The sequence below is a fragment of the Planktosalinus lacus genome (assembly GCF_014640155.1).
GTDB lineage: Bacteria > Bacteroidota > Bacteroidia > Flavobacteriales > Flavobacteriaceae > Planktosalinus > Planktosalinus lacus.
Window position 1 is genome coordinate 288,358 of the sequence record NZ_BMGK01000001.1, and the last position, 57,671, is coordinate 346,028.

At 37.3% G+C, this 57,671-nt stretch carries 48 protein-coding genes, 1 tRNA gene and 1 pseudogene (2 of these 50 only partly in view); 24 read left to right on the plus strand and 26 right to left on the minus strand.

The window, feature by feature from the left end; translation table 11 throughout:
* Positions 1–15: the start of a succinate dehydrogenase cytochrome b subunit gene (locus IEV69_RS01380; protein WP_188438709.1), read on the minus strand. The gene continues 657 nt to the left of window position 1, outside the view; 15 of the gene's 672 nt are visible here — the first part of the coding sequence; its start codon is at positions 13–15; the stop codon falls past the left edge of the window.
* A 459-nt stretch (positions 16–474) separates the two neighbouring features.
* On the opposite strand from IEV69_RS01380, the gene IEV69_RS01385 reads away from it, so the two are divergent.
* Positions 475–2,700, plus strand: coding sequence for a T9SS type A sorting domain-containing protein (locus tag IEV69_RS01385; RefSeq protein ID WP_188438711.1), 2,226 nt, complete (start codon positions 475–477; stop codon positions 2,698–2,700).
* A gap of 154 nt (positions 2,701–2,854) precedes the next feature.
* Positions 2,855–5,776 carry a proprotein convertase P-domain-containing protein gene (locus tag IEV69_RS01390; protein ID WP_188438712.1) on the plus strand — a complete coding sequence of 974 codons (2,922 nt, stop codon included), beginning with the start codon at positions 2,855–2,857 and terminating at the stop codon, positions 5,774–5,776.
* 51 nt (positions 5,777–5,827) lie between these two features.
* Here IEV69_RS01390 and IEV69_RS01395 read toward each other — a convergent pair whose 3' ends face one another.
* Complete coding sequence (locus IEV69_RS01395) at positions 5,828–6,088, minus strand: hypothetical protein (RefSeq protein ID WP_188438714.1); 261 nt, start codon at positions 6,086–6,088, stop codon at positions 5,828–5,830.
* 179 nt (positions 6,089–6,267) lie between these two features.
* On the opposite strand from IEV69_RS01395, the gene IEV69_RS01400 reads away from it, so the two are divergent.
* Positions 6,268–8,532, plus strand: a complete 2,265-nt coding sequence (locus IEV69_RS01400) for a T9SS type A sorting domain-containing protein (protein ID WP_188438715.1) — start codon at positions 6,268–6,270, stop codon at positions 8,530–8,532.
* A gap of 59 nt (positions 8,533–8,591) precedes the next feature.
* Here IEV69_RS01400 and IEV69_RS01405 read toward each other — a convergent pair whose 3' ends face one another.
* On the minus strand, positions 8,592–12,005 hold the full coding sequence (locus IEV69_RS01405; protein WP_188438717.1) for a DUF8818 domain-containing protein: 3,414 nt from the start codon (positions 12,003–12,005) through the stop codon (positions 8,592–8,594).
* 160 nt (positions 12,006–12,165) lie between these two features.
* On the opposite strand from IEV69_RS01405, the gene IEV69_RS01410 reads away from it, so the two are divergent.
* The 5 genes from IEV69_RS01410 (at position 12,166) to IEV69_RS01430 (ending at position 16,805) form a co-directional block, all read left to right on the plus strand.
* Complete coding sequence (locus tag IEV69_RS01410) at positions 12,166–12,930, plus strand: exodeoxyribonuclease III (protein WP_188438719.1); 765 nt, start codon at positions 12,166–12,168, stop codon at positions 12,928–12,930.
* Positions 12,931–12,932: 2 nt separating this feature from the next.
* The gene (locus tag IEV69_RS01415; protein WP_188438721.1) at positions 12,933–13,583 is read left to right on the plus strand and encodes a SanA/YdcF family protein; all 651 of its coding nucleotides are present in this window, start codon (positions 12,933–12,935) and stop codon (positions 13,581–13,583) included.
* 3 nt (positions 13,584–13,586) lie between these two features.
* On the plus strand, positions 13,587–14,540 hold the full coding sequence (locus IEV69_RS01420; RefSeq protein ID WP_188438724.1) for an OmpA/MotB family protein: 954 nt from the start codon (positions 13,587–13,589) through the stop codon (positions 14,538–14,540).
* Positions 14,541–14,704: 164 nt separating this feature from the next.
* Positions 14,705–15,739 carry an aldo/keto reductase gene (locus IEV69_RS01425; protein ID WP_188438725.1) on the plus strand — a complete coding sequence of 345 codons (1,035 nt, stop codon included), beginning with the start codon at positions 14,705–14,707 and terminating at the stop codon, positions 15,737–15,739.
* Positions 15,740–15,800: 61 nt separating this feature from the next.
* A complete protein-coding gene (locus IEV69_RS01430; protein ID WP_188438727.1) occupies positions 15,801–16,805 on the plus strand; it encodes a metal-dependent hydrolase in 1,005 nt (334 codons plus the stop codon).
* On the opposite strand, the gene mfd is transcribed toward IEV69_RS01430, so the two are convergent.
* Positions 16,802–20,134 carry a transcription-repair coupling factor gene (gene mfd, locus IEV69_RS01435; protein ID WP_188438729.1) on the minus strand — a complete coding sequence of 1,111 codons (3,333 nt, stop codon included), beginning with the start codon at positions 20,132–20,134 and terminating at the stop codon, positions 16,802–16,804. The genes IEV69_RS01430 and mfd overlap by 4 nt on opposite strands.
* 69 nt (positions 20,135–20,203) lie before the next feature.
* A complete protein-coding gene (locus IEV69_RS01440) occupies positions 20,204–20,992 on the minus strand; it encodes a TspO-related membrane protein (RefSeq protein ID WP_188438731.1) in 789 nt (262 codons plus the stop codon).
* 104 nt (positions 20,993–21,096) lie between these two features.
* On the opposite strand from IEV69_RS01440, the gene IEV69_RS01445 reads away from it, so the two are divergent.
* Positions 21,097–21,522, plus strand: coding sequence for a tellurite resistance TerB family protein (locus IEV69_RS01445; protein WP_188438733.1), 426 nt, complete (start codon positions 21,097–21,099; stop codon positions 21,520–21,522).
* 41 nt (positions 21,523–21,563) lie between these two features.
* Here IEV69_RS01445 and fbp read toward each other — a convergent pair whose 3' ends face one another.
* A complete protein-coding gene (gene fbp / locus IEV69_RS01450) occupies positions 21,564–22,571 on the minus strand; it encodes a class 1 fructose-bisphosphatase (protein ID WP_188438734.1) in 1,008 nt (335 codons plus the stop codon).
* Between the two features lie 157 nt (positions 22,572–22,728).
* Between fbp and IEV69_RS01455 the strand changes: the two genes are divergently transcribed.
* The 3 genes from IEV69_RS01455 (at position 22,729) to IEV69_RS01465 (ending at position 26,338) form a co-directional block, all read left to right on the plus strand.
* Positions 22,729–23,208: a GNAT family N-acetyltransferase gene (locus tag IEV69_RS01455; protein WP_188438736.1), complete on the plus strand. Its 480-nt coding sequence runs from the start codon at positions 22,729–22,731 to the stop codon at positions 23,206–23,208.
* Complete coding sequence (locus IEV69_RS01460; protein ID WP_188438738.1) at positions 23,208–24,458, plus strand: aspartate kinase; 1,251 nt, start codon at positions 23,208–23,210, stop codon at positions 24,456–24,458. Before IEV69_RS01455 ends, IEV69_RS01460 begins: the two co-directional genes overlap by 1 nt.
* Before the next feature lie 62 nt (positions 24,459–24,520).
* Entirely contained in the window at positions 24,521–26,338 is a 1,818-nt protein-coding gene (locus IEV69_RS01465) for a GNAT family N-acyltransferase (RefSeq protein ID WP_188438740.1), read from the plus strand.
* A gap of 112 nt (positions 26,339–26,450) precedes the next feature.
* On the opposite strand, the gene IEV69_RS01470 is transcribed toward IEV69_RS01465, so the two are convergent.
* From IEV69_RS01470 to IEV69_RS01485, 5 genes and pseudogenes are all read right to left on the minus strand, one after another.
* Entirely contained in the window at positions 26,451–26,939 is a 489-nt protein-coding gene (locus IEV69_RS01470; RefSeq protein WP_188438742.1) for a DUF6428 family protein, read from the minus strand.
* 88 nt (positions 26,940–27,027) lie between these two features.
* Positions 27,028–27,354, minus strand: coding sequence for a TM2 domain-containing protein (locus IEV69_RS01475; protein ID WP_188438744.1), 327 nt, complete (start codon positions 27,352–27,354; stop codon positions 27,028–27,030).
* A gap of 54 nt (positions 27,355–27,408) precedes the next feature.
* Positions 27,409–27,861, minus strand: coding sequence for a VOC family protein (locus IEV69_RS13990; protein ID WP_373283641.1), 453 nt, complete (start codon positions 27,859–27,861; stop codon positions 27,409–27,411).
* Positions 27,835–28,764, minus strand: a pseudogene (locus IEV69_RS01480) (2-hydroxyacid dehydrogenase); the annotation flags it as partial. The gene IEV69_RS13990 and the pseudogene IEV69_RS01480, both read right to left, overlap by 27 nt.
* Before the next feature lie 8 nt (positions 28,765–28,772).
* Positions 28,773–29,378, minus strand: a complete 606-nt coding sequence (locus IEV69_RS01485) for an acetolactate decarboxylase (protein WP_229741256.1) — start codon at positions 29,376–29,378, stop codon at positions 28,773–28,775.
* 259 nt (positions 29,379–29,637) lie between these two features.
* Here IEV69_RS01485 and IEV69_RS01490 point away from each other — a divergent pair, with 259 nt between their 5' ends.
* Positions 29,638–30,975, plus strand: a complete 1,338-nt coding sequence (locus tag IEV69_RS01490) for an MBL fold metallo-hydrolase (protein WP_188438748.1) — start codon at positions 29,638–29,640, stop codon at positions 30,973–30,975.
* Here IEV69_RS01490 and IEV69_RS01495 read toward each other — a convergent pair.
* Genes IEV69_RS01495 through IEV69_RS01515 form a run of 5 tightly spaced genes read right to left on the minus strand, consistent with a single transcriptional unit; the run spans position 30,972 to position 35,752 of the window.
* Complete coding sequence (locus tag IEV69_RS01495; protein ID WP_188438750.1) at positions 30,972–31,361, minus strand: acyl-CoA thioesterase; 390 nt, start codon at positions 31,359–31,361, stop codon at positions 30,972–30,974. The genes IEV69_RS01490 and IEV69_RS01495 overlap by 4 nt on opposite strands.
* Before the next feature lie 27 nt (positions 31,362–31,388).
* On the minus strand, positions 31,389–32,738 hold the full coding sequence (gene mgtE / locus IEV69_RS01500) for a magnesium transporter (RefSeq protein ID WP_188438752.1): 1,350 nt from the start codon (positions 32,736–32,738) through the stop codon (positions 31,389–31,391).
* On the minus strand, positions 32,722–33,597 hold the full coding sequence (gene rsmA, locus IEV69_RS01505; protein ID WP_188438754.1) for a 16S rRNA (adenine(1518)-N(6)/adenine(1519)-N(6))-dimethyltransferase RsmA: 876 nt from the start codon (positions 33,595–33,597) through the stop codon (positions 32,722–32,724). Before rsmA ends, mgtE begins: the two co-directional genes overlap by 17 nt.
* Positions 33,594–33,911 carry a DUF4286 family protein gene (locus IEV69_RS01510; protein WP_188438756.1) on the minus strand — a complete coding sequence of 106 codons (318 nt, stop codon included), beginning with the start codon at positions 33,909–33,911 and terminating at the stop codon, positions 33,594–33,596. Before IEV69_RS01510 ends, rsmA begins: the two co-directional genes overlap by 4 nt.
* Positions 33,912–33,970: 59 nt before the next feature.
* A complete protein-coding gene (locus IEV69_RS01515) occupies positions 33,971–35,752 on the minus strand; it encodes a tetratricopeptide repeat protein (protein ID WP_188438758.1) in 1,782 nt (593 codons plus the stop codon).
* Positions 35,753–36,116: 364 nt separating this feature from the next.
* On the opposite strand from IEV69_RS01515, the gene IEV69_RS01520 reads away from it, so the two are divergent.
* Together IEV69_RS01520 and IEV69_RS01525 are read left to right on the plus strand one after the other, a co-directional pair.
* Positions 36,117–38,975, plus strand: coding sequence for a S8 family serine peptidase (locus tag IEV69_RS01520; protein ID WP_188438760.1), 2,859 nt, complete (start codon positions 36,117–36,119; stop codon positions 38,973–38,975).
* A gap of 11 nt (positions 38,976–38,986) precedes the next feature.
* The gene (locus IEV69_RS01525) at positions 38,987–39,787 is read left to right on the plus strand and encodes a T9SS type A sorting domain-containing protein (RefSeq protein ID WP_188438762.1); all 801 of its coding nucleotides are present in this window, start codon (positions 38,987–38,989) and stop codon (positions 39,785–39,787) included.
* 49 nt (positions 39,788–39,836) lie between these two features.
* Here IEV69_RS01525 and serS read toward each other — a convergent pair whose 3' ends face one another.
* From serS to IEV69_RS01555, 6 genes are all read right to left on the minus strand, one after another.
* Positions 39,837–41,108, minus strand: a complete 1,272-nt coding sequence (gene serS, locus IEV69_RS01530) for a serine--tRNA ligase (protein ID WP_188438764.1) — start codon at positions 41,106–41,108, stop codon at positions 39,837–39,839.
* Between the two features lie 75 nt (positions 41,109–41,183).
* A complete protein-coding gene (locus IEV69_RS01535; protein ID WP_188439013.1) occupies positions 41,184–42,503 on the minus strand; it encodes an HTTM domain-containing protein in 1,320 nt (439 codons plus the stop codon).
* Positions 42,493–43,428, minus strand: coding sequence for a bifunctional riboflavin kinase/FAD synthetase (locus tag IEV69_RS01540; RefSeq protein ID WP_188438767.1), 936 nt, complete (start codon positions 43,426–43,428; stop codon positions 42,493–42,495). The genes IEV69_RS01535 and IEV69_RS01540 overlap by 11 nt, the downstream gene beginning before the upstream one ends.
* A gap of 6 nt (positions 43,429–43,434) precedes the next feature.
* The gene (pth, locus tag IEV69_RS01545; protein ID WP_188438769.1) at positions 43,435–44,067 is read right to left on the minus strand and encodes an aminoacyl-tRNA hydrolase; all 633 of its coding nucleotides are present in this window, start codon (positions 44,065–44,067) and stop codon (positions 43,435–43,437) included.
* Positions 44,068–44,151: 84 nt separating this feature from the next.
* The gene (locus tag IEV69_RS01550) at positions 44,152–44,805 is read right to left on the minus strand and encodes a 50S ribosomal protein L25/general stress protein Ctc (protein ID WP_188438771.1); all 654 of its coding nucleotides are present in this window, start codon (positions 44,803–44,805) and stop codon (positions 44,152–44,154) included.
* An 82-nt stretch (positions 44,806–44,887) separates the two neighbouring features.
* Entirely contained in the window at positions 44,888–45,829 is a 942-nt protein-coding gene (locus IEV69_RS01555) for a ribose-phosphate pyrophosphokinase (RefSeq protein ID WP_188438773.1), read from the minus strand.
* A 145-nt stretch (positions 45,830–45,974) separates the two neighbouring features.
* On the opposite strand from IEV69_RS01555, the gene IEV69_RS01560 reads away from it, so the two are divergent.
* From IEV69_RS01560 to IEV69_RS01575, 4 genes are all read left to right on the plus strand, one after another.
* Positions 45,975–46,056 (plus strand) — tRNA-Leu (locus IEV69_RS01560).
* A 125-nt stretch (positions 46,057–46,181) separates the two neighbouring features.
* Positions 46,182–46,763 (plus strand): HupE/UreJ family protein, encoded by a 582-nt coding sequence (locus tag IEV69_RS01565; RefSeq protein ID WP_188438775.1) that lies wholly within the window; start codon positions 46,182–46,184, stop codon positions 46,761–46,763.
* Between the two features lie 85 nt (positions 46,764–46,848).
* Positions 46,849–47,289 (plus strand): deoxycytidylate deaminase, encoded by a 441-nt coding sequence (locus tag IEV69_RS01570; protein WP_188438777.1) that lies wholly within the window; start codon positions 46,849–46,851, stop codon positions 47,287–47,289.
* Positions 47,290–47,298: 9 nt separating this feature from the next.
* Entirely contained in the window at positions 47,299–48,888 is a 1,590-nt protein-coding gene (locus IEV69_RS01575) for a S41 family peptidase (protein WP_188438779.1), read from the plus strand.
* Between the two features lie 6 nt (positions 48,889–48,894).
* Here IEV69_RS01575 and IEV69_RS01580 read toward each other — a convergent pair whose 3' ends face one another.
* On the minus strand, positions 48,895–49,098 hold the full coding sequence (locus IEV69_RS01580; RefSeq protein WP_188438780.1) for a hypothetical protein: 204 nt from the start codon (positions 49,096–49,098) through the stop codon (positions 48,895–48,897).
* 12 nt (positions 49,099–49,110) lie between these two features.
* Entirely contained in the window at positions 49,111–49,689 is a 579-nt protein-coding gene (locus IEV69_RS01585) for a MarC family protein (protein ID WP_188438782.1), read from the minus strand.
* Between the two features lie 157 nt (positions 49,690–49,846).
* On the opposite strand from IEV69_RS01585, the gene IEV69_RS01590 reads away from it, so the two are divergent.
* Positions 49,847–50,422, plus strand: a complete 576-nt coding sequence (locus IEV69_RS01590) for a DUF3109 family protein (protein WP_188438784.1) — start codon at positions 49,847–49,849, stop codon at positions 50,420–50,422.
* On the opposite strand, the gene IEV69_RS01595 is transcribed toward IEV69_RS01590, so the two are convergent.
* Together IEV69_RS01595 and IEV69_RS01600 are read right to left on the minus strand one after the other, a co-directional pair.
* Positions 50,419–51,897, minus strand: a complete 1,479-nt coding sequence (locus IEV69_RS01595) for a sensor histidine kinase (RefSeq protein ID WP_188438786.1) — start codon at positions 51,895–51,897, stop codon at positions 50,419–50,421. The two genes, IEV69_RS01590 and IEV69_RS01595, sit on opposite strands and share 4 nt — an antisense overlap.
* Positions 51,898–52,632, minus strand: coding sequence for a LytR/AlgR family response regulator transcription factor (locus IEV69_RS01600; protein ID WP_188438787.1), 735 nt, complete (start codon positions 52,630–52,632; stop codon positions 51,898–51,900). It abuts the gene before it with no gap.
* A gap of 262 nt (positions 52,633–52,894) precedes the next feature.
* Here IEV69_RS01600 and IEV69_RS01605 point away from each other — a divergent pair, with 262 nt between their 5' ends.
* The 4 genes from IEV69_RS01605 to IEV69_RS01620 all read left to right on the plus strand — a co-directional run.
* Positions 52,895–53,728 carry a DUF4412 domain-containing protein gene (locus IEV69_RS01605; RefSeq protein ID WP_188438789.1) on the plus strand — a complete coding sequence of 278 codons (834 nt, stop codon included), beginning with the start codon at positions 52,895–52,897 and terminating at the stop codon, positions 53,726–53,728.
* 142 nt (positions 53,729–53,870) lie between these two features.
* Positions 53,871–54,470 carry a hypothetical protein gene (locus tag IEV69_RS01610; protein WP_188438791.1) on the plus strand — a complete coding sequence of 200 codons (600 nt, stop codon included), beginning with the start codon at positions 53,871–53,873 and terminating at the stop codon, positions 54,468–54,470.
* Positions 54,471–54,824: 354 nt separating this feature from the next.
* Positions 54,825–55,802 (plus strand): ribonucleotide-diphosphate reductase subunit beta, encoded by a 978-nt coding sequence (locus IEV69_RS01615; RefSeq protein WP_188438793.1) that lies wholly within the window; start codon positions 54,825–54,827, stop codon positions 55,800–55,802.
* A 115-nt stretch (positions 55,803–55,917) separates the two neighbouring features.
* Positions 55,918–57,671, plus strand: partial view of a ribonucleoside-diphosphate reductase subunit alpha gene (locus IEV69_RS01620; protein WP_188438795.1) — the 5' portion only. 664 nt of this gene lie beyond the right edge of the window; the window shows 1,754 of its 2,418 coding nt (coding positions 1–1,754); the start codon lies at positions 55,918–55,920; its stop codon lies beyond the right edge, outside the window.

The window sequence follows — 57,671 nt, forward strand, 5'->3', positions numbered from 1 at the left end:
TAAAAATCCGCTCATTTGAATTTATTTAACTATAAGGTTTACAAAAATACGATGATGGAAACTTATCTACAAGCTAACTAAGGGTTAAAGTTGGCTATTTAGAATGGTTTTAAAGAGTTGTATGGTTTAATCGTATTTGTGTATTAAAACTTTAATATTAAAGTGTCTATATAAAAATAAAGTAGGCATTAATTCTTAGTTGAGGTAGTAGAAAAATAAAATATAATTTCAATTATTTTAAAGCGGTGATTTTAGGGTTTAGCCTGTTTAAAAAAATAATTATGTTTTTGCTTTATTAGTGTCGAGAGTATCAATAAATACGATGCTAAATTTCAATGAAATTACAAAAAACACAATCAATAAGCATAAAATTAGCAATTTAACATAAAATGGTTTTATAAATCTTTGAATATTACATATTTTTAGGCCCTAAATATTAAAATTCAACTAATCCCTTAACTTAAACAAACATTTATGAAATTTAAAAATTACCTAAGTTTAGTTCTTTTGGTTTGCATTGTAAGCTTTACCAATGCGCAAGAAGAACCCAGACATAAAGCCACAGACTTTGGTTTTTATGCTTCCCCTACCTATGTGCCCAGTATTGCAGAACAAATGCGAAATGGCACTTTTATAGAGGGTTTAAGCGGTCGTGAAGGCAGAGAGCAAATAGATGGACCAGAAGTAAACCCAAAGCACAAACACGTAAACAATGTTATTCCCGGAAAAGGATTGCCAGCTGAAGGGCAAGGTGACCCATTAGTAAGAGCGATTGAAAATGCATTAAAGTACCCTGGTCGTGAGCCCATAAATGTAAATCCTAATGCTAACAACGGACCATCATTTACACCTACAGATCCTACTATTACTGTTGGTCCGAACCATGTAATTGCCGGTTGGAATGTTGGGTTTAGGATTTTTAATAAGGATTTAACCCCAATCACCAATTCAGCTTCGCTTAATACAATATTTAGTGGAACAGTAATAGGAGATCCAATTTTTCTTTATGATCACGAAGCAGATAGATTTGTTATTACTGAATTCAGTGGTTTAGGAGCAGGGCCGAATGGCTTTAAAGTAGCTATATCAGAAGGACCAGACCCAATAAATGATGGTTGGTTTGTATATCAAGGTCAGTTTAATACAGGACAGTTTCCTGACTATACTAAATTTTCAATTTGGCATGATGGGTACTATGTGACTGCAAATATTGGTAGTTCAAACAGATTATTTGTAGTTGAAAGAGAAAAAATGTTATTGGGAGAACCCGCACAATTCCAATCATTTCCGCTGCCTGGTATTGTAACATCAGGATTTTATAGTCCTCAAGTTCTTAGTGCAATGGGAGATGATCTTCCAGAAACTGAAGCTACTGTCGTTTACCAGCAAGATGATGCCTGGGCAGGAGTTGCCTCAGACCATTTGAAGCTATGGACTGTTGATGTAGATTGGGAAGTCCCTGCAAACTCAAGTATATCTTCTGCAGTTCAAGTGCCTGTAGCTCCATTTAATGGAGTTTTCAACGGAGGAAGTTTCTCAAATTTACCACAGCCAGGAGGTGGCCCGGCAATTGACGCCATGCAGGCTACAATTATGAATCAAGCTCAATTGCGAAAGTTTCCAACTTATAATTCTGCTGTTTTAAATTTTGTTGTCAGAGTTAATGCTAGCGGAACCAATCAGGCAGGAATTCGTTGGTATGAAATTCGTCAAGATGTTGGAGGAGGAGCTTGGACGATTCACCAAGAAGGCACATACACATCTCCTGGAGAAAAAAGTGCATTTAATGGAAGTATGGCCATTGATGTTGATGGAAACATAGGTATGGCTTACTCTACTGTTGGAACAAGAGACGTTCAGGAAAAAATTGCGATTAAATATACCGGGAGACTTGCAAATGATCCGCTTGGAGACATGACAATTTCAGAAACAGAAATAGGGTTAAGTACTGCCAATAACACAAATACTCGCTATGCGGATTATTCACATACGGTAATAGACCCATTAGATGGATTAACTTTCTATAACAATAATGAGTTTTTCAATAACAATAGAAGAAACATTATCAGTTCTTTTAAAATTGCTCCAAATTTTGATAATGACTTAGGAGTTGTTCAGATTGTAACCCCGTTTAGTGGTCCTTTAACTGATGAAGAGGAGGTAACTGTAACCATCAGAAACTTCGGAACCCAGGTACAATCAAATTTTGATGTTTATTTCAATATTGATGGGGGTGCTAATGTTGTAGAAACTTTTACGGGAACTTTAGACCCACTGGAAAATGTAGAGTTTACTTTTACCGAAACAGCAGACCTAAGCACTGCCGGAGAAACATATTCTATCACAGCAGGTACTGACCTATCAGGGGATGAAGATCCAAATAATGATGAAACTACCAAAGAAGTAGAAAATGAAACACTCAACATCAATGATATTCCACTTGAAAATGCTGATTTGATTGTTGTGAACCAAGGTAATAATCAATTTGAAGCAATTTTAACAACAAACCAAAACATTGAAAGCAAGGTTTTTATAGAAGTATACAATGTTAGCGGCCAGGTGATTGCGTATAATTTATTGGAAAATAACAATGGAACTTACAGTTATAATCTTAATATGTCCTATGCAGCATCCGGTGTATACCTTGTGAGAATAGGGACTGATACAAAGGGTTTAGTTAAGAGAATTATTGTAAAATAGGCTACTCAATAGAACTCAAAACTTTAAAAGGCCGTTAATTTTTAACGGCTTTTTTTTATACCTATTTGGCAATAAATTATTTAATTCGACAATAGATGTTTAAAACCTAAAAAATAGTTAAATTTACTGGCAAGTAAAATTAAAACTAAAACTTATGAAATCACATTATTTATTTGCTTCTCTGCTTTTGATTTTTTCAATGGCAATAGAAGCTCAGGAAAATGAACCAACAGGTCCTTCCCACATTGGAACAATGACGATGCAATATGTTCCCTCAATTGCATCTCAGGGAGAACTTTTACCTTCAAGAGAAAAGGTTGGAGGGCAAATTGAAGACGGAAGAGCTTTTCCACACAAAGTACTTGTAGGAAAAGATCCTCAAATAGAGGATGATTATTTTGTTAGAAATGCTCATCAATTAACCCAATCTATTCCGGGCAGAGAACCTGATTTGGTTTTTGATGCTTATTCTTCTGCTTCACAACCAACAGATCCTGATCTCGCAGTAGGTCCAAATCACGTAGTAGTTACTTTTAACACTGGGTTTAGAATTTTTGACAAAGAGGGTAATCCTTTGACTGGACAAATAGCACCAAACCCAACAATATTTCCAAACGGAGGTTGCTGTGATTTAACTGTTTCTTATGATAGTGCTGCAGATAGATGGGTAATCAGCTTTTTAGGAGGTGGAGCTCAAATTGCAGTTTCAGATGGTCCTGACCCAGTCAATGATGGATGGTTTAATTATAACATTCCTCAAATTAATGATTATCAAAAGCTGTCAGTTTGGAGTGATGGTTATTATATGACAGACAATACAGGGTCTAATAATAAAGTATGGGCACTTGAAAGGGACGCCATGTTAAATGGAGACGCTAATGCTCAAATCATTGGGTTTAACTTACCGGGAATTGTTACGAGTGGTTTTTATAGCCCTCAAGCGTTAAATGTTACTAATGATGATATGCCTTCAGCCGGTAATGCTACTTTTGTTTATTTACAAGATGATGCTTGGGCTGGTGTTTCAGAAGATCATTTGAAACTTTGGAGTTTGACAGTAGATTGGGTTACCCCAGGAAATTCTGTAATGAGTGCACCAGTTGAATTAACTACCACACCATTCATATCAGTTTTTGACGGAGGAAGTTTTTCAAATTTAACTCAACCTAATAATGGAGTGCCAATCGATGCTCTTCAAGCAACGATTATGAACCAAGCTCAGTTTAGAAAATTTGGTTCTCATAATTCGGCTGTTTTTAACTTTGTTGTTGACACTGATGCTACAGCTGGAGAACTCGCTGGAGTAAGATGGTTTGAATTAAGACAAGACGCAGATGGTGACCCCTGGATAATTCATCAAGAAGGTACTCATATTTCAACAGATGGAAAACACGCGTGGCATGCCAGTTTAATGATGGATGCCTCAGGAAACATAGGAATGGGATATTCAGGAATGGCTGGCCCAACCACACCAAACCCAACTGACTTTAGAGTTAGTTCTTATTACACAGGTAGGTTTGCAAATGACCCTCTTGGAACCATGACTATTTCAGAAGAGTTAATTGCCGCGGGTAATGCAAATATTCCCGGTTTAAGATATGGAGATTATAACAAAATTGACATTGATCCTGATGACGATAAAACGTTTTGGTTTATCAATGAATATGTGAATAGTGGTAGGAAAGGTGTTGTTGGAAGATTTAAAATAGCACCAGATTTTAATGATGATATGGGTGTTGTAGTTATAAACACACCAAATGATGGCGCACTTACCAATAATGAAGAGGTCGAAATTTCTGTGTTTAACTTTGGGTTAGATACTCAAACAAATATTCCGGTTAGTTTGACTTTAGATGGAAACTTAATTGCAAATGAGGTTATCCCAGGACCCATTGAATCGTCAAACTCTGTAAATTATACATTTACAGCAACACTTGATTTGTCTAATGAAGGTCAAACCTATGAAATTGTTGCTTCTACTAACTTATCAGGGGACGAAGATTCTTCAAATGATAGCACTACAAAAAATGTAACACATATTTTTGCTAATGATATAGGTGTTTCTGATATTACAAGCCCCGAAAATGGTGAAGGATTAGGAAATGAATCAGTAACTATTGTTATAGAAAACTTTGGAACAGCGAATGCTTCAAATTTTGACGTTTCTTACTCAATAAATGGAGGCACACCAGTAGTTGAAACTGTTAATTCTACTGTAAATGCAGGAAGCACTATAAACTATACTTTCAATGAGTTAGCTGACATTTCAACTCCTGGTACTTATGAATTTGAATCAGCTACATTATTAGGAAGTGATTCAGATAATAGCAATGATAGCACGACTAAAACGGTCGTAAATCTTTCTTGTAGTTCAGAAACAGTTTCACCTAATACACCCATTGGTCCGGGAGCCGGAGCAGTAAATACATCAGTAATCACCTTTACAGATGACTTTATTGTAAATGATGTGAATGTTACAATCAATGCTACGCATAGTTGGGTTGGAGATTTGGACATTAAACTTGTAGGTCCAGATAACACTGAAGTTGTTTTGTTTGACAGACATGGGGGCAGTGGTGATAATTTAACAAATACAACATTTGATGATGAAGCAGCTACACCCATAGCGAGTGGTACTCCTCCATATTCAGGCACGTTTAGACCTGATGGCTCTTTGGCTGACTTCAGCGGGATTAACTCGGCCGGTGACTGGTCACTAGTTATTACCGATAACGCAGGTGGAGATGGGGGTACACTATTGGACTGGACACTTCAGTTATGTGGAGATCCAAATTTAAGTATAGGTGATAATAATATAGACGACACAGAATTATTGATTATTAATAAAGGCGATAAACTTTTTGATGTATTATTGCCAACTTCTATAGATTATGACAGATTAAACATTACTGTTCACAATATGTTAGGTCAGAAGCTATTTAGCAATGTGCTTAAAAATGAAGACGGAACAGGGTACAAATATGAATTGGACATGTCTTATGCAGCTACAGGTGTTTATCTGGTAAGAATAGGTAATAAAGAAATAGGAAGCGTTAAAAGAATAATTGTAAAATAAACCTTCTTATTCTATAGCTTTAAAAGGCTGTCAAATTTTGACAGCCTTTTTTTATTTTCTTTTTTCAATTTCAATAATTTCTACAGGGGTTGCCTTGTTACATCTGTTGGCCATTCTTAATGATCTGTAACTTACCCAAATTTTTTCTTGATTCACTTTAAAATTCTTATCTAAATTAACTGGGTCTAAAAGATAATCGACCCCTTCAACAGAGAGTGTATAGGGGCAAGCATTTTCATTTTCAGAAAAAATGACAACTGCTTTTTGAAAACCTTTTTCTATCATTTCAGATTCATTTTTTGAAATTTCCATTTCAGAAGATTTTTTAGAACTGTTACAAGAAAATAAAACAACAAAAAAGAAAAGGGTTAAATATTTTATGTTTAAAGTCATAATTCATATTTTTATAATGTTGAAAGCTAAGTATTTAAAATTGAAAATACTTAAAATTAGCACTAAAATTAACAATAATTTAATTAATTAAACAAAAAATGAAAAAAACACTATTGTATTTCTTTTTGTGTTGCACATTCATCGTTTCGGCACAGGTAACCAATGAAGGGACTCCTGAAAGTTGGAAGTTAAGCAATCTCAAAAACTTAGAAAGTATTAAAATGCCAAAATTTGATCTTCAGGCGATGCAAGCTGAAGATGCTATTTATGACGGGCAAGGCGACAGACCCTGGCGATTTGGAAAAGAATTTATCGTAAACCATACACTTGAAAATTCAGGAGAGTGGACAACACTTGATAATGGAGCTCGTATATGGCGAATTAGATATCAGTCAGAAGGCGCTATTACTATGAATTTTCTATTTGAAGATTTTTATATGCCAAGAGGAGGAAAAATTTTCTTGTACAATAATGACAAATCAGATTTATTAGGAGCCTATGATCACAGCCAAAATAACAGTGAAAGAACTCTCGGAACTTGGTTGGTAGACGGTGAAGATGTCTGGATTGAGTATTATGAACCTGCAAAAGTACAAGGCCAAGGAATTCTTCAAATTGGCAAGGTAGTTCATGGATATAGGTCACAAAGCAATTTTGCTGTTGAGAAAGGATTGAACGACTCCGGAGATTGTAATCATGATGTTGACTGTCCTATTGGTGAATTTGAAGACCTTAAAAATCACAACAAAAAAGGGGTAGTAATGTTGTTGTCAGGTTCAAGTGGGTTTTGTTCAGCTTCATTAATCAATAACACATCAAATGATGGAACACCTTATGTCTTAACAGCAAATCATTGCTATAGTAACCCTGCTACTTGGGCATTCAGGTTTAACTGGATAAGCCCTGATCCCGTTTGTGCATCTACTCAAAACAGCACAAACGGTCCAACAACTCAAACAATGAGTGGTGCGACTTTAAGATCTAGAATTGGGCCATCAGATTTCTGTTTAGTTGAAATTAATAACCCAATTCCAGGAGCCTGGGACGTTGTTTGGAACGGTTGGGATAGGAGTGACGATATTCCTGATAAGACCTGGGGAATACACCATCCATCTGGAGACATTATGAAAGTATGTGTTGATGACAATGCTCCCGGTCAACTTACTCAAAATGGGAATGAACCTGTTTGGCGTGTTTTCGATTGGGATTTAGGTGTAACTGAAGGAGGTTCTTCGGGGTCACCATTATTTGATCCTCAAGGAAAAATTGTTGGACAACTTTGGCGCGGGGCTGCAGCCTGTGCAGGAACAAATGATAATAACCAATGGGATGAATATGGCCGATTTGGAAGATCCTGGGCTGATGGAGCAACGCCTGCTACTCGACTTGAAGACTGGCTCGACCCAGATGCAACAGGACTGGTAACAATTGATGCAAACCCACCTTTTGAAGTGTTGGCATACAATGCCGGAATTTCTATCAATAATGTAGAAACTTTATTATGTGATAATGTGATTGAGCCTGTTTTAGTTGTTAGAAACTTGGGTTCAGAAACACTGGTTTCAGCAGATATTGAATATGGATTGGAAGGCACAAGTTTAACTCAAATTGAATGGACAGGAAGTCTTGAAAATGGAGAGCAAGAAGAAATTATACTTGATGCCGTTGCAATTAACCAAAATGGAACTTTTACAGCCACACTGGAAAACCCAAATGGACAACCTGATGAATTTCCCGGTAACAATGAAGCAAATGTTAGCTTTGAAGCTCCGGAAGAATTCATTACTCCCGAAGTAAACTTGACAATTGTTCTTGATGATTACCCGGAAGAAACAACCTGGGAATTCTTAAACTCTGCAGGAGCAACTTTATATTCAGGTGGACCTTACCCTGGTCAAGACGGACAAACCATAGAAGAGACCTTTACACTATCATCAGACGATTGTTACACATTTACAATTATTGATGACTTTGGAGATGGAATTTGTTGTGGTTTTGGAAATGGAAGTTACTCTCTTGAAACAGAAGACGGGACTATCATTATTGAAGGAGGTGAATTTGAATCTTCAGAATCTGTTACTTTCAGCAATTTTAATGTATTGAGTACTGGTGAAAATCAACTTTCAACTCAGGTCTCCTTATATCCAAATCCTTCAACCGGCATGGTTACGATATCAAATACTACAGGAAACAATTTAAACTATGAAGTTTTTAATGTTGTTGGGCAAGTTATCACAAAAGGAGATAATGAAAACAACTTATTTAGTCTTGATTTATCAAATAACGCTGTAGGATTGTATTTTGTAAAACTAACAGATGTTGAAACTAACAGTACAACAACTAAAAAATTAATTTTAAAATAATTCTTTAAGCACTATTAGTTTTAAAAGACCTCATTTACCGTGAGGTCTTTTTTTTATGATTAAAAGTAAGCCTTTAACTGAATAGTGCCGGTGTGAATTGTGTTAGAGCTTTCACTTTTTCTTCCAAGGTAAGAAAGATTGGCATCCAGGTATTTTGTAATACTTTTTTGAAAAAGTAAGTTCCAGGTAAAGTTTTTATCAGGCTGCAATCCCTCCAGCATTTGAAATGCCACAGGAGAAAATGCATTTCCATTAAAATCATTTGAAATAAAATTGAACCCTCCGTTGATTGAATAGTTTTCAGATTGATTGTATGTGAATTCTAATCCCATTTTTTGTTGCTTCAAGTTTTCTCTTTCACCCAATAAATTTTCTTTGTTTGTAAACTGATATAGTACAGAAAACTCAGCATTTTCAGAAAACAAATAAGAAATTTTTGGTGCCAAGTCATAACTTTCAATTGTAAAGTTTCGCTGGTCAAAATTTTCTGAAGATGTTTTGTTTTCACTAAAATGAGATTTAAAGTTAACCAACCAGCTTTGCTTAATTTTGTGACTAAAATTTAATTGATGACTTTGTAAAGTATTTTTTTGTAATCCCACCGAAAGTAAATTGTTGGCTTTTGAGTTTGTGAAAGTATAGCTGGTTGTGTAATGTTGTTTACCCCGGTTAAAAAACAGAATATTCCTAAAGTTTAAGGCCAAGCCCAGTTGGTTTTCCTCTTCTTCGCTAAACGGATTAATGTCCAATGAATTTCCCTGACGAAGAGTTTTTCTGTCGATTAGATAAGACGTTTGATTATAAAATTTAGAGAGAATATTTTTTGCGGATTGGTTATTAGTGAAATTCCCCGGATTTACAGTAAGAACCTGTCCAAACTTGTTCTGATAAATTTTCACAAAAACCTGATTGGGAAGTAAAACCCTCACAAAAATGGCTTCATCCGGAAATTGTGCAATTTCAAACTCCTCCAGGTCCTGAACACCATTTTCATTATAATCATTCCAAACGTGAGTACCCTGACCTGGCTCTACTTCCACGAAAGTGAATTCTTGCTGTGGGAGCACACCACTGTTGGTTTCAAACGTGGAGTTCCATTGCACGGCACCATTGAATAAGCGTTGATTAAATAAAATCCGGCTGGTGATGGATTGTTCGTTTTCATTGTCTCCATATTCGTCCTTCAATTGTCTGTAATTAGCAAAAATTGAAAGTTGGGTGTTTTCAGATTGAAGAAGTTGTGATTTTAAATAATATGTATTGGATTGACTTACCCGTTGTAATTCATTGACTTTGACGCTGTCATTTACTCTTTTTCGATACCCCATTTCAACATAAACCGAAGTGCTGTCGCCCAGTCCAACAAATCCTTCATAGGCAAAAAACCTTTGACTTATAGGTGTGATACTGTCTGTTGCCAAAATGCGTTGCTCATTGTCTTCTTTGGCAATTTTTGCACCCACCCATATCTTATTAAAGTCATAAACAGTATTTGCATTGAACCGTAAAAAAGAAGATTTTTGAGTGGGACCTGAATTCTCTAAAATACTTCCATAAACCTGAGAATTTAGGTTCCCTATTTTTCCAGATGCATTCAAGACGTGCCGACTTCCGTCAAAATTTTCAGAAAAATCAAGTTTTTGAAACTCATATGTTGCATTTCCAAGGTTGGTATCTGCAATTTGTAGCCCCGCAACTACCAAGCTTTGGTTGCCTTCCGGGTTTTCAAGATTCCAGTCTCGATTAAATTCTACAGCATATAAACGTTCTATGGTATTGAAGTCTTGGTCTATATAATCAGCGTTTAAATAGCCGTCAATCTGAAGACCCTCTTCCTGACTATATAAATTATGTTTTGTCTGAATTTTGAATGCAAACCCGTTGTTGTCATCATTATCCAGATTAGAAAATAAATTTAAATCTTTTTTGCTGGCGGCAAGTTCAAAGCCAACAGTTGATTTTTCTCCAGGGCGATAACTTCCTTGTACCCCACCCACCTGAAGTTGAGTGGGAGCAAAAAGCTGAATAACCGGCGCATAGTTCCCTTGTGGAACTCCACTAACAGGGGGAACAAATTCAAAAATCCTGCTTATGGCTGAATTATCTGAAATGACGTAGTCGCCCTGATTTTCTCCAACCAACGTAAATCTTACTTGAAAAAGTTCGTCTTCAGGGTTGTTTGAAAAAACAAAGATTTCCTGTCCTTCAAACAATTCTTTTTTATACAAAATTTTATTATCAGAATAAGAATCTGGAACTGCAGATGGAGCGACCATTTGCTCTGTATCGTCTCCGGCATTTTGAAGAATTTGTACTTGTTCTTCCGAAAGGTTTTGTTGCAAGGGCTGATTTTTTAAATCACTTTCGATATATCCATAAGCCCCAATATCCAGTTTTTCGGAAGTATAGTTTCCTCCGCCATAACCAATAAAACGCGTGTAATTACGATCGGAATATTGATACTCAATCACTATACGCATATCGGCCGTAATCGGAAATGTATTGTTAAACCTTACTTCACCGGCGTTGTAATCTATCACATAGTCGGCATTTTCACCTCGCTTAAGTAAAAGCCCGTTTATATAAACACGCTCACTTCCTGAGATGATTAATATATACAGTTCACCATTGGGACCAATTAACTTATAGGGACCCTGGTTTCCTTCCTGACCCACAAACTGGCTTCTGGCAAAAACCCCACGGACAACCCCTCCGGAAAGATGCATCGAGGTTTGAGAATCCTCCCCGCTGAGTGTTCCTTTTACTGACAAGCCCTGAATTTTTTTTTGAAATCTCGCAAAATAACTCGATTGGTTTTCCAAATCAATATCACCAGCTCTAATGGTCCAATTGTCGCTAAAAAGTTCAATGAAAATTTGGTCAAATTCGTTTAAATTTTGAGAATAACCACCTTCCTGAACCGGTATGTTAGCGTCCTGGATAGAAGCTCTAATGCCCACCCGATCACTTAGTTTACCAGTGATTTGAAGGTCCAGTTCAGAGTTCACAACAGCATTTTGATTGTTGCCTATTGTGATTCCTCTGGAAATGCTTCCGCTGGAATTCAACCCTTCAAAAGGAACGAAGGTATTTGTGCGCGTTGATTGTTGTAATGAATACAAACGGTCCATCGCTCCTGTGCTTTCAGAAATAATGGAAGCGTCAAGTAAAGAGTATTTTTTGGTTAAAAACCCCGGGTAGTTTAAGTAGCTTATTGTTACAGAATCTAGTGAATTTTGAATATCTTCATACAAAAAAACCACAGCTGTTTCAAAATTTACACGATATTTTGAGGTGTCAATTGCTTTATCGTCTTTATCCTTCAAAACAAAACGAGCCGGATTGATACTCACCGAATCAAGCACAATAGAATCTTGAACCACAACTTTCACGGTTCGGTAATTGGTTGAACCTTCCTGCGAAAAGCAAAAAAACCCTATCAAAAAAAATACAGCTAAAAATTGGTATTTCATCAATTACTTAAACTGAAAGCGTGGCTATTTATTTTATTGATAAATGTATTGAAATCTTTGTTTATATCTTCTAAGGAAAGTCTGGGAGTTTATTTATTTTAGCATTGAAAAAAAATAGGAATATTAAAAATAAGATTCCTCCTTCGCGGGAATAAATGAAATGAAAATAGTATCATACAACGTTAACGGAATCAGAGCTGCTATTAACAAAGGTTTTTTTGAGTGGCTGAAACAGGCAAATCCAGATGTGGTTTGTCTTCAGGAAACCAAGGCACATAAAAGCCAATTGGAACTTGCCATGTTTGAGGATGCAGGCTATGAATACAACTATTGGTTTTCAGCTGAAAAAAAGGGCTATAGTGGGGTTGCAATTCTTTCAAAAATTAAACCAAATCACATAGAATATGGCACTGGAATAGACTACATGGACTTTGAAGGAAGAAACATCAGAGCAGATTTTGATGACATTTCTGTGATGAGCATGTACCTTCCCAGCGGGACGAATGATGCACGCCTGGGATTCAAGTTCAATTATATGGACGACTTTTTGGAATATTCTAAGGACCTGAGAAGAGACATCCCCAACTTAATTGTTTCAGGTGATTACAACATTTGTCATAAACCTATAGACATTCACGATCCCATAAGAAATGCAAAAGTTTCAGGGTTTCTGCCCGAGGAGCGTGACTGGTTAAGTAAATTTGTAGAAAGTGGTTTTGTTGATTCCTTTCGTGAATTCAATCAGGAACCCCACAATTATACCTGGTGGAGTTATCGTGCTAATGCTAGAAACAACAATAAAGGATGGCGTATTGATTATCACATGGTCACCCAAGCTTTACAAGAAAAACTCAAACGCTCCGTTATATTACCTGAAGCCAAGCACAGCGATCACTGTCCGCTGTTGGTTGAAATTGACAGGTAAATATGAAACTAAAACCTATTTTTAGAAAAATTGGTTACACCATCGCACTGGTTTTTATAGTCTTAGTAGCGGTTTTAATTTTATCTGATGTTTTGATATCAGGCTACGCCAAAGAAAAAACCTTCAATGATGTGGCTAGCATACCAAAGAATAAAGTGGGGGTGGTTTTGGGAACATCCAAATATCTCAAAGGCGGAACCATAAATTTGTATTACCAATACCGCATTGATGCTGTTGCAAAATTATTCAATTCAGGAAAAATTGATTTTGTACTCATTAGTGGTGATAACAGATATCGCAGTTACAATGAACCACAAACCTTCAAAAACGATCTAGTAAAAAAAGGTGTGCCTGAAAATAAAATTTTCTTGGATTATGCAGGTTTTAGAACACTTGATTCGATGGTAAGAGCCAAGGAAATTTTTGGTCAGGAAAGTATCACAGTAATTTCACAACAATTTCACAACGAAAGAGCCGTTTATATTGCAGAAAAAAGAGGGTTGAGAGCCATTGGCTTTAATGCAAAAGATGTTAAGTTGCGCAGTGGGATTAAAGTGAAAGTAAGAGAATATTTTGCGCGGGTTAAAGTGTTTTCAGACTTAATATTTAGTAAACAACCTCATTTTTTAGGTGAACAAATAGAAATAAATTAAGCTATGATCAAATCAATTCTTACCATTGCAGTGGTTTCGTTAACATTGACCTCTTGTGTTTCCTCCAAGGTTTTTGAAGACCTCAAAACTGATTACGATGCACTTAAAGCCGAGAACAGGGATTTAATGGCTCAACTCGACTCCAAAAAAGGAAATGCAGACCCATATGCTTTACAAAATCTTCAAAATGAATATGAAAAGTTAAAATCAGAGAGAGATCGTTTGGCACTTGACTACGCTGCTTCACAGAACAATTTAAAACGATTGCAGGATTCCTATGATACTTTGGAAGCGAATAGCTCTGAAAATTTATCATCAAACCTTGAATTAAACCGTGAGTTACTCACAAAACTTGACGAAAAAGAGCGTGCCCTCGCAGCTGAACAGGCCCGACTCGAACAAATGCAACGTGACCTGAACGCACGGTCTAAGCGGGTTGATGAATTGGAAGGAATCATTGCAGCCAAAGAAGCTCAAATGAACAATTTAAAAAATGCCATTTCTGCTGCTTTAACCAATTTTGAAGGGAAAGGCCTCACGGTTGAACAACGTGATGGGAAGGTATATGTCTCTATGGAAAACAAACTGCTTTTTGAAAGTGGAAGTTGGGCGGTGAATTCCAACGGACGTTCGGCTGTGGTAGAGCTTGGAAAAGTTCTGGCACAAAATCCGGAAATTGCCGTATTGATTGAAGGGCATACAGATAATGTGCCTTATGGCGGAAGCGGAGCATTGAATGACAACTGGGACTTATCAACAAAAAGAGCTACCGCGATAGTTTCAATTCTTTCTGATAACCCAGCAATTTTAAAAGAAAACCTCACTGCCGCAGGTAGAGGTGAATTTGCGCCTATTGCTTCAAATACTTCAGCCGAAGGAAGAGCTAAAAACCGAAGAATTGAAGTTGTGCTGACACCAAAATTGGATGAAATCAGTAAGTTGTTGAATGAGATTTAATTGCGATCATTTTTTGTTAAGCATCTCTTAAGCAATGGTAATTTTGGAACCTACTTTCTTATTTTTGCAATGCTTATAATAACACATCAAAAAAAATTTCAATAAAAGAATTTTAAAATTAGATAAGATTCCTCCCCAAGTCAACTTGGGGACGGGTAATTGTTATGAAATACAAAAACTTACCCAATACCGAATTAAGAGTCAGCGAGCTCTGCTTAGGCACCATGACCTGGGGTGAGCAAAACACCCAAAAGGAAGCTTTTGAACAGCTGGAGTTTGCGCTTGAAAACGGAATTAATTTTGTTGATACCGCCGAAATGTATTCCATTCCTGGTCGGAAGGAAACTCAAGGAAGCACCGAAACCATTTTGGGTAATTGGTTTGCCCAAAACGGCAACAGGGATAAGGTCATACTCGCTACCAAAGTTGCAGGCCCCAACCGTAAATTTGATCATATACGCTCATCACTTGACTTTTCAAAAGCGTCGCTCAACGATGCCATCACCAAAAGTTTAAAACGCCTCCAAACTGACTATATAGATCTTTACCAGCTGCATTGGCCTGAACGTAACACAAACTACTTTGGACAACGTAACTATAAGCATCGTGAAGATGATAACTGGCAAGACAATATTGCTGAAGTTTTAGAAAACCTGGATTCTTTAGTGAAAGAAGGAAAAATCCGCCATATAGGAGTTTCAAATGAAAGTCCGTTTGGAGTGATGCGTTATATTGAAGAAGCCCGAAAAGGAAAGCGTAAAATTACTACCCTACAGAACCCTTTTAGTTTGTTGAGTCGAAAAGATGAAATCGGGATGACCGAAGTGCTTCATCGTGAAAATGTAGGTTATCTGGCTTATTCACCTTTAGGTTTTGGTCAGTTAACCGGAAAGTATTTGGAGAACACCCCTCAAAATGCGAGAGTGACTCTTTTTCCTAATTACAGTCGATATCACAAACCCAACAGCTTTGCTGCAACCCGAAAGTATAACGAACTCTCAAAACAAAATGGAATCTCATTAACTCATATGGCTCTTGCCTTTGTAAGGCAGCAATCATTTGTGAGCAGTACGATTCTCGGGGCGACCTCAGTAGATCAATTAAAAGAAAACATCGCTAGTAAAGACATAGTGCTTCCAAAAGAAATTTTAAAGGAAATAAATAAAATACACGAAGAAATACCCAATCCTGCTCCATAAATTGAGAGTGAGTTTACACAAAAAACTTTGAACCATAAGCCTTAAACCTTGAACATTTAGAATGGATTCATTAACCCAAATCGTATTAGGAGCAGCTGTTGGTGAGGCGGTCTTAGGAAAAAAAGTAGGTAACAAAGCGATACTTTATGGTGCCATAGCCGGGACAATTCCAGATTTGGATGTGCTTGCAAACCTTTTTACAGATACCATCACAGCCATTGAAATTCATCGTGGGTTTACACACTCTATTTTCTTTTCAGTGTTGTTTGCACCAATTTTTGGTTGGTTGGTTTCCAAGATTGAAAAAAAATCTGGAGTGGGATGGAAAGGTTGGAGTTGGCTATTTTTCTGGGCATTGATCACGCACCCAATTCTCGATGGGTTTACTACCTGGGGGACACAATTTTTCTGGCCCTTTGAATATCGGGTAGCTTTCAAAAATATTTTTGTGATTGACCCGCTTTACACAATCCCTTTTCTGGTTTTTCTGGTTTTAACCATGTTTCAGAAAAGAACTTCACTTAAACGACAAAAGTTCAACCGATTGGGGTTAATTGTCAGCAGTAGTTATCTTGCAATTACACTAGTGATTAAAGGGATTGCTTATCAGAAGTTTGTAAACGCCCTGGAAGACCAAAATATTCATTTTCTCCAAGTGCAAACCAAGCCGGCTCCTTTAAACGCCATTTTATGGACTGCAAATGTTGAAACCAATGATGCTTTTTTAATTGGTGATTATTCATTGTTTGATTCACAGCCTATTCAATTTCACGCTTTCGCGAAAAACCATCATTTACTGGGAGATTGGATTCACAAGCCCAATATAAAACGCCTCATAAAGATTGCAGAGAACGGTTGGTTTACAATTACCGAAAAAGAAGGTGAATTGTATTTTAATGATTTGCGTTTTGGGTTATTAAATAACGATCCGTTCAACCCGGAGTTTACGTTTAGTTATAGGTTATTTGAAAAAAATGGTATCATCTATGCTGAAGAAACCGAAAAAAACCGCGATGACGCACAAAAGTTAATAGCTGATCTTTGGGAGCGAGTAAAGGGAAATTAATTTGTAATAAACCTTTCCAAAACCTTTAAGGCCTGCTTCACAGAGTTTACATGGTCAAAACTCAACAACAACCGCAAGCCGCTACGGGTTTGTTTTTCCTTAATTTTGACCAAACCGGATTGTGATTGCACAAACTGCAACACCTTTTGAAATGCCTCACTCTGATAAAATCCAGATTGCTGGTCGGCGATGAAGTAGCCCACAAATTTGCCTTGCTTCATCACCACGCGTTCCAAGCCCATTTGTATGGCAATCCATTTTATCCGAACACTGTTCAATAAATCAATCACCTGAACCGGAAGTTCACCAAAACGGTCTTCCAGTTCTTTCTCAAATTGCTGCAATTCTTCTTCGGTTTTTAAATCGGAAAGCTTGTTGTAGAGATTGAGTCTTTCAGTAATATTATTTACATAATCATCGGGGAACAGAATTTCGAAATCGGTATCAATGACAGTTTCCTTGATGTATTTTTTATCTTTTTCATCTTTGTAAAGGTCTTTAAACTCTTTCTCTTTGAGTTCTTCAATGGCTTCGGCAAGGATTTTCTGGTAAGTGTCAAAACCAATTTCGTTGATAAAACCACTTTGCTCACCACCCAGCAAATCTCCGGCACCACGTATTTCCAAATCTTTCATCGCAATGTTCAATCCACTGCCCAATTCTGAGAATTGCTCGAGTGCCGTGATGCGTTTTCGGGCGTCTTCTGTCATTGCAGAATATTCGGGTGTGATAAAATAACAAAACGCTTTTTTATTACTTCGCCCCACACGGCCACGCATCTGGTGCAAATCGCTTAAACCAAAATTATTGGCGTTGTTGATAAAAATGGTGTTGGCATTGGGCACATCTAGCCCGCTTTCGATAATGGTTGTGGAAACCAGTACATCAAATTCGCCGTTCATAAACGCCAGCATCAGGTTTTCCAGTTTTTTACCTTCCATCTGCCCATGACCGATTCCGATTTTGGCATCGGGAACCAAACGTTGGACCATCCCGGCAACTTCTTTGATGTTTTCAATGCGATTGTGTACAAAAAATACTTGTCCACCACGCGAAATTTCATAACGAATGGCATCGCGAATCGACTCCTCTGAAAACCGAATCACATTGGTTTCAATAGGGTAACGGTTGGGAGGAGGCGTAGTAATCACAGACAAATCCCTCGCCGCCATCAAACTGAATTGGAGTGTTCGTGGGATAGGGGTTGCGGTCAAAGTCAGCGTATCCACATTTTCTTTGATGAGTTTCAGCTTGTCTTTTACGGCCACACCAAACTTCTGTTCTTCATCAATAATGAGCAACCCAAGGTCTTTGAATTTTACGGCTTTGTTCACCAATTGGTGTGTTCCGATAACGATATCCAGTTTTCCGGACTCGAGGTTTTCCAGAGTTGTTTTCCGTTCTTTGGCGGTTCTGAAACGGTTCAGATAATCGATGTTTACCGGCATTTCTTTCAAACGCTCAGTAAAGGTTTTATAATGCTGAAACGCCAAAATGGTCGTGGGCACCAAAACCGCCACTTGCTTGCCGTTGTCCACCGCTTTAAAAGCAGCACGAATAGCCACTTCGGTCTTTCCGAAACCAACATCCCCACACACCAAACGGTCCATAGGTTGCTCATTTTCCATATCTTTTTTTACATCTTCGGTAGCCGTGATTTGATCGGGGGTGTCTTCATAAATAAAGGAAGATTCCAGCTCGTGTTGCAAATAGGAATCGGGGTCAAAAGAAAAGCCTTTTTGGAGTTTTCGTTTGGCATACAACTCAATAAGGTTGAAGGCAATTTCCTTGACACGGGTTTTCGTCTTTTGCTTCAGTGCTTTCCACGCATTGGATCCCAGTTTGTAGATTTTTGGTGGTTTGCCGTCTTTACCGTTGTATTTGGAGATTTTGTGCAACGAGTGGATACTCAGGTAAAGAATATCCCGGTCGCCGTAAACCAATTTGATGGCTTCTTGTTTTTTGCCTTCCACATCAATTTTCTGCAAACCGCCAAATTTCCCGATTCCGTGATCGATGTGGGTGACATAATCACCAATTTCCAGATTGGTCAATTCTTTTAATGTGATGGCTTGCTTTTTGGCGTAGCCGTTTTTCAGCTGAAATTTGTGGTAGCGCTCAAAAATCTGATGGTCTGTATAACACAGCTGTTTTTGGATATCGTCAATAAAACCCAAATGCAATGGAAAAACCACTGTTTCAAACTGTTTTACATCCAGTTGGGCGTCTTCAAAAATATCGTGAAAGCGCTTTGCTTGTTGCTCGGAAGAACAGAATATATAATTTTTATATCCCTTTTCAGAATTGTCGTTGAGGTTTTCAATAAGCAGCTCAAACTGCTTGTTGAATGAAGGTTGTGGCCGTGTTTGAAAATTGATGGCTCCCGCAGAAACGCCTTTTTGCATCACTACTGTCGTGAAACCGGCCATTTCATTTTTCATCAGTTTTGAAGTGCAGAAAAGTGCTTCGGGTTCCAGTTGGGTGATGCCTTCGGTTATTTTGGAAAAAGCTTCTTCCGCTTTTGCGAAAAGATTGTCGATACCACTGTACAGCAATTCCGGATTTTTAATAAAAACCACAGTTTTGGAAGCGATATAGCTCAGGAAACTTTCCCGGTTTTCCTGTAGTTTTTTGTTTTCCACATTGGGGATGACGCTTATTTTTTTTACCTGTTCCAACGAAAGTTGCGTTTCTACATCAAAGCTGCGGATGCTTTCCACTTCATCGCCAAAAAACTCGATGCGGTAGGGTTCGTCATTAGAAAAAGAAAACACATCCAAAATCCCACCGCGTACTGAAAACTCACCCGGCTCGGTCACAAAGTCGGTGCGGTGAAACTGGTATTCAAAAAGCACTTCGTTGACAAAGTCTATGGAGAGTTGATCACCCACTGAGATTTTCAGGGTATTTTTTTCCAATTCTTTTTTGGTGACCACTTTTTCAAAAAGCGCATCGGGATAGGTAACAATAATCGCCGGTTTTTTTCGGGAATTGATACGGTTCAGCACTTCAGATCGCAACAAGACATTTGCGTTGTCTGTTTCTTCAATCTGATAGGGACGGCGGTAACTCCCGGGATAGAAAAGCACATCTTTATCACCCAGTATGGCCTCCAGATCGTTGAGGTGGTAAGCGGCTTCTTCTTTGTCGTTAAAAATCAGTAAGCAGGGGAGCTCTGTTTGTTTAAAGGCCTGTGCAATGACAAGCGATGTTGCGGCACCCACAAGTCCCTGCACGTGAATTTCTTTTTCGGAACGGGCAATAGATTCCCCTAGTTTTCGGGTTTCCGAAGACTTTGCAAAAAGCGAATCGACAATGGCTTTGCTCATGAGCGGCAAAGATACATTGCTAGTCATTTCCCTACAACAGCAAGTCTTTATTTTATGATTTTTTTCTCTTTATTTAAAAAATCTACCTGCAAAGGGTAAAGTTTTTCGGTTTTTAAAGGCGTGAATGGAGCTACTTAACAACAATACTGCAGCAACGATCAAGGCTGTTGTTGTCACGCTTTGGCTTACATTTTCATTAGCAACGGCAATAGCAATCAGCGCCCAGGCCCCCACCAAAGCAAACTCCCGCATATTACGCGTCCAGGTCACAAAAAGATTTAAAAGTCCGGCGATAATAATCATGGTAATGGTCCATACTACATCACTCAAACCAAATCCATCCCAGTTTATTTTAGTGAGGTATGCAGCCATATTGGCAATCAAGGCCACAGAAATCCACCCGATGTAAATACAAAACGGCCACCAGAGAAACAAGATGTTTTTAAAAGGCGCATTCCAGCGTTCCATATTGGTGCGCAGGACAATTTTAGCAAGAGAGAATAATAAAACAAGCATTATCAGCACAGAAAGCCCTAGTTCTTCATGCAACCATGCAAAGAGCCACAGTGAATTAGCAATACACGAAATTACAAACCACCAGCCCACTTGGGTAGCCAGATCATTGTCTTTTGCTTTACTGAACAAACCCAGCCCCTGATAGATCACAAAACCCAAAAGGAGCAAATAGATGATTCCCCAAATAGAGAATGCATAGCCTGCAGGCGTAAACAGGTTTTCATACGCTTGTGAAACGGTCGCATTTGTGTTTCCGTTAATGAGCCCGGTGTTGGACAAATAATTGATAAATATCATGGAAACGAACGCGATTCCATTGAAAACTTGTAGTGTTTTTTTCATACTGACGAATCTTGAATTTAAAGGTAAAGCAAGTTTTTAAAAAAGCAATTTTAATTTTCTCAAAATCTTACTGAAATAGTATCTTTGTTAAAAATTTGAAGAACATGTCATTAGAAGATTTATTTAGTGGTGGAAGCCACAAAAGAAAGTTAGGTCATTTTTCAGCATTAGTAAACGTGGCTTTGGTTGATGGTCCCATGACTCCGGAGGAAGAGTTTTTATTGCTTCGGTTTGCCAGAAAGTTGGACATCAACGAACTGGAATATAATGAGATACTAAAGAATCCAAAAAAATATCCTGTTTTCCCTACGCATTCTCAGGAAATAAGATTGAAACAATTGCACGATATTTTTAGGATTGTTTATTCCAATAAAGAATTAGACGAGGAAGAGGCAGCTTTTTTAAACCGCTATGCCATTGTCCTGGGTTTCAATGAAACTGAAGCGAAAAGAATCATAGACCGCTCCATAGAAATTTTTAGTGGCGGGCTCAATTTTTATGATTATGAATATCTATTGAACAAGAAATAAAACTACAATAATAAAAACCCTGAAAGAAATTTCGGGGTTTTTTATTGGGCATTTTTCATAAACTCTTCGGCTTTTTCCACCATGTTTTTACTTCCGCAGAAAAAAGGAACGCGTTCATGCAATTCCTTTGGCTGGATTTCCATAATGCGGTTAAAACCGTCACTGGCTTTTCCGCCTGCCTGCTCTACTATAAATGCCATGGGGTTGCATTCATAGAGCAAACGTAATTTTCCTTTTGAGGCTTTAGAGCTTTTGGGATAAAAATAAATACCTCCTTTTAAAATATTCCGGTGAATGTCTGAAACCAGCGAGCCGATGTATCTGGAAGTATAAGGCCGGTCATCTTCTTCCATCTGACAGTATTTTATATAGTCCTTGACACCTTGCGGAAAATGAATATAATTGCCTTCATTTACTGAATAAATGTGCCCGTCTTCCGGAATACACATATTAGGGTGAGAAAGGTAGTAAGTTCCAATGGCAGGGTTTAAGGTAAAACCGTTTACCCCGTGACCGGTTGTGTAGACAATCATCGTTGAGGTTCCGTAAATTATATAACCTGCGGCGACCTGATTGACGCCCGGTTGTAAAAAATCTTCCAGTGTAACCGGTGTTCCGGCGGGGGTAACCCTTCTGTAAATGGAAAAAATGGTGCCTACTGAAACATTTACATCGATGTTTGATGAACCATCCAACGGGTCAATCAAGACCACATATTTGTTTTGGTTATTTTTTTCTCGGCCTGAAATGGTGATAAACCCATCGTTTTCTTCAGAAGCTATTCCACATACAATTTCACGGTTTGTCAGGGTTTTAATAAAGGCTTCGTTGGCAAACACGTCTAGTTTTTGCTGTTCTTCACCTTGAATGTTTTTGTCACCAAAGGCACCTAAAATATCAACCAAACCGGCTTTGTTTACCTCGTGGTTTACTACCTTTGCAGCCAGCCTGATGGAGTTGATCAATCGGGAAAGTTCGCCGGAAGAGTAAGCAAAATCCTTTTGGTTTTCAATGATAAATTCGCCTAAAGTTTTGTTGTGGTCTGCCATTTTTTGGAAAAGATGTGTTTGTGTTTACAAAAGTACATGAATTTTTTCCATTCTTAAGTAAATATATAGGACGGAAAAATTCGTGTATTTTTACTTAGGAAATATCGATATTTTTGTGATGAATGAAGTGTAATTTAGGAACCAATTTCTATGAGATATGAATTATAAAATAAGAGAAAGTAAAAAAGAAGACATGCCTCAAGTGCTCGATTTAATAAAAGAGCTGGCCACCTTTGAGCGTGAGCCCGAAGCTGTGGTTGTTACCGTTGAGGAACTCGAGAAAGAAGGCTTTGGTGAGCATCCGCTCTTCAAATGTTTTGTGGCTGAAGTTGATGATGAAATTGTAGGGATGGCTTTGGTTTATTTCCGGTTTTCAACCTGGAAAGGCCGCACCATTCACCTGGAAGATTTAATTGTGAAAGAAAAAATGAGAGGCTCAGGCCTTGGAAGTGCTTTGTATCAGGAAGTGTTGAAATATGCCAAATCACAAGGCGTAAAACGTGTTGAATGGGTGGTACTCGACTGGAATGAGGGTGCCATTAAATTTTATGAACGCAGCGGAGCCAAAATATTAAAGGACTGGCGCACCGTGCATATGGACGAACAAGGAATTACAAATTTTATAGATTTTAATTAATGCGTGTATTCAAATTTGGTGGTGCTTCTGTAAAAGATGCTGAAAGTATAAAAAACCTATCGAGGGTTTTAGAAACTACCGGTGTTGAAAACCTGGTGGTAGTGGTCTCTGCAATGGGAAAAATGACCAACGCCCTTGAAAAAGTCGTTTCTGATTACTTAACAAAATCACCTGAATTAAAAGCATCCCTTGCATATGTGATTGATTACCATTACCAAATAGTTCAAGCACTTTTTCCTGAGAAAAGTCATCCTGTTTATGAAGAGATACAAGAATTTTTTGAGGAACTAAAGTCTTTTTTTGAATTGAATAAATCCAATTCTCATTCCTATGTATATGATCAGGTTGTGTGTTATGGCGAGTTGATTTCCACTAAAATTATAAGTCAATTTTTGAATCACCACAATTTAAAAAATACCTGGTTAGACAGCAGGGAATGCATTAAAACTGATAATAATTATCGTGACGCAGGTGTTGACTGGAGTTTAACACAAGCTCAAATCAAATCTAAAATTGAGCATAGGGCGTTAACAATCACACAGGGCTTCTTGGGTTCTAATGAAAATAATTTCACAACCACACTGGGTCGGGAAGGAAGTGACTACTCAGCTGCTATTTTTGCCTATTGCCTTGGAGCAGAAAGTGTGACTATTTGGAAAGATGTGCCGGGCGTGTTAAATGCCGACCCACGAGTTTTTCAAAACACAGAACTTTTAAGAAAAATTTCATACAGGGAAGCTATTGAAATGGCATTTTACGGAGCTTCTGTTATTCACCCCAAAACATTACAACCGCTCCAGCGAAAGGAAATTCCTTTGTTTGTAAAGTCATTCTTAAAACCTTTAGAACAAGGAACATGTGTGACAAAAGGGAAGGATTTGGAACCTTCGGTTTCATGTTATATTGTTAAGAATGAACAAGTGCTTATATCACTCTCTTCGCTCGATTTTTCATTTATGATGGAAGACAATATTGGAGAAGTCTTCAAACTACTCCATGACTTTAAAATGAAAGTAAACCTAATTCAAAACTCTGCTATTAGTTTTACGGTAGTTGTTGATAATAAATACAAGAAATTGGAAGAACTCATTTCTAAATTAAAATCAAATTTCAAAGTACGTTTTAATGAAAATGTAACTCTCTTCACCATTCGACATTTTAGAGAACGTGATGTCTTTGAAATGGAAAAAAACTATCAGGTATTATTAAAACAACAAAGCCGGGATACAGTTCAGTTAGTTGTAAAATAAAACGGTTCAGTTGAATTATTTTTAAATGTCATATATTTACCCAAGCCAATAAAAATAAGACCATGCCATTAGTAACTCCACGTGAAATCTCTAAAGCTATCAGTACAGATAAGCTAGGCTTTATTGGTACTTTATGCGGATGGTCATTGATGAAAGCACTGCGTATTTCTGCGTGTAATCGAATTTATGATAAACACAAACACCTGGAAGGTGTTGATTTTATTAATGCGTTAATTGATGAGTTTGAAGTAAAGTTTGAAATACCGGATGAAGATTTAAGACGCATTCCAAAAAGAGGAGCTTTTATAACTATTTCAAACCATCCATTGGGAGGAATAGATGGTATTTTACTTCTAAAATTGCTACTTGAACAAAGACCCGATTATAAAATTATTGCGAACTTTTTACTGCACCGCATTGAACCGCTAAAACCTTATGTGATGCCGGTGAATCCATTTGAAAATAAAAAGGAAGTAAAATCGAGTTTATTGGGATTTAAACAAGCAATACAACATCTCCAAGAGGAAATGCCTTTAGGAATCTTTCCTGCAGGAGAGGTTTCCACATATAAAGAAGATAAACGCATAACTGACAGGCCATGGGAAGAAGCTGCCATGAAACTCATTAAGAAAGCAGAAGTACCGGTGGTGCCCATCTATTTTCATGCAAAAAACAGTTTGCTTTTTTATAAATTGGCAAAGTTGAGCCCAACGTTTCGAACGGCCAAATTACCTTCGGAATTATTAAGTCAAAGAGAGCGAACTATCAAAATAAGAATTGGGAATCCCATTTCTGTAAAAGACCAGCAAGAACAAGAGACCCTTGAAGATTTCTCTGCTTTTTTAAGAAAGAAGACTTATATGTTGGCCAATACGTTTAACAAAAAGAAACTGCTGGACAACATTCCTAAAACACTTAAATTTCCAAAACCTCCCAAAAATATAGTCACTCCAGTTGACCCAAAGATTCTTGAACAGGAAGTGTTGAAGCTTCAGGATTTAGACAAGCGTTTGTTGATAAGCAAAAATTATGAAGTGTATCTTTCACATCCAGACCATATTCCAAATATCCTTCAAGAGATTGGTCGCTTGCGCGAAATCACATTCAGAGAAGTGGGAGAAGGCACCAATCAGGCAATAGATCTTGATGTGTATGATGCTTATTATCATCATATGTTTTTATGGGATAACGAAGCCAAAAAAATTGCCGGAGCTTACCGAATGGGCTTGGGTTCTAAAATTTTCAAGGACTATGGTATCGAAGGTTTTTATTTACATGATCTTTTTCGATTTGAGCCGGAATTGCACAAAATGATGAGCCAGTCAATAGAAATGGGCCGCGCATTCATTATTAAAGATTACCAACAAAAGCCAATGCCTTTGTTTTTACTATGGAAAGGGATTGTGCACACCACATTACGTTTTCCGGAACACAAATACCTCATAGGGGGTGTAACAATCAGTGATCGGTTTTCAGAATTTTCAAAATCACTGATGATTGAATTTATGAAATCCAATTATTACGATCCTTATGTTGCCCAGTTTATTCACCCAAAAAAGGATTTTAAAGTAAAACTAAAAGATGCAGATAAAGATTTTGTTTTTGACGAAAGTGAAGCCGATCTGAATAAATTTGACAAAATTATAGATGAACTCGAACCCGGTGAATTGAGATTGCCGGTGCTTATCAAAAAATACATCAAACAAAACGCCAAGGTGGTAGCTTTTAATGTAGATCCTTTATTTAATAATGCGGTCGACGGCTTGATGTATATTCGAATTGCAGACTTACCTGAAAGCACAGTAAAACCTGTTATGGAGGAGTTTCAGGCAGAATTGGAACAAAAATTTGAATCCCGAAGTGAAGAAACCGAGGATTGATTGTGTATATCAAGCCACAGGCTTGTTCGTTTTTAACTCAAACATTAATAAAACTTAAAGAAAACTGATTAATTGACTTTCAGTTCACTCTTGGTTTTATAATTCATTTTTTCTAACAACATCCACTTCCGGGAGCGCAACAAGCTTCTTGAGTTGCTTCTGAAGGCTCGATGATTCCACAAGCTTCTTTTGCTTTACAATCGGTTTTTTGATTGGCAAGTTTGAAAATGAGTTGGTTGTCAATCGTTTCAAATGCATCAACAAACATTTGGGCAGTGTTGAAGTTTTTATTGCTGTATTCAAATTTCAATTCAGCATCAAAGGAAAACTGTTTTATATCACCTACTTTTTCAAGGATAGATAACGCCTTGTTGGTTGACATAAATTCCTTTGATTCTTTTTCAACCGGACTTTCCCAAAGTTGTATAACAGTTTCCTTCCAAAAATCAACTCCTGTACCACAATCTACACTATCAATTGTGACGTGTTTGACTTCTGTGATGTGGTAGTTGGCGCCCACAAATTTTCCGGGCATAAATTCAAAAAGTAGTGATTTTCCATTATTTGTATTGAGGAGTTCAAAAAATTCCTGTGTTTTCATAATCCTAATATTTATATATTGCAATATTACGATAAAAAGTGTATATAAAAAAGCCAAATCAAAAAAACCTGGCTTTTTATCAATGATTTTAGAACCAAGGCCTTTTGTTAACCTGATAAGTCTGGAAAAACTCTTCGTCACTTTTTGTCAAATAAATAATGCCCTCAATTAATCCAATAATTCCACCAATACCACAGGTTACAATTGTTATAATAATTTGAATGATGCCTTCTTTAGTATAGCCTAAAATAAACTTGTGGATTCCTAAAGAGCCAATAACAATGGCTAAGATTCCAGCAATCAGTTTTTTATTTTCTTTGTTGTCATTAATTGATTGATTCCAGCTTTCTTTAAATTCGTTTGCTGTATTCTTAGCTTCTTGCTCAAAGCTTTCTGAGTTTTTATTATCTTCCATAGTTTAATTAGTTAGTTTAGTTTTTAAGAAATTTAAATGTAGCAATTTTTTTGTTTATAAAAAAGCCCTGTCATTTGGTTCCCAAAGCTCCAGTTTATTTCCTTCAGGGTCAAGGATCCACCCAAATTTTCCATAACTGAATTCCTCAACTTCACCCACAACAGTAACTCCTTCTTCTTTTAATTGATTGAGAAGTTTGTGTAAATCTTTCACCCTTAAATTCATCATATACGGTTTTTCGCTTGGCGCGAAATAATTGGTGTCCTCCTTAAACGGGCTCCATTGTGTGGAGCAATCATTGCCTTCTTTGTCTTTCCACCAGAAGGTCCAGCCATACTGATCAGTGTTCATACCCAAATGTTCTTTATACCAGGCTTTAATGTGATCAGGGTCTTTTGTCTTAAAGAAAAATCCACCCAAACCGGAAACCCCATACTCCTTAGGAGGAAGTATTTTCTTTTCATCATCTCCAAAACCATACAATTGCTTGATTTTATCTACAATCACTTGGGCCAGTTTTTCTTTGCTTTCAACTGTCCAACCGGCGATATGCGGACTTAACAACACATTGTCCATTTTCATTAATTCCTGCAAAGCTTCGGGAAGGTCATTCCCAGTGAAAAGCGATTCAAACGAACCTTTTTCATATTCCAGTACATCGAGACCTGCACCCAAAATTTTGCCCGATTTTAAAGCTTGAACCAAATCGGTTGTGACAACACATTTTCCTCGAGCGGTATTGAGCAGCCAGAAAGGTTTTTTGAATTTTGAAATAAAAGAGGCATTGACCATTTTGTCGGTTGCTTCCGTCCAGGGAATGTGTAAACTCAACACATCGGTTTTTTCCTGAAGCTCTTCAAGTGTTACTTGCTTTGCATTCTGGTCGCCCACATTTTCTTTGATGTCATAGCAGAGCACTTCCACCTCAAATCCGCGAAGTTTTTTCGCAAAGGCTTTGCCCATATTCCCATAACCAATGATGCCCACGGTTTTTCCGTCGAGTTCTGTTCCGCGGTTGGCCTCACGGTTCCAAAGGCCTTGTTTTAACTCACTGTCAGCTTGTTTGAGGTTGTTAAACAGTAAAAGCAACATGCCCAATGCGTGTTCGCCCACGGCATTCCGGTTGCCTTCAGGAGCGGCAATGAGGGTGATGTTTTTGCTTTCGGCATACTCCACATCGATACTTTCCAAACCGGCTCCCACGCGGGCAATAAATTTTAAGTTTTTTGCGGCATCCAGAAAGGTTTTGTCAATATCAAACCTACTGCGGATGACAATGCCTTCGTAGTTGTTTATTTTAGCTTCAACTTCTTCTTTTGAGGAAGTATAATCTTCGTCGTTTTGAAAGCCAAGTTGTGAAAGTTGTTCAAAAAGCAAAGGGTGGTTTTTATCTAAGTGGAGGATTTTCATAGCGTTTTTTATTTTGTTTTTTGCCAATGTAATGTGGTTTGTTTTGTTTCAAATTCCACCGCATCCAAATGTCCCATTTTTTGTTTATCATTTGTGATTAAATGCAAATGCATATAGGTGTTGTGGTGTGTAAAAATAGTCTGGTGTTTTCTGGAGAAAAATCCGATAATTTCAACTTCTTCGTTTTTTAGAGGAAAATAAGTCAAACCTTTATGGGCTTCTTCCGGGGAACTAACCTTAGAGCCTTCCGGAAGGTTTACGATGTGAATTTTAGCAGTGTTTATTTTCCCTGACAGTTTAAACACAAAAGGCTCATTATGATTTTTAAACTTTTCATCAAGATATGTTTCTAAAGCCTCAAGGCTTGTGATTCTATCTGGCAAAATTTCTTCGTTCCATTCCTCAACAGTAGCGTAAACAAAAAACGGTGCTTTTACATCATATGTTTTTTCGACAGACATCTTACTGTTATTCACAACTTTTGAAACATAAGATTCGCCATCAATTATCAGTAATTCTCCTTTAAGATACGCAACAGGTCCAATGCCATACAAGTTATTTTTCGGCTGAATTGTATCCAAAAAAATGGTGCCTTCAAGTTTTCCCTGACGCATAACGTTTTTCATTGCACCAGAAACCTGAACATTCGTAGTGTTTTTTATAGTAATTGGTTTTTTAGTCTCGCTTTTGCAGCCGGGAAAAACGGATGCAAGGGTTATGCTAATAAATAATATGAAACACTTACTATATTTACTTCTCATAGAAATTTGAATTTTTTTGTACCTTATATCCTTATGGGAAAAAGGCTTCAGTAACTCCAGTTACTGAATAACACATTTGCAATACTTAATTTTGCACTAAAATTAGATAAAAATGACGATAAAACAATTTAAAGACGAACCTTTGGCTCATTATTCATATGCCATAGTGAGTGAAGGCGAAATGGCTTTGATAGACCCAAGTAGAAATCCCTTACAGTATTATGCCTATGCCGAAGCACAAAATGCTAAAATAGTAGCAGTTTTTGAAACCCATCCGCATGCAGATTTTGTAAGCGGTCATCTGCAAATCCATCAGGAAACAGGCGCCACTATTTATGTGAGCAAACTGGTGGGAGTTGACTATCCGCACACACCCTTTGATGAAGGTGATGAGGTGAAAATTGGCAAAATATCCATCCGACCGTTGCATACACCCGGGCATTCGCCTGATAGTTTGACTTTTGTAGCAGAAGAAAACGGTCAGATTTCACTTTTTACGGGTGACACCCTGTTTATTGGAAATGTGGGAAGACCGGACCTTCGTGAAAAAGCAGGAAATATGAAAGCCAAACGCATCGAACTTGCCAAGGCAATGTATCACACCATGCAAACCAAATTTAACGATTTGCCTGACGGGGCTTTGGTTTATCCGGCCCACGGTGCAGGCTCTTTATGTGGTAAAAATATGAGTGATGCCGCTTCAAGCACCTTGGGCAATGAACGAGTGGGTAATTGGGCATTTCAAACCCAAACTGAAGACGAATTTGTCCAAGAAATTTTAAAAGACCAGCCGTTTATTCCTTCCTATTTTGGGTTTAACGTGGATGTAAACCGAAATGGAGCTGCAAGCGTGCAGCAATCCAAATACAATGTACCTTTAAAGCTTTTGGTAAGCTCTGTTGACGATGATGCGATTGTCGTGGATGTACGTGATGGCGATCAGTATAAAAAAGGGCATTTGCCAAATAGCATCAACATCATGGCGCGTTCAGATAGTGATAAATATGAAACCTGGCTGGGGGCCATTATCAAGCCTGAGGAGCCTTTTTATATTGTGGTAGCATCGGTTAAGGATATTGAAACCATTTTGGAACGCACGGCAAAAATTGGTTATGAAAAACAACTAAAAGGCATCGTCACTCCGGCCGAAAATTTGAAAGTTCATTCCCATGAATTTGACCTGGGGGTTTTTAAAAGGCATCCTGAAAACTACACGATTGTTGACATTAGAAACGAAAGTGAAACTGCAGAAGGTTTGTTGTTTGACAGTGCTTTACCTGTTCCTTTAAATGAACTGAGAGAACGAGCTAATGAAATTCCTAAAGATAAACCCGTCGTAGTGCATTGTGCCGGAGGGTATCGTTCCACGGCAGGAAGCAGCATTTTGGAAAATCACATCAAAGATGTTAAAGTCTATGATCTGAGTGAGGCTATCAAAGATTTTTCCTAAGGGAATTTAGCAATTAAATCATCGGTAATCCTCATAGGTTTACCGGTGTTTTTGTCAAGCAGACACCAAAGCGTTTTGGCTTTTACCAAAAGTTTGTTGTCTGCTTTTCTTATTATTTCGGTGTGGCGTTCACTTGTCACCCCGCTGTATTTCTCCACCCGGGTTTTTAAAATCAAAACATCTTTTTCAAAAGCGGGGGCCTTGTATTCAATAAAGTGATTGACCACCACCCAGGCAAGCTTTTCGCGTAAAGCGAAATCAGTACTTTCATTCCAGTGTTGCGCTGCCACATCCTGAATCCATTGCAAGTAAACCACATTGTTCACGTGGTTAAGATTGTCAATAGCTGATGCCGGAACGGTTATTTCAGTTTGAAAGTGATTCAAAATAGTAAATTAAAAAAAGGGTTTAGTTTAAAAACCAAGGATCAATTTGGAAATATAAAAAAACAAAAAGATACCAAAAATATCATTACTGGTGGTTATAAAAGGGCCTGTGGCAATTGCGGGGTCAATACCCCTTTTGTCAAGAATGATAGGTACAAAAGTCCCCACAAGGGCTGCAACAATGATGACCAATAGCATGGATAACGCAATCGCTAAACTCGTTAACTGATCTTGACCTACAATAAAACCAAAGAGGAAAACTAGGGCTGCCAGAGCGATACCATTTAAAAGGCTTAGCCCCACTTCTTTTAATAAACGGTGGAAAAGGCTTCCCCTGATGTTGTCATTGGCAAGTCCCTGTACAATAATAGCACTTGATTGTACACCCACATTTCCTGCCATCGCAGCAATAAGAGGGGTAAAGAAAAATAAGATTGGGAACGTCTCCAATGCTTCGTCAAAACCCTGCATAATATAAACACTCCCCAATCCGCCAAAGAGACCTAAAACAAGCCAGGGCAAGCGTGCCCGTGAGAGCTGCCAGATGGTATCATCTGCCTCAACATCCTGTGAAATACCGGCAGCAAGCTGGTAATCTTTTTCTGCTTCTTCTTTGATGAAATCAACCATATCATCAATGGTGATGCGACCCACAAGGCGACCTATGTCATCTACCACAGGAATGGCTTCCAAATCATATTTTTGCATAATTCTGGCGACTTCCTCACCTTCGGTATGTACATTGACAAAGTCCACCCTGGGGATATAAATCTCTTTGATTTTGGTTTTGGTGTCAACGGTAAGCAGGTCTTTAAGTGAAAGCCTTCCTATGAGTTTGTCTTTGGCATCCACTACATAGATGGAGTGCACGCGGGTTACATTTTCTGCCTGACGGCGCATTTCCCTAACACAACCCCCCACGGTCCAGGTTTCTCGGACCCTAACCAATTCTTTTGCCATCAACCCCCCGGCAGAATCTTCATCATATCTGAGAAGTTCTTTGATATCTGCAGCGTGGTCCTGGTCTTCAATGTTTGAAATGACTTCTTCCTGCCGTTCTTCAGAGAGCTCGGCAATGATATCGGCAGCATCATCGGTGTCCATTTCTTCCAGTTCGTCTGCAATCTCTTTGGAGGAAAGGTTGTTTAAAATTTTCTCACGGTCGTCCTCGTCGAGTTCCATAAGAACTTCTGACGTTTTTTCACTGTCGAGAAGTTTGATAATGTAAGTCGCTTCATCAAGATTTAACTCATCAAGGATTTCGGCGATATCTGCGTGGTGAAGGTCCTCCAAATGCAATAAAAGCTCCTTGTCGTTTTGTTCTTCGACAAGGATTTCTATTTTTTCAATAAGCTCCGGACTAAGTTGAAACTGCATCGCTTTCTATCTTTTGGGTTAACTCGATAAAGGCTTCAAAGCCCAATTGCTCAGGCCGTTTGTCAAAGATAATATCTTCTTTTAAATTTTCGCTTAAAGCGAAAGATTTTAAACTGTTTCTCAATGTTTTCCGACGCTGATTGAAAGCGGTCTTCACAACATTGAAAAATAATTTTTCATTGCAAGGCAACGTAAAGTTTTCTTTTCTGATAAGACGCAATACACCGCTGTCAACTTTTGGAGGTGGGTTAAAAACCGAAGGCGGAACGGTGAATAAATATTCTGCCGTGTAAAATGCCTGTACCAGTACCGAAAGAATCCCATAAGCCTTACTGCCTTCCTTCTCGCATATACGCTGTGCCACTTCCTTTTGAAACATTCCCGTAAATTCAGGTATTTGATGACGCCATTCCAACATTTTAAAAACTATTTGTGTGGAAATGTTGTAAGGGAAATTACCGACAATGGCAAATGGTACTTCTCTATAATAATCTGATAAGTCAATTTTTAAAAAATCGGCCTCAACAACCTGAAAGTTTTTGTTTTTGAGTTGCTCACTGTATTGCGATTTAAAATTGGTATTGAGGTAGTTTACAGATTCCGTATCAATATCCATTGCGATAAGGTCAATGTCTTTCTCAATGAGGTATTTTGTAAGCACGCCCATACCGGGGCCGATTTCAATTACGTTTTTATACCCTTTTAAAGTGAGAGTATTGGCTATTTTTTGGGCGATGTGTTCATCTTTTAAGAAATGTTGCCCTAAATGCTTTTTGGCACCGACTTCATTTTTATCTTTATTGTCTGAAGTTCTTGATGTATTTTTTGCTCTCTCGTCTTTTTTGTAAAATTTTCTCATCGGGATTCGTGTTCACTAATGATTTGCAGTTCAGTCCTGAAAGCTACAAATTTGCCTTCAAAAGGTTTGCTTTGAGCTCGAAGCCTTTCAGCATCTTCACGGTAGTATTTTTCTAATGTTTCTTTGCTGTCTGTGGTATATTGCACAGCATAAGTGAAGCCTCCCATTTCTTCTTCCACAAGCACGCGGCACATTTTGGCAGCAGTGAATTTTCCTGTGGCCAGCATTTCGGGAATGTGTTTCTCTTTCATCCATTGCAGCCAGTGGTCGTGGATGTCTTCTTCTATATTTATGGTTACGTTGTATATATGCATAGACCAATTTATATTTTTTGGATTTTGAATGAGGCGCAAGATTTTGCGCCTGTACTGATTTAGTTGATGGCATCGCCTCTAATACTTCTGTATTGTTTTCGGGCTTCCACAAAAAAGATGGAGTCCTGATGATTAAAGATAATTTGTTCATAAAATTCTTTAGCCTTTTCAGGTTGTTCTAAAGTCTTATTGTAAAGTTCAGCAAGATAAAAGAAAGCATTGTCTGCAAGAATGTCCTCGTTATGAAATTCGATGATTTCAAGGTAGTTTGAAACGGCCCTTTCATAGTTGCCTGTTAATTCATAAATTTTAGCCTGCAGAAATAAGGCTTCGTCTTCGATTGATTCTCCTTTGTGATTTTTAAGGATTTCATCAAGCGACAAAAGTGATTGACTGTATTTTTCTTGAAGTTTAAGCAGGTCTGCTTTTGCATATTTTTTAAGTGCAGTTTGCGTGGTATCCTCCAGAGAATTGTCACTAATAAGCAAACTTAACTCCATCGCATTGTTTGCTATGAGCTGTGAGGTTGATTTTTTAAGGATGTCCAATTGTGTTTTTGCCCACTCAAAATCGCCTTTAAAATAACTTGTTTTGGCAACTTTAAAGCGTGCTTCTTGTGCCAGAGGATCGTTTTTTATTTTGTTTTGAATTTGAGAATAGTAAATTAGAGCTTCATTGAACTTTTCATCAAAAACCAAAATATCTGCGAGTTCCATAAGCACTTTTGCTTCTTGATATCGGCTAAGATTTTCCTTGCTTAAAGATTTTAAATTTTGAATGGCAGTTTCTTTATCGTTGTTTTTAAAAGCTAAAAAACGGTTGTAATCAACCTGAAGCCCAAACGTTTTTGGGCCATCACCAAAGGTGGTTATCAGGTTGGTAAATTTTGTTTTTATTTCAGGATAGGTTTCTTTGGATGCAGTTCTTATTTCAATTTCCATCAAATATTGATAGCCTTCCAAACGGGTCATTTCTGAAGTGCTATTTTCAATAATAAATTCTAAAATTTCTTTCGAAATCACATAGTGTTCATCATCCATAGCAATAAGTGCCAAATCTAACATTTCAGTTAAACCATCAAAAGTACGTCGGTATATTGCTTTTTCCTGAGTAAAGGCCTTGTCATATTGTTTTTGCTGGACAAATAACCAACTCAATAGCTGGTTGTAAAATAAATCAGGATTGTTTTGTGAGCGTTTTAGCAATGCTTTTCGCAGTAGTTCATTGGCTTCATTTTGTGGGTCCTCGGTGACATATTGGCTAAAATTACGTTGTGCTATAACTAATACAGAGGGATTGCGCTCAATAATGTTTAAGTAGCTTTCAAACATTTTTTCAAGGAGCCCTTGTTCTCCGTAAAGCTTTGCCAGTCTGCTGTTATAATCAAGGGTTTCATCTAGTGACATCCCTTTTTCATAAGTTTCAATTGCGCGGTCGAGCAAACTGTATTTCTCAAAAGTATTGGCAATTGAAAATGTGATTTTTGGGTTTTCTTCGATGCTTTTAATAGCAATATTGAAAATGGAATCGGCAGTTTCAGTTTGGTTTTGTAGAAGGTGATTCCTTCCCAATTCAACGAAAAAAATAGGGTGATTTCGGGTAAACTTTAATCTTTCTTCAATCAATTTTTGAGCTTCCTCAAAGTTTTCCAATTGCTGTAGGGTATTGAGGTAAGATAAAAAATAGTCATTTCGGTTGGGCGTGTTTTCAAATAGCGCTTTGAAAATGGGTAATGCTTTATTAAAGTCGCCTCTGTCAAAATAATTTTTAGCCAGGTTTTCATTTTGTGAGAATGAAACCAGGGAAATACAAAATAGAAGTATGCAAAGGGTAATGCGCATTTTGATACTTTTTTGGTAAAGATAAGGAAATGAGTATTCATTACAATACTATAACGGGTTTTGTAGAAGATTAAAGATGGGGATATTTATAACTTCGAGAACTACCCTTCATTATTTATTAACAAAAAATTAACATAAAAAATTTGGATATATTTTATGGGGGGGGGGGTAAATTGCTGATTATAAAAATCTTGATTTCTATATTTTTTAAAAAAGTAGAAAAGCATTAACGTTTTTTTTAAAAACCAGTTTATTGTTTTTAATTACCACTACTATTCAGCTTTACAGAAAGCATCTCTCCCCTTTTTAGTAGTTGGTTTAGGTGAACAACATTTCAATTATTAACATCTAAATACCAACCCTTATGAGAAAATTAGCTTTTTGTATTGTTTTACTACTACCTTTTGTGTACATTTATTCACAAGACCTTGATTATTATTATGTTGAGTTTAAAGAAGGAGATGTCCCTCAAAATATTCAAAAAACTGTAAATACAGACCAAACCTTGACACTTAGTATGGACAATAGCAACCTTGCAGCGGCTTTTAATCAAAAGCCTATCTATACTTTTAAAAGAGCATTTCTATATAATTTAAATCCAGTTTTAGATAGAATTTATTTGGTTGGCATAACTACCGGAGTAACACTCCATGAGTTAACTAACAGAGTAGAGATAGAACGGTTAGAACAAGTTTTTTTCAATGAACAATTGACAGCAAATGTAGAACAGTTTACTATTTTACCCAATGATTATGATGATATTATCACAGGAGGAAGAAATACTGCACTGGATTTAATTAGAGCACCTTTAGCTTGGACAATCACTAGAGGTGAAGGTCAGGTGATGGGGTGGTCTGATGCTAAGATTTATGATCATGAAGATTTATCAGGTAAAGTAATATACGAGTTAAATATACCTCCTTATTCACAACAAGGTGACTTACAATTTACTCATGGGGCAGCTACAGCGGGAATGGCTGCTGCACATACAAACAATAATATAGGTATAGCGTCAGTAGCCCCCGACGCAACAATTGCTTCCTCTCCTGATATAGGTTTAGATAATATTGAGGCTCTTATTGAGACGTTTCCTGAGATTCGAGTCATTAATGCAAGTTGGGGTGGATGTAGTTCTATGCCCAGTCCTTCTCAAGCAATGAAATACCAAGACTTTTTAGACCAAGGTTATTTAGTAGTTGCTGTCGCTGGAAATGATACTTGTACTGAAGGCACCTTGTTTTATCCTGCCTCGTATGATGCTACTCTTGCAGTAACTACAGTTGGCCATAGAGTAGCCCCGACTTATTCTCACAATATAGTTGATGGTACAGGTACTATTCCCGGCTGGTTTAGGTCTTGGAAAGATGTATATCGATTTAGACCTGACATTGAAGGAAATATGAGTGGTCACAATTTAAGAGCCAACATAGATGTAACTGCACCCGGTCATTTACTAGTTGGATTAAACTTGGACATTTCAACAAATCCATTTGGGTCAGGTTATAATATAAAAACTGCCACATCTCCCACTGCTCCTCTAGTCACAGGCATTGCCGCTCTCGTTTTTGCCGCAAACCCCAATTTAACTGCACAACAAGCAAAAGACATTATCATCAATACCACAGATGAAATATACCACATCCCATGGAATGAACCTTTTATAGGACAATTAGGCTCAGGTAGAGTCAATGCCTATCGTGCTGTTTTGACGGCCAAATGTATGGATGATCCCAACTACATTGGCGAGCTGGATTTAATGGTGCGAAACTCTATGGTAGATTATGGATATGAACCGGATATCAATACCGAAGAGGTTTTTTGGAACAGTCAGGAAATGTGGGTGCGGCACAATTCCGGTGAAAGTTATATTGATGTGCATCAAAACCCGGAGTATGACCCTATAGAGCCCAATTATGTCAATGTGCGTGTTACCAATCGCAGTTGTATCACCTCATCAGGTAATGACACTCTTGAGCTTTATTGGGCAAAATCACACGCAGCACCCAGTATTTGGCCCGATTTGTGGGATGGATCCATGAGTATGAATGGTGTTACTTTAGGGGGTCAAATAGCAACAGTCTCTATACCAGAATTGACCCCCGGTAAAGAAGCCATACTTGAAATTCCTTGGTTGGTCCCCAATCCTGATGATTTTCAAAACATTGGAATCCAACCCTGGCACTTTTGTTTGGTGGCCAGAATTGTATCCAATGATGACCCTATGACCACTGTTGAAACTAGTAATCTTCCTCAAAATGTAATGAACAACAATAATATAGCCTGGAAAAACATGAATATTATTGACGTTGTTCCTAACACACCGGGAGTTGGAAGCATTACAGGTGTTGGTAATTTTTCCAATCAATCCAAGAGCTATAAACTTGTTTTAAAAGCAGACGAAAATGAGTCTGGTAGTCCAATTTATGAAGAAGCAGAAGTGGGTATTGAATTGGACGATGTACTGTTTGACGCTTGGGAAAGAGGCGGCAGGCAAGGCACAGGGTTTTTGGTGACATCAAATGCAAAGAAACTGATAGCTACTGACGATAATTTGACTTTGGACAATCTGCAATTTTTGGCTAACGAATTTGGAACCGCTTACCTCACTTTTAATTTTTTAACAAAAAAGTTAACTAACAAAAGGCTATTTACGTATCACGTGATCCAAAAAGATTATGGAACAAATGAAATGGTTGGCGGGGTTACTTATGAAATCAGGAAGCAACCAAGGGATGCTTTTATTGCCCAAGCCGGTGATGATGAAGAAATTGACCGAAGTGATAGCATCACCCTGCAAGCTGCAGATATCAATGAGGACGCCATCTATAATTGGTATGATGTGGATGGCAACTTGATTTATACCGGGACCAGCATTACGGTGTCCCCACAGTTTACACAACAATATAAGCTGGAAGTGATTTCAAACCTTGACGGTTTAAAAGATTATGATGAACTACAAGTAACTGTTAATCCTTATAAAATAGAAAGCTTGGTCCCTAACCCAGCCACCACAACAGTTACTGTCAATTACATTGCAGATGAAGCTACCTCTGCATACCTAATGGTGTTGCATCAAAACAGTGGCAACACAAGCAACTATATCATTGACACAGAAGAAAATTCACACACCATTGATCTCTCCGGTTTTGCTTCAGGGCTTTATTCCATAATTTTAGTCTGCGATGGCGAAATTCAAGGGTCCAAAAATTTATCTAAACAATAAAATTTAAAGTTATGAAAACGATATTTAGTTTAAAAAAAAATCTTATAAAATTATTTACTTTACTTTGCTTGCTTCCATCCTTTGGATCTTTTGCCCCAGAAGTATTTCATGGGTTTGGGCAAAGAGTCAATGCTCAAACTATTGAAATTTTATTAAACTCTGAATGGTATTTAGCAGAGTCAAATGTGAATGGTGTTTCAATTTCTCTTGAAAACTCTGGTGTTCCAATTTTTCATTCCCCTCACAATGAGAATTTTTTTCTACATTATTATGGGGTTAGTTGTTTTGAATCTTTTGAAGTCACTTACACTGATGTGACTGAGACTAGTTTTAATTTAAGCACTATTATTGAATATGTTTCCTGCAATTATACTGACCCTGATGAAATTGCAGCGGTGGAGCTATATCTAAGTTTTTATTTTGAGTTGCCTTTTAATACAAACAGCACTCCCAGAAATCCATTTTCTTATGAATGGGTTGATGGTGGTTTTCCAGTTGATGATTTAATCATTACAAATCCGGAAGGTGACTGGCTGTTATATCGAACAGCCTTTCTCTCAACACCCACTTTTCATCAAAACAGTTTTGCATTATATCCCAACCCTGTCAATGAAACTTTGCAAATAAACAATACTTCTAACCAAGTAGTTGCAGCTTCTCTATATGACTTAAACGGTAAACTATTGCAAAGCCACTCCCTTGAAAACAGTGTTTCACCCATCAATGTAAGCGCATTAACACATGGCTTGTATTTTGTGGTGTTGGTAAATGAGCAAGGCGATAGGGTGAGTAAAAAGTTTATAAAAAATTAATTTGTAAGCAACCTTTTCAAGGTCCTAAACCCTGAGGGTTAAATACTAACTAATCAATCAAACTAAACCCACAATAAGGCACCAATACTTCCGGAATTTTTATGCCCTCAGTGGTTTGGTAGTTTTCTAGAATGCCTGCCAAAACTCGGGGAAGCGCCAATGCGCTGCCGTTCAGAGTATGAGCCAGTTGATTTTTGTTGTTTTCATCTTTAAAACGCAGTTTCAATCGGTTGGCCTGAAAGGTTTCAAAATTGGACACCGATGAAATTTCCAGCCAGCGATCCTGAGCGGTAGAAAATACCTCAAAATCATAGGTCAGGACAGAGGTAAAGCCCAAATCGCCCCCACAAAGTCTTAAAACACGGTAGGGCAATTGGAGTTCGTTGAGTATTTCTTTCACGTGTTCTACCATTCCATCCAATGCATTATGTGAATTTGATGGGTGCTCAATTCTTACAATTTCCACTTTATCAAACTGATGCAAGCGATTTAATCCGCGCACGTGGGCACCATAACTTCCGGCTTCTCTTCTGAAGCAAGGTGTGTAACCCGTGCACAAAATGGGGAGGTCTTTGGCCTGAAGGATCTCGTCGCGAAACATATTGGTCACCGGCACTTCAGCAGTGGGGATGAGATAAAGGTTGTCTTCAGTAACGTGGTACATTTGCCCTTCTTTATCGGGAAGTTGACCCGTACCAAAGCCTGATGCCTCATTGACCATAAGCGGCACCTGATATTCGGTATAACCGGCGGCTGTGTTTTTATCGAGAAAGTAGCTGATCAAAGCGCGTTGTAATCTCGCACCTTTTCCTTTATAGACCGGAAAACCGGCTCCGGTGATTTTATTGCCCAGTTCAAAATCGATGATGTCATATTTTTTAGCGAGTTCCCAGTGGGGGAGTGCGCCTTCAGCCAATTTGGGAATTTCGCCTGCGCGAAAAACTTCTTCGTTGTCGTCCTCACTACTTCCTGCAGGAACTAAATTATTGGGAATATTGGGTATGTTGTATAACAGCTGTTGCAATTGTTCAACCGCAGCGTTTAATTCTTCCTGAAGGGTTTTGGTTTCTTCTTTGTATTGAGTGGTTTTTTCTTTTAGGGCATTGGCTTTTTGGCTGTTACCATTTTTAAATAGAATCCCGATTTCTTTGGAGATTTTATTGGACTCAGCCAGGATGTTATCCAGTTTGGCCTGGGTACTTCTTCTGAGTTCATCAGTTTGCAGGACTTCCTCAAAAAGCGGTGTAGCATCGATGTTTCTTTTTTTCAATGCGGTTATAAAAGCATCTTTATTATCGCGTATGTCTGTTACTTGTAGCATAGTAGTGGTTTGAAAGGGCAAAGTTAATTAATTAACTGTTAATGAGCAGTTGATTTTCAGAAGAAAAAAGAGGTTTTATAATCCCTCCGGCGCGGGTAAAATCCAGGTGTGGTGTTTGAAATAATACCATTTTTCAGCCCCAAGATCGACCGTGGGGTTTATAAAAGGTGTCAACGGGCGATTGTTTACACTCATTTTAGCATCAAAATAAACCGCGACATCTTTGCCCTGAGAAGCATATAGTTTTTTGAGGCGTTGTGCATATTGCCACATATAGTCTGGTTTTGTTGCCAGACCTCTGCGTTGTTTTGTGGTGAGATCGCTGTAAATATTAACGCGGGTTTCTTCACCTGTTTTTTTGTCTTTTACGGTGACTTTTACTGTACCGGACTTGGTGCGTAACATCATTCGCCAACTGAGTCGATGTCCTTCTTCAGTCCACAATACATTGTCTTCAATCGCCCAATGACGCAGCGGTAATGCAATTTGAATAATAAAATATATCGAAAACAGTGATATGAGTGTTTTTTTATAGGCAGGAACAATCACTTCCTTTTTGTCATAAAACTCTTTTTTAGGCAAAAAGCGTTTTTGAATCGTTTTTGGTGTAAAGAAAAACAAGGCAAAAGCGATCGACATATACGGGAAAATTCCAATCTGAAACACAATGGAATTGAATAAGTGAAAAAATATTGAAATGACAAACCCAAGCATTCGCGTCCGTTTCCAAAGTAAAAGAGGGACTATCAGTAGGTCAAAGAGGATTCCGGTATAGGCAATTGACCAATGAACCCAAGTTTGCTGTAAGATGTCACCAATTAGCCAGTAATTGGCTTTCCCGCTCATTAATATTTGTGCCATGGAGGCATCTAACCAGTCAGGGTATAGTTTTGCCACTGAAGCATAAGTATAAACAATCCACACCTGAAAGATAATAACTAATGCACACCAGCGCGGCATGGAGGGTTTTTTGATTTCCGGGTTGAATTTAGCGTCCAGTGAAAACCATCGGTTTGCAGGTAGTATGCTCATAAAACCAAGCAACAAAAGCATCAGGTAATAGTGATTGTTGTAAGCCGATTTTTGCATAAAATAAACTCCTGCCCACATCACTAAGTAGCCAAACGTCGCCAGACGGTATTTATACCCTAGCATTACCATCAGGCCAAAGACACCCATCAAAGCAAAATAATAGTACATTCCGTCACCAGGTAAGGGTTGTAACCAGGGAAAGTCTATGAATGAAAATGTGAATTGTGGTTCAATAAGTACTCTTTTAACCCAGCCGGTGGCAATGGCGCCAAAGGCCTCCAGTGTGATTAATAACCCAAAAACAACCCTAAAGATGATCAGTCCGCTGTTATCAATGTGTTTAAAAAGAAATTTATTGAACATGGGTTTTGATGTATTTTCGGGCGATAGCCTCATCGCTTTTTATGGCTTGTTGCAACGACTTCATTGAGTCAAAGGTTTCTTCATCCCTTATTTTTGTGAGCAATTCAATTTCAAGCTGTTTTCCGTAAAGATCTTTATCGGTATTTAGGAAATAGGTTTCAATAGTCCTAGAAGTTCCTCCCACAGTTGGGTTTGTGCCAATACTCATCAGGCCAAATGTATTGTTGCCGTCAAGCAATGATTTTACAACATATACGCCATTTTTTGGTATGAGCTTATAGTTCTCTTTTATTTGGAGATTGGCAGTTGGAAAATTAATTGTTTTTCCAATGCCTTTTCCTTTCACAACTGTTCCAGTCAGCATAAACGGGTAGCCCAAATAGCTGTTAGCAGTTTCCAGGTCGCCTTTGTCCAATGCACGTCTTATTTTGGTTGAACTCACAGCTACATCGTCTAGTTCCTGCGCTGATATTTCTTCAACTTCGAAGCCAAATTTGTTTCCAAAACGTTTTAAATCATCAATATTGGCGGTTCGGTTATGGCCAAAGCGATGGTCATAACCAATGATGATTTTTTTTACATTGAGGCTGTCCACTAAAATAGTTTTCACATACGTTTCCGCCGAAAGGTTTGAAAATTCTTTTGTGAAAGGATGAATGATGAGGTGGTCGAGATTGGTTTTTGAAAAAATAGCTACGCGTTCATCAATGGTGTTGATGAGCTTGATGTCACTGTCTTTTTGCAATACCATTCGCGGATGTGGAAAAAAAGTAAGGATAACTGAGTCGAGACTCAGACGATTTGCTTCGAAAGTGAGCTTTTTTAGAATTTCCTTGTGGCCCACATGCACACCGTCAAAAGTGCCAATCGTAACAATAGTGGGTTTGCCGATCTTAAAATTTTCTATAGAATGGTGGACTTGCACAGGCTGTTATTTTCCGTTAAAAGAATTCATAGTGTTTGTAATTCCTGCCAAAGCGAAAGATTTAATCACTTCAACAGATTGTTCCAGTCGCTCGCTAAGTTGAGTTTCTTCTTCAGGTTCCCATTCACCCAATACAAAGTCTATCTGATTTCTTCTGCCAAATTCGTTGTCTATACCAAACCGAAACCGGTTGTAATTGGTGGTGCCCAGCTGAAGCTGGATGTCTTTAAGTCCATTATGTCCACCATCGCTGCCTTTGGTTTTTATTCTTATCGTTCCAAATGGCAGGTTCAAGTCATCTGTGATAATCAGTAAGTTTTCAATCGGAATTTTTTCTTTTTGTAACCAGTAAAGCACTGCTTTTCCACTCAAATTCATATAAGTGGACGGTTTTAACAATAGCAAACTGCGGCCTTTGATTTTGTATGTAGTGATGTCGCCAAGTTTGGCAGGTTCAAAAATCAGGTTTTCGTTTTGTGCCAGGCGATCGAGAATTTTAAAGCCAATATTGTGACGTGTGTTTTCATATTTTGGGCCGATATTTCCTAAACCAACAATAAGAAATTTCTTCATAGGGTTATCTTCTTCAAGAGTGGTACTTTTCTTTTTTGCTATTAAGCGTCCAAAAAATGTGAGCATTTGTTTTTTTGTAAAAATATAAAAAAAAACATCCCGAAACTTAAGCCGGGATGTTTTCAATTAATCTACTATTGGGAACAGTTACTATTCCGATGCCGGGGTTTCTTCAGTGTTTCCACCTTCAGCTGAAGCAGTTTCGCCTTCAGCACCTTCTTCATCTTCATCTTCTTCATCTTCTACATCATCAATGGCTACACGTGAAGTTCTCACTTGCGCTACCACTGTGTTGTCAGGATGCATGATCATAACATTTTCTATTGGAAGTTGCGTAACATAAAGTTTGCTGCCAATTTTAAGCTCTGTAATATCAGCTTCGATAAAGTCAGGCAGGTCTCCCGGCAATCCTTTAACTTTTAGTTTTCTTTTTGGAACACGTAAAACACCCCCATTTTTAACTCCTCTTGAGTTTCCAACAATTTTTACAGGAATATTCATAGTGATTTCTTTATCATCAAAAATTTGATAAAAATCAATGTGAATAATTCTGTCGGTTACCGGGTGAAATTGAATGTCCTGAAGAACGGCATTTACTTTTTCACCGTTTTCGAGTGCAATTACAACTGTGTGTACATCCGGAGTGTACACCAAGTCTTTAAATGCAATTTCGTCAGCTGAAAAGTGAATTGGGTTGTCTCCTCCGTATACTACGCAAGGAACCTTTTCAGCATTACGTAGGGCTTTGGTCGCTACCTTGCCCACGCTTTCTCTTTTAGATCCGTTGATTGTAATTGATTTCATTTATTTTATTTTGTTTTAAAGGTTAGAAGGGACGCCCTTTGATTCATCTTTCCTTTAAATTTTTATAATTTAGTTTTGGGCGTTACATTAAAAATTTTGAACTGATCGACCTGTTTGTGTTGACTCTTATCATAACATCTGCTACCAGTTTTGAGCAGGTGAGTACTCTTATTTTTTTACTGTCCTGTTTTAACGGAATTGAATCTGTTACAATCAACTCCTCCAGTTTTGAATTTTCTATTTTTTCATATGCATTTCCTGAAAGAATAGCATGTGTACAAATTGCCCTAACACTCAAAGCACCTCGTTCCATCATTACATCGGCAGCTTTGGTAAGTGTTCCGGCGGTATCTACCATATCGTCCACCAAGACTACATTTTTTCCTGTAACATCACCAATGAGCTCCATATGAGAAATCACATTGGCTTTTTCGCGTTGTTTGTAACAAATCACTACATCGCTTTCCAAAAATTTAGAGTAGGCATAAGCTCTTTTTGAACCACCCATATCGGGTGAAGCAATGGTAAGGTTTTCCAACTTTAAGCCTCTCAAATAAGGTAAAAATACGGTGGAAGCAAACAAGTGATCGACCGGTTTTTCAAAGAAGCCTTGAATTTGATCTGCATGTAAATCCATCGTGATGATGCGTGTGGCGCCGGCCGTTTCAAGCATTTTGGCAACCAGTTTTGCCGCGATGGGCACTCTGGGTTTATCTTTTCTGTCTTGTCTGGCCCACCCAAAGTAAGGTAATACAGCCGTCACGTGTCTTGCTGAGGCTCTTTTGGCAGCATCAATCATCAAAAGCATTTCCATCAGGTTATCGCTATTGGGAAATGTTGAGCCTATAATAAAAACCCGGCTACCTCTCACAGATTCTTCGAAGGAAGGTTGAAACTCCCCGTCACTGTAGTGTGATGTAATCACGTTGCCTAATGGCATGCCAAAAGCTTCGGCAATTTTTTCGGCGAGCACGATACTTTGTGAACACGCAAAAATCTTAGGTTCGGGAGTTGGAATAGCCATTGTTAAGTGGTTGTAAAATAGGGTTTTGCTTTCTCTTAGTTTTAAAGAGGTGCAAATTTATAAAATATTTTTAACCAATGAAGTATTATTACTTGTTATTTACTATGAAAATGCAAATTATTTTTTAATTTTGTCGTTCTAAATTGCTCAAGTGGCGGAATTGGTAGACGCGCTGGATTCAAAATCCAGTTCTTTCGGGAGTGTGGGTTCGATTCCCACCTTGAGTACAAAGCCTCAACATCTGTTGGGGCTTTTTTATTGTTTTTAATTATAAAATGATATTACTTATCTAAAAATGCTAATAATTCAGCACATTTACTAACTTTGGTTTTTATACTTAATCCCCAACACAATGACTGAATTCTGGTTTTACTTTAAAACGGGCCTTGACCACGTGATCAACTGGCAGAATTACGCCCACATTCTTTTTATAATTTTACTATCAGTTGCCTATCAATTCAATGCTTGGAAGCGATTGCTCCTTTTAATTTCACTTTTTACACTGGGGCACTTTTTAGCTGTTTTGATGGTTTCATATGGCGTTGTGAAAGTGAGTTTGGGAATGGTTGGTTTTCTTATTGCTGTAGTGATTATTTTTACTTCTTTGTTTAATATTTTTACTGCCGGAAAGGAAAAACGACGTGAAAAAATGGGCTTACTGTTTGCTCTTTCTTTGTTTTTGGGACTTTTAAGAGGATTGGAATTTGCTCCACAATTTTTAAATACCATCGGTCAAAAAAACAAATTGTTACCATTACTGGAAATTGAATTGGGTGTAGAATCTGCACAACTTATAGTGGCTCTGATTGTCCTGGTATTAGGAGCAATTGTTCAAATAATATTTAGGTTTAACAAGCGCGATTGGGTGCTGGTAATTTCATCAATAATTTTAGGACTATCAATACCAATGCTTTTTAACAGCTGGAATTTTTAAAGCATTTATACTCCAATATTTAACGAATCATTCATAATTAAAACGTCGATAAAATTTTATCTTCGCAGCATACTTTTTGGAATACATGTCAAACAAAAAACAATTGAAATATGATATTGCCTATATGCGAATGGCATCTGAGTGGGCAAAATTATCACACTGCAAACGAAAGCAGGTTGGCGCTTTAATAGTCAAAGACAAAATGATTATTTCTGATGGCTACAACGGCACTCCTTCGGGATTTGAAAATTTTTGTGAAGATGAGGAAGGCTACACAAAATGGTATGTGTTGCATGCAGAGGCCAACGCAATTTTAAAAGTGGCGTCATCTGCTCAATCAAGCAAAGGAGCAACACTTTATATCACGATGTCTCCTTGTAAAGAATGCAGTAAACTCATTCACCAGGCCGGTATTACAAGGGTGGTCTATCATATAGAATACAAAGACAATTCCGGTCTTGATTTTCTTAAAAAAGCAGGTGTGATTTTAGATCATTTGAAATCTGTTGATACTATAAACAGTTAAATTATAAATTTGAAAGTAGCTTCTAAATACATTCCGCTGCTGATTGGTGTTGCTGTTGCAGCCGGTGTTTTTATTGGTTCAAAACTAAATTTTGGAGATTCTACTGAAAAAATATTTGCAACTAATTCAAAAAAAGATAAGCTAAACAGGCTCATAGATTACATTGATTTTGAATATGTTGACCAAATCAATACCGATAGCATTGTTGATGTAACTGTAAACGGAATCCTTAAAAACCTTGACCCACATTCGGTGTATATTCCCGGAAGCGATTATGAATCTATTGCAGAAGACATGCGTGGAAAATTTGTGGGCATTGGAGTGAGCTTTTATATTTATAATGATACAGTTTCGGTAATATCGACCATTGATGGAGGGCCGGCAGAAAAAGTGGGAATTCTGCCCGGAGACCGCATACTGTATGCCAATCAAAAACCGCTGTATGGTGAATTCAGCGTTCGGGATTCAATAACCACATCTTTACGCGGAAAATTAAATTCAAAAGTAGAGCTTACTGTGTTTCGCAGAAGCGAAAACAGGAAGATTGACTTTAAGCTTACAAGAAAAGAAGTTGCCCTAAGAAGTGTGGATGCCGGGTATAAAATCAATGATAGTTTAGGTTATATAAAAGTAAATCGCTTTGCTGAAACCACCTATGACGAATTTGAAGAAACACTCAAAAAGCTAGTTAAGTCAGGAATTCAATCGCTTGTGCTGGATTTGAGAAACAACCCCGGAGGCTATGTGTTTGCAGCAGAGCGCATGCTGGATGATTTTTTAGAAAAAGGAACATTGATTCTAAAGACTAAAAACAAATCGGGGGTCATTGAAAACACAATAACCAGGCGCAACGGACTTTTTGAGGAAGGAAAAATTTATGTTTTGGTAAATGAAAATACTGCCTCTGCCAGTGAAATAGTAGCAGGAGCCTTGCAAGACAATGACAAGGGCGTTATTATTGGAAGACGGACTTACGGAAAAGGTCTGGTGCAACGCGAAATGTCATTGGGAGACGGCAGCGCTGTTAGGCTTACTGTAGCAAGGTATTATACTCCCACCGGAAGGTCTATTCAACGACCTTATATAAACGGCGACAGAAGTTATTTCAGAGATTATCAACAGCGTTATGAAAATGGGGAATTGGTGAGTATAGACAGCATTTCGGTAAATGATAGTTTGCGCTTTGTCACACCTAAAGGCAAGGTGGTATATGGAGGCGGAGGTATTTTGCCCGATGTTTTTATTCCCAAAGATTTAAGTGAAGAAAACGAGATTATAAACTACCTGTCACAATCGGGTCTAATGAATTATTTTGTTTTTGAAGAGCTGGATAAAAACAGAACCCAATTTGATGCTTATGACGCTGAATTGTTTTATGAAGAATATAAGATTTCCGAAACGCTTTTTGATGAGTTTATAGACTATTCGCGTCTTGGTGATAGTGAGTTTCAGTTTAGCGGCTATGAAAATTTATTGAAAAAGCATTTGAAAGCCACGATTGCTGAACAATTATTTGGAGGGGATTATTATCAAAAAATAATCAACCAAAACGACCCAATGATTGAAAAAGTGCTGGAGTTTGAAAACAACGAAGAATAATTAAAACTACTTTCGCTCTTTAACTTTCTTTTCGATTTTTTGTGAAATGTGTAAAATAGCTAAAAGCAAAAGAACACAAATACAAGCTACAACGCCAATAATGGCAATGATACTTGTTTTTTCGGTAATATTTGAAAAATCAATCATTGTCACATTGTAGACCAATAATGCCAAAGCAATGACTGAAAGTAATATTTTAAAGTACTTCATTATAAATTCATTTTATTGAAAAAGCCCCATAACATTTGAGGCAAATAGTTTGACGGCTATAGCCAACAAAATTACACCAAATATTTTTCTTACCACATTGATGCCGTTTTTGCCAAACATACGCTCAATTTTCCCGGAAGATTTTAAAACGCCATAAACAAAAATAGCGTTTAACATGATGGCAATTATAATGTTGATTACTTGATATTCAGCTCTAAGAGAAAGGATTGTTGTTAATGTACCCGCCCCTGCAATTAAAGGAAATGCAATGGGAACGATTGATGCAGTTTCGGGACTGTCATCGCGATACAACCTGATGCCCAATATCATTTCTATAGCGAGGAAGAAAATTATTAACGCTCCGGCAACGGCAAAAGAGTTTACATCAATACCAATAAGATTCAGCATTTCTTTTCCCACAAACAGGAACACAATCATCAAAATTGTGGCTACAATCGAAGCTTTTTCACTTTGAATGTGACCCACTTTTTTTCGTAAATCAACAATAATTGGTATGCTACCAATTATATCAATAACGGCAAAAAGTACCATTGTTGCGCTTAAAGCTTCTTTCCAATCAAAACTCCACATTGTTTATTTCTTAAAAGATTAATATAATGTTTTTTGAGCGTGCAAAATTAGCTATAAAACAACTCTTAATGGATATAAATTAGCGAATATTTTCCTAAACTTTTAGTGGTTAAAGTTGGTCGTTTTTTTAGAGTAGAAAATAAGTATCTTTGCCCCCATGTTTCAAATAGGAAAAACAATCGTTTCAGAAGATCTTGTTGAGAAAGATTTTGTGTGCAATCTTGGAGCTTGTAAGGGTGAGTGTTGTGTAGCCGGAGAAGCTGGCGCACCATTGGAAGCAGATGAGGTTGATATTTTAAAAGCAATATATAGAGATGTAAAACCCTTTCTGCGACCTGAAGGAATTGCTGCCATTGAAAAGCAAGGAACTCATATCGAAACAGACAAAGGAGCTCTTGAGACACCATTGGTGGACGGTGCAGAATGTGTCTATGTAACTTTTACTGATAAAGGGATTGCCAGTTGTGGGATTGAAGATGCTTACAATGCAGGCAAAATCGATTTTAGAAAACCCATTTCTTGCCATTTATATCCGGTAAGGATTCAAAATTACAGTTCGTTTTCAGCGGTGAACTATCACAAGTGGCCCATTTGTGATGATGCCTGTTCTTTAGGTAAAGAACTGCAGGTGCCTGTCTATAAATTTGTGAAGGATGCATTGATTAGGAAATATGGCACACATTGGTATAGTGAACTTGAAAAGGTGGCCTTACAAATCAAAAATACACTTTAATCAAAAGAAAATTGCACTTCTGTGCCAAAAGGATTACCCTCTTTATCTTTTAGGTCATTAATTTTAAAGGAATAATTAAGTTTATGTTTTTGGTTGAAAAAAGAGATGCGTTCTTCAGTCATTTTTAAGCCCACAGATTCCTTTTTAAATGATTTTTTTTTCTTGAGTGAAAATGAAGCATCACGACCTACACCATTGTCAATAAGTGACACTTTAACTTTATTATCTTGTTTATAGACTTTTATAGTAATTCTTTTTTCTTTTTTGCTTAACATCAGCCCATGCCAAATAGCATTCTCTACAAAAGGCTGCAAAATTAATGGAGGCACTTTAATAATTGAAAATGAAATATCGGGTTCGGTTTCAATGGATACTTGAATGGAATCATCAAACCGAATGTTTTCTATGCTTAAATAAAGAGAAATTAATTCTAGTTCTTCTTCCAGGCTGTGGCTCTCAATGCGTGAGCTTTCCAATATTTTTCTGATTAATTTTGAGAACTTGTTAAGATAATATACAGCCTTTTCTTTATTGTTTTCAATTAGAAAAACCTTAATTGAATTGAGAGCATTAAATATAAAATGCGGATTCATTTGGCTTTGAAGAGAAACCAGGTGTAAATGATTTAATTCTTTTTCAAAACCTACTTTTACAAAGTTTAATTTTTCTTCTTCAGCTTTCTTTTGAGTTTTTATCAACTCATTTGCTTGTTTTTTTAATTTGTTTTCAAGTTCCTGCCCATATCGTTCTTTAAGCAGTTGATTTTCTATTTGCTCTGCAATGATTTTCTCTTGTACATTGATTTTTTCATCATAGATCAACTTAATTTTATATCCTAAGCCAAACATAAAGACCAGCGATTCAAGCAGTATTCCAATAAAAAAGTAAATGAGGGGTTCAGGCTCAGTTTGCATAACTGTTTTATAAAGAGCCATATAGGCAAAGATGTTATAGAACAGGATTCCTGTGATGATGAAAAAGCCTAGTTTTTTTGGTGTTTTATAGGCAAAATAAAATGCAAATACCGTGATTATTAATAAAAACGGAATGAATATATATATGAAAAATGGGCGTAATAAATTTACGTTTTCAACGAAAACATCGACTGTAAAAATCACAAAAGCCAGCGATAAACTCACTAATAAAAAATTTGTAAAAATTCGCTTCATTTTAGGAAAGTGAATTTTCATATCCAGAAAATGCATATAAAAAAACACCAGAAACGTAATGTAAATATTTTGTGATAACCAATTGTAGTGATGAAAGGGGGTTCCCCAAACATATTGATAAACCAGATCCTGAAAAAAAGGTGTTTTTAAAAGAATGTAGCTAAGAAGGAAAAGATTGTACAAACCATAATAAAGAAACTCTTTTTGTTTTGATTGAAAATAAATGGTAATACAAAACAAAAAGTAAATAATTGATGTTGAAAATACCAAACACCAAAGTAAAATATATAGCAGGGAATAGTCCAATTATATCTTATCTAAAAATGAGTTTTTCTTATTACGGGAAACAGGCAATTTTTTTTGATTGCTCAACACCACATAGCCATCTGCTTTAAGGTATTCTTTTACTTTCTCCAAGTTTATTAGAAAAGAATTGTGAATTCGATAAAAGTGTGTTTCAGGAAGAATCTCTTCAATTTCCTTCAGTTTTTTAGTAACAAACAACTTCTCTTTGTTTTCAAGATAAATATGACAATAATTTCCGTCACTTTCACAATAAATAATTTCATCAGGCTTAAAAAACAACAATTTCCCGTCTACAGAAAGTGCAATTTTTTTTGAAGCTCCGTTGTTTGTAATGTTTAAAATTCCCTCTACAAGCGAGTCATTGAGACTGTTGACTTTTTTTTCGGCTTTTATTTTTGCTATGGTTTGGGTTAAATCATCTTTATCAATTGGCTTGAGCAAATAGTCAAGTGCCCTTTCTTTGATGGCGTTTATGGCATATTGATCATAAGCGGTGGTAAACACAACCGAAAATTTTCTGTCTGGGAAGTGTTCTAAAAAATGGAAACCATCCATTTCGGGCATTTCAATATCCAGAAAGACACAATCAATCGTGTTGTTTTTCAAAAAAGAAATAGCCTCTTTTGGATTCGTAAAAGTAGCAGAAACATTTATTTCATCAGAAAAGTTTGTGAGTTCCCACTCTAAACCTGTTATCGATTTTGGTTCATCATCAATTAGAATAACATTAAGCATTGTTTAGGGAATTTTACGCCAAAATATGAAAATACAACTATTTACTAATTAAAATTGTATGAATGTATCATAATGTTGTATAAATGTTAAATTTTATGCCGGATTTTTATTAGTGCATTCGTTTAATTATAAATGCTAAATTACCTTTAATGAAATAAAATTGACTATCTATAAAGATTTCTAAACCAGTTAAATATATTCTACTTAGTATTTATAGGTTTTTGATAAACTTTGTAGAATACAAATAAAAATCAGTTCAGTTATGAAAACACATTATGTACTTCTCTCCATTGTCTGCGCTTTTTTCCTGAGTGCTGATTTGAATGCACAATTTCTAAAGAAATTAAGTAAGAAAGTAGAAAATAAAGTAGAAAATACGGTAATTAACAAGACATCAGACAAGGCGGGAAAAGAAACCGGAAAGGCTGTAGATAAAGTGCTGGAGCCAGAAACTGACAATAAAAAAGCAAAGAATGAAAGAAAGGCATCTAAAAAATCCTCTTCCAAAAACATGCCTTCCAGTTATGAATTTGAGTATCAGTATCAAATGACTATGACAACTTCACAGGGAAAGATGAATTTAGATTATTTTCTAAAACCAGGAGCATCTTATTTAGGTTTAAAAATGAATCAAGGAGTAGATATGTTTATGGTCATGGATGGTGATTCAAACACAAACTATATGTTTATGAATTCCGGTGGAACTAAAATAGCAACTGCAACCTCATTGAATGGAAATGATATCATCAATTCAGCAAACGATGAAAATGATTATACCATTACAGACCTTCCTCCTAAGAAAATATTAGGGTATAATTGTCTTGGTAAACAAATGGAAAATGATGAATACCTCATTAAAATGTACTACACCACTGAAGCCGATGTGAGTTTTAATGATGTTTTTAAATCGAGCAATGATCAAATTCCGGACGCCATGAAGGCTCATTTCAACTCAGATGAGGGTGCATTAATGATGTATATGGATATGGTTGATAAAAAGAATAAAGGAAAAAGAAACGCTTCTTCAACGATGGAGTGCACACTTTTAAAATCAACAGATTTTACATTCAAGACATCTGGTTATCAAGTGATGTAATGAGATGTTAAATTGATAAAAAATCTTTATTGATAATTGTAAGTTAGCCTAAGAAGGAGGAAATTAAAAAAATGTTCCTCCTTCTTTTTTAATAAAAGAAAAATAGTAATTTAGATACAATTAATACAAACCAAAAACGAATATGAAAAATCTGCTTTTAATTTTTATTTCTTTGTTAATATTCTCTGCCTGCAAAGACAACCCTGTAGTTAAAAAAGCAAAAGAAGCTAAAGACAATGTTGTAAACACAAACAATATTATCAAGGAGTCCACAAAAATGCAAGATGACATTAAAAAACTTTCCGAAACAACCCCTCTGACAAATGATGAAATGAAAAGCTGGCTGCCTGAAGATGTTGATGGAATGAAAAGAACAGCATTCAAAACAGGAGCGATGGGCATGATGAACATTGCCTCAGTTGAAGCGACCTATGCTACTGAAGAAAAAGATAAATCTTTTAAAATTGAAGTTATTGACGGAGCCGGTGAAATGGGAGCAATGTCAACTGCAGGTTTAAGAATGGCTTTTTCAACAGACTTTGAAGAGGAAGATGAGTTTAAATCAAGAAAAACTGTTACTAAAAATGAAGTAAAAGCAATTGAAGAATATGATAAAAGAAGAAACAAAGCAGTCATTCAATTAATGCACGACAACCGTTTTTATGTAAAAGCCACTGGCGAAAACATGGATATCGATACCCTTTGGGGTTTAATTGATGAAATGGATGTTGAAAACTTATAAAATTCAATCTAAAATGTAAAAAAAGCCGTCAAATCGACGGCTTTTTTTGTGGGTCAAAGCTTGTTTTTAAAACGAATAGAATCAGGCTCAACACCCATAGATTAAGGGCTTCTAAAGAGAATGAAGCGGGTGTTAATATCCTCAATAAAAAATTTATAAAATATTGAAATACAGATGTATAAACTTCAATTTTAACAAAACATCATGAACTGTTAAAATTCCAAATGTTGAAAACTTTGTTGACAACGTTTGTGAAATACCCTTTCAAAATCAACTGTGTTTTTCCATATTTGTTAGTCCCGATTCGCATCAAAAAATAGTTTTTTTAAAACCACAAAATACAGAAATGAAATTATGAATGCAGTAGAGCCCATTTTAACCGATAATCCAGGACGATTTGTTATATTTCCAATTCAACACCATGACATTTGGGAGTGGTATAAAAAAAGTGAAGCCAGTTTTTGGACAGCAGAAGAAATTGATCTTCATCAGGACATGACAGACTGGAACAACAAGTTGAATGACGATGAGCGCTACTTCATAAAACACATTTTGGCATTTTTTGCAGCTTCAGATGGAATTGTAAATGAAAATCTGGCTGAAAACTTTGTGAACGAAGTGCAGTATCCAGAAGCTAAATTCTTCTATGGTTTTCAGATAATGATGGAAAACATCCATTCTGAAACCTATTCACTTTTGATTGATACATATGTTAAGGACGAGGTAGAAAAAGACAAACTGTTTAATGCCATCGAAAATTTCCCCGCGATCAAGAAAAAAGCAGATTGGGCTTTAAAGTGGATTGAGTCTGACTCCTTTGCTGAGCGACTCATTGCTTTTGCAGCCGTTGAAGGTATTTTCTTTTCAGGAGCATTCTGCTCAATTTTCTGGTTAAAAAAACGTGGTTTAATGCCGGGACTTACCTTCTCTAATGAATTAATTTCCCGTGATGAAGGTGTACATTGCGACTTTGCCGTGCACTTACATAACCATCACCTCAAAAATAAAGTGTCCAAGGAGCGTATTCGTGAAATTATTATAGATGCTTTGGATATTGAACGTGAGTTTATTACAGAGTCCCTTCCGGCAAGCCTTATCGGTATGAACTCCAAACTTATGACCCAATATTTGGAATTTGTAACAGACAGATTGCTGATAGAACTTGAATGTGAAAAAGAATACAATGTCTCAAACCCATTTGACTTTATGGAGATGATTTCACTTCAAGGAAAAACAAACTTCTTTGAAAAACGCGTCTCTGAATACCAAAAAGCAGGGGTGACAAATAAGGACAAGGAGACCAATAAAATTAGCTTTGACGAAGACTTTTAGAAGCTAACCAAGGACAAAAAAGATAACATTAAATAGAGAATAGATGCGTTTTTTAAAGAAGCGCAGCAGAATATTTTTCTCAAAAAATTAACCTCCCAACTAAAGCGATTATATTATGTATGTAGTAAAAAGAGACGGCCGAAAAGAACCCGTAATGTTTGATAAAATTACGTCACGGGTCAAAAAAATGTGCTATGGTTTAAATGAGCACGTTGATCCTGTGAAAGTTGCAATGCGTGTTATTGAAGGACTTTATGATGGCGTGACCACTTCAGAGCTTGATAATTTGGCGGCAGAAATTGCAGCCACCCTCACCATTTCACACCCTGATTATGCAAAACTGGCAGCACGTATTTCAGTTTCAAACCTACACAAGAATACCAAGAAAACATTTTCTGAAGTAATGACAGACCTCTATGAATATGTCAATCCAAGAACCGGAAAAAAGGCCCCAATGGTAAGTGATGAGGTGTATGAGGTGATTCAAAAAAATGCAGATGAACTCAACTCTGCAATCATTTATAATCGCGATTTTAATTATGATTACTTTGGATTTAAGACACTGGAGCGTTCTTACTTGTTAAAAATAAATGGCAATGTTGCTGAAAGACCACAACACATGCTAATGAGGGTTTCAATAGGGATTCATCTTAACGATCTTGAAGCCGCCAAGGAAACTTATGAGTTGATGTCTAAAAAATTCTTTACGCACGCTACACCAACGCTTTTCAATTCAGGAACACCAAAACCACAAATGTCCTCTTGTTTCTTATTAACAATGAAAGATGACAGCATCGATGGTATTTATGATACATTAAAACAAACAGCAAAGATATCACAATCTGCGGGAGGTATCGGGTTGTCAATTCACAATATCAGAGCAACTGGTTCTTACATCGCCGGTACAAACGGAACTTCAAACGGCATTGTTCCTATGTTACGTGTTTTTAACGATACAGCGCGCTATGTTGACCAGGGAGGTGGAAAGCGAAAAGGTTCTTTCGCTATTTATGTAGAGCCTTGGCACGCCGATATTTTTGATTTTCTTGACCTGAAGAAAAACCACGGTAAAGAAGAAATGCGTGCCCGAGATTTATTTTATGCTATGTGGATCCCTGATTTGTTTATGAAACGTGTTCAGGAAGACTCAACGTGGACCTTAATGTGCCCCAATGAGTGCCCCGGACTTTATGACTGCCATAGTGAGGAATTTGAAGCAAAATATTTAGCTTTTGAAGAAGCTGGAAAAGGCCGAAAAACAATCAAAGCAAGAGAACTGTGGGAGAAAATTTTGGAATCACAAATCGAAACCGGAACCCCATACATGCTTTATAAAGATGCCGCAAACCGAAAATCAAACCAAAAAAACCTTGGGACTATACGCTCTTCAAACCTTTGTACAGAGATTATGGAATACACTTCTCCCGATGAGGTTGCTGTTTGTAATCTGGCTTCTATTGCCTTGCCAATGTTTATTAAAAATGGCGAATTTGACCACAAAGAATTATTCAAGGTTACAAAGCGTGTCACCAAGAACTTAAACAAAGTAATAGACAGAAACTACTATCCAGTAAAAGAAGCAGAAAACTCCAATATGCGACACCGTCCAATAGGATTGGGGGTACAAGGTCTTGCAGATGCTTTTATCCTATTGCGACTGCCTTTTACCAGTGATGAAGCAAAAAAATTAAATCAGGAAATTTTTGAAACCTTATACTTTGCTGCAGTTACAGCATCGGTGGAAGAAGCAAAAATAGAAGGCCCTTATCAATCTTATAAAGGTTCTCCCATTTCACAAGGTGAATTCCAACACAACCTTTGGGGAATAAAAGATGAAGAGCTCAGTGGACGATGGGACTGGGGAAAACT

Coding starts and splice junctions, on each gene's coding strand:
- IEV69_RS01535 (WP_188439013.1), bottom strand. CDS start 42,503: ATGTTCAATAAATTTCTTTTTAAACACATTGATAACAGCGGACTGATC.
- IEV69_RS01555 (WP_188438773.1), bottom strand. CDS start 45,829: ATGGCTATTCCAACTCCCGAACCTAAGATTTTTGCGTGTTCACAAAGT.
- IEV69_RS01395 (WP_188438714.1), bottom strand. CDS start 6,088: ATGGAAATTTCAAAAAATGAATCTGAAATGATAGAAAAAGGTTTTCAA.
- IEV69_RS01490 (WP_188438748.1), top strand. CDS start 29,638: ATGACGATAAAACAATTTAAAGACGAACCTTTGGCTCATTATTCATAT.
- IEV69_RS01420 (WP_188438724.1), top strand. CDS start 13,587: ATGATCAAATCAATTCTTACCATTGCAGTGGTTTCGTTAACATTGACC.
- fbp (WP_188438734.1), bottom strand. CDS start 22,571: ATGGCAGACCACAACAAAACTTTAGGCGAATTTATCATTGAAAACCAA.
- IEV69_RS01460 (WP_188438738.1), top strand. CDS start 23,208: ATGCGTGTATTCAAATTTGGTGGTGCTTCTGTAAAAGATGCTGAAAGT.
- IEV69_RS01455 (WP_188438736.1), top strand. CDS start 22,729: ATGAATTATAAAATAAGAGAAAGTAAAAAAGAAGACATGCCTCAAGTG.
- IEV69_RS01400 (WP_188438715.1), top strand. CDS start 6,268: ATGAAAAAAACACTATTGTATTTCTTTTTGTGTTGCACATTCATCGTT.
- IEV69_RS01475 (WP_188438744.1), bottom strand. CDS start 27,354: ATGGAAGATAATAAAAACTCAGAAAGCTTTGAGCAAGAAGCTAAGAAT.
- IEV69_RS01440 (WP_188438731.1), bottom strand. CDS start 20,992: ATGAAAAAAACACTACAAGTTTTCAATGGAATCGCGTTCGTTTCCATG.
- IEV69_RS01465 (WP_188438740.1), top strand. CDS start 24,521: ATGCCATTAGTAACTCCACGTGAAATCTCTAAAGCTATCAGTACAGAT.
- mgtE (WP_188438752.1), bottom strand. CDS start 32,738: ATGCAGTTTCAACTTAGTCCGGAGCTTATTGAAAAAATAGAAATCCTT.
- IEV69_RS01470 (WP_188438742.1), bottom strand. CDS start 26,939: ATGAAAACACAGGAATTTTTTGAACTCCTCAATACAAATAATGGAAAA.
- IEV69_RS01385 (WP_188438711.1), top strand. CDS start 475: ATGAAATTTAAAAATTACCTAAGTTTAGTTCTTTTGGTTTGCATTGTA.
- IEV69_RS01615 (WP_188438793.1), top strand. CDS start 54,825: ATGAATGCAGTAGAGCCCATTTTAACCGATAATCCAGGACGATTTGTT.
- IEV69_RS01510 (WP_188438756.1), bottom strand. CDS start 33,911: ATGCATATATACAACGTAACCATAAATATAGAAGAAGACATCCACGAC.
- IEV69_RS01430 (WP_188438727.1), top strand. CDS start 15,801: ATGGATTCATTAACCCAAATCGTATTAGGAGCAGCTGTTGGTGAGGCG.
- IEV69_RS01600 (WP_188438787.1), bottom strand. CDS start 52,632: ATGCTTAATGTTATTCTAATTGATGATGAACCAAAATCGATAACAGGT.
- rsmA (WP_188438754.1), bottom strand. CDS start 33,597: ATGAGAAAATTTTACAAAAAAGACGAGAGAGCAAAAAATACATCAAGA.
- IEV69_RS01525 (WP_188438762.1), top strand. CDS start 38,987: ATGAAAACGATATTTAGTTTAAAAAAAAATCTTATAAAATTATTTACT.
- IEV69_RS01550 (WP_188438771.1), bottom strand. CDS start 44,805: ATGAAATCAATTACAATCAACGGATCTAAAAGAGAAAGCGTGGGCAAG.
- IEV69_RS01590 (WP_188438784.1), top strand. CDS start 49,847: ATGTTTCAAATAGGAAAAACAATCGTTTCAGAAGATCTTGTTGAGAAA.
- IEV69_RS01410 (WP_188438719.1), top strand. CDS start 12,166: ATGAAAATAGTATCATACAACGTTAACGGAATCAGAGCTGCTATTAAC.
- serS (WP_188438764.1), bottom strand. CDS start 41,108: ATGCTACAAGTAACAGACATACGCGATAATAAAGATGCTTTTATAACC.
- IEV69_RS01565 (WP_188438775.1), top strand. CDS start 46,182: ATGACTGAATTCTGGTTTTACTTTAAAACGGGCCTTGACCACGTGATC.
- IEV69_RS01520 (WP_188438760.1), top strand. CDS start 36,117: ATGAGAAAATTAGCTTTTTGTATTGTTTTACTACTACCTTTTGTGTAC.
- IEV69_RS01485 (WP_229741256.1), bottom strand. CDS start 29,378: ATGCGTCAGGGAAAACTTGAAGGCACCATTTTTTTGGATACAATTCAG.
- IEV69_RS01390 (WP_188438712.1), top strand. CDS start 2,855: ATGAAATCACATTATTTATTTGCTTCTCTGCTTTTGATTTTTTCAATG.
- IEV69_RS01425 (WP_188438725.1), top strand. CDS start 14,705: ATGAAATACAAAAACTTACCCAATACCGAATTAAGAGTCAGCGAGCTC.
- IEV69_RS01580 (WP_188438780.1), bottom strand. CDS start 49,098: ATGAAGTACTTTAAAATATTACTTTCAGTCATTGCTTTGGCATTATTG.
- IEV69_RS01605 (WP_188438789.1), top strand. CDS start 52,895: ATGAAAACACATTATGTACTTCTCTCCATTGTCTGCGCTTTTTTCCTG.
- IEV69_RS01585 (WP_188438782.1), bottom strand. CDS start 49,689: ATGTGGAGTTTTGATTGGAAAGAAGCTTTAAGCGCAACAATGGTACTT.
- pth (WP_188438769.1), bottom strand. CDS start 44,067: ATGCTCACATTTTTTGGACGCTTAATAGCAAAAAAGAAAAGTACCACT.
- IEV69_RS01405 (WP_188438717.1), bottom strand. CDS start 12,005: ATGAAATACCAATTTTTAGCTGTATTTTTTTTGATAGGGTTTTTTTGC.
- mfd (WP_188438729.1), bottom strand. CDS start 20,134: ATGAGCAAAGCCATTGTCGATTCGCTTTTTGCAAAGTCTTCGGAAACC.
- IEV69_RS01415 (WP_188438721.1), top strand. CDS start 12,933: ATGAAACTAAAACCTATTTTTAGAAAAATTGGTTACACCATCGCACTG.
- IEV69_RS01570 (WP_188438777.1), top strand. CDS start 46,849: ATGTCAAACAAAAAACAATTGAAATATGATATTGCCTATATGCGAATG.
- IEV69_RS01610 (WP_188438791.1), top strand. CDS start 53,871: ATGAAAAATCTGCTTTTAATTTTTATTTCTTTGTTAATATTCTCTGCC.
- IEV69_RS01515 (WP_188438758.1), bottom strand. CDS start 35,752: ATGCGCATTACCCTTTGCATACTTCTATTTTGTATTTCCCTGGTTTCA.
- IEV69_RS01445 (WP_188438733.1), top strand. CDS start 21,097: ATGTCATTAGAAGATTTATTTAGTGGTGGAAGCCACAAAAGAAAGTTA.